The organism is Pseudomonadota bacterium (assembly GCA_023229365.1).
GTDB lineage: Bacteria > Myxococcota_A > Polyangia > JAAYKL01 > JAAYKL01 > JALNZK01.
In genome coordinates this window covers 1-45,793 of sequence record JALNZK010000035.1, presented here as the reverse complement: position 1 = coordinate 45,793, position 45,793 = coordinate 1, and the positions used below count along the sequence as shown (strand labels likewise).

The window sequence follows — 45,793 nt, the reverse complement described above, 5'->3', positions numbered from 1 at the left end:
TCCCACGTGAACAACGGTAGCGCCTTCAACGTGTCGTTGTCGAAATTGTGCAACTCGCCGAGCCAGGCACCGGGTTCGGGCTTCCCCGAAGTCCACCCTGCGAGGTACCCGAACCCCTGGCTGCGGGTCGTCTCGTTGTCGACCGCCAGCTCGAGAAACTCCTGGAACGCTCCCAGCTCCTCCCAAGCGTTGGCATCCCAGTGATCCTCTGCTGCGGCGTTGTAAACGAGCACCATCCGGGCCTCGAGCGCTTGGCCGTTCTCGAAAAAGTCGTTGTTGCCGCCGCAGCCGCCGCCCGAGTTCGGGCATCGGAACTTCAGCGAATTGGCCGACGAGTGCATGTCGACCACGGCGCGGAACGGCACGTTGTTCACGAGCTCGCGGAGCAGCCGCGCCTCGATCGACTCGAACGGTCGCTGGCCGCCGTACTGGTTGTGACAGCACGTGCGGCGGTCGTCCACGGCGCAGTACCCGTCCTCGTGGCAGTAGAGGTTGGCGTCCATCCCCGTGACGTCCATCCAGTGCGGTGCCTGCGTGCTTCCGTCATCCATCGATGTCGTATGGAAATTGCCCGGCAATCGACCACCGCTGACATAGTGGCAATCATCGTCTGTGTCACATGTTCGCAGCGTTCCGTTCCGGCAGTGGTCGAGCATCTGGCTTGGAAGAGCATCTGGGCACTGAGACGGAGGGGCGCCCACGCCGCAATCGATAGAGACATCATTGAGACCAGGCGGATCACCGTACACCAAAGCAGTTGAGTCACCGCACTCCCAAGGTACCCACATGTTACCGACGGAAGTCTCGATCTCGAGGCAATGCTCGTGCAGGATCCCCCTGGCATCGGGAACGCCCCAATCGACGTGGCTCTCGCATCCGTTTGCGCCGGCAAGGCTCGTCCTCGGAGTATCCACGAAACATCCGTACTCGTACTCCTTGTTGCCGCTGCCGTCTTCCGCCCCCATCCAGTACTCGACGCAGTGGCCGTGGTCCGCGCCGAATTCGTCGACGCAATTCTGGTCCGCTTCGTCGGGGTCGTCGGCCACGCAGTCGTACTGCTCCGGAGCGAAGTCGTGCGCGCCGGAAGCCTGCGCGTCGTCGAAGATCAGGCGCCGGTGGAAGAGCACGCTCTCCTGTCGCGACCATCCGTGCGAGAAGTTGGCGCCGACGTTGATCCCGGGATCGAACCAGTGCTGGGGATCTGCACCCTCGTCCGTCTTCGGGTAGCCGGTTGTGTGGTCGGATCCCTCAGGCCAGCACCGGCCCCCGCCCGTCGGCTGGATCCAGCTCTCGGAGCACACGAACTCCGGCTCCCACTGCCGGTTCTTCCGCACCTCGCTGTAGACCGGGGTGCCCCAGTTCCCGTGCTCCGCCTCGACCTCGCGGCCCACCGGGTTCGCGATCACGACGAACCAGATTTCTCGCTCTTCCAGGAGTGACTGTACCCGCGCAACCTCGTCCGGATCGTTGTACGGCGCAACGCCGTGGGCGGCCCGCACGAGCCAGTCCACCAAGCCGAGCGCGGTCTCCTGCGCGATCCACTCCTGCGGGTGGACCCCCGCGGCAAGCAGGATCGCCGGCTTCGTCACGTCCCTGTTGTCCGCATCCTTCGTCACGCGCACAGCCCACATCTCGGTGTCCGGCTTCAGAGTCGTGGCCTCCTCGTCCAACTGGAGGTTGAGGTACTTCGGATCGCCGAGTTGTATCAGCGCCAGGTACTGTACCCCGGTGTCGTCCACGTCCTCATCGAGGTCCTTGAGGTAGTCGTGTGCTTCTTTGTCGTTGGCATAATTCACGCGATACATATCAGCAACGCCATCGGGGCAGGTCCCCGGCAGTGTAATTACATCGCATGTCCGCACTCCAACACTTATCTGCGGCACACATTCGTCCGCTGAGACTCCAGCAGACCAGGCGCCGAGAACCAGGGTGGTGATCGCCAAGACCATCCATGCACGACTTGTGTTGTTCGTCATGTCCCGTCCTCCCCCAGTGTGCGCGGACGAGAACCGGCGTCGATCAGAGCATCTTCTCGTCGCGACGCCGATCCCCCAACGCACGTCACGGTTCATCGACTACCTGCGGGCATATTATCGCCATCCGAGAAGATCCGCAACGGGTGGAACGATTGACGCCTGTCGATCCTGTGACATGTGCGGATCAGGGCAGGTTCGGGGCATGGACGGCTTGTACGACCACGCTCATCTTACCCGTGATGATGGACCTTGAGGCAAAGGACGGCACACGCAGTACGCACTTTCTCGCGCGCCCTAACTCGTCATCCCCGCGATCACCGCGGCGCAGCGGGCGCAGAGCTCGGGGCGCTTCGGGTCCGTTCCGATCCCGTGGCCGAGCCGCCAGCAGCGCGGGCACTTGGTCGCGCCGCAGGGCGAGGCCTTCACCTCGAGCTCGCCCGCCCCCTCCTCGACTCGAACCGAGGAGACGAGGAAGATCTCCGTCAGCAGCTCGTCGCCGAAGCCCGCGAGGAGCGCGAGCGTCGCCCCGCTCGCCTTGAGCGTCACCTCGGCCTCGAGCGCGTTGCCGATCCTCTTCTCCGCGCGCATCGCCTCGAGCACCTTCGTCACCTCGCGCCTTATGTCCCTGAGCGCGGTCCACCGCTCGAGGAGCGCGTCGTCGTCGAACGCCGGATCCGGCGCCGGGAAGCCGGCGAGGAACACCGACTCCGCGCCGCCGCCGCCCGGCAGGTGGCGCCAGACCTCCTCGGCCGTGAAGCTGAGGATCGGCGACAGGGCGCGCGCCATGTCCCGCGCCATGATCCAGAGCGCAGTCTGCGCCGACCGCCGCAGGTCGCCCCCCGCCGCCTCGCAGTACAGGCGGTCCTTGATGACGTCGAGGTAGAACGCGGACAGCTCGACCGTGACGAGCTCGATCGTCGCGTGGAACACGTGATGGAAGTTGTACTCGTCGTACGCCCGGTCGAGCCGCGCGAGGTACTTGCCGAACCGCGCGAGCATCCAGCGATCGAGTTCGGGCATCTTCGCCGCCTCGACCGCGTCGCGCCCGGGATCGAACCCGTCGAGGTTGCCGAGCATGAACCGGAACGTGTTGCGGATCTTCCGGTACGAGTCGACGAGGCTGCGGATGATGTCCGGCGAGTACACGATGTCCGAGCGGTAGTCCTCGTAGCCGACCCACAGGCGCAGGATCTCGGCGCCCTGCTCGTCGATCGTCTTCGCGGGCGGCACGAAGTTCTTCTGGCTCTTCGAGAGGATCTCGCCCTTCTCGTTGCAGATGAACCCGTGGGTGAGCACCGTCCTGTACGGCGCGTGCCCGCGCGTCGCCGTCGCGGTGAGCAGCGCGGTGTGGAACCAGCCGCGGTGCTGATCCGCGCCCTCGAGGTAGAGGTCGACGGGAATCGACATCCCCTTGCGCTTCGCCGCCACCGCGGCCCAGCTCACGCCGGACTCGAACCAGACGTCGACGATGTTCTCCTCCTTGTCGAACGCCGTCCCGCCGCACGCCGCGCACTTCGCGCCGGGCGGGAGGAGCGCCGAGGCCTCGAGCTCGAACCACGCGTCGCTCCCGCGCTCGCCGAAGATCCGTGCGACGTGCCGCGCGACCTTCGCGTCCACGAGCTTCTCGCCGCAGCCCGTGCAGGTGAAGAACGGCAGCGGCACGCCCCACAGCCGCTGGCGCGAGATGCACCAGTCGGGGCGGCTCTCGACCATGCCGTAGATGCGGTCCCTGCCCCACGGCGGGATCCAGCGCGTCTCGTCGATCTGCGCGAGCGCGTCTCTCCGCAGCCCCGCCACGTCCATGGAGACGAACCACTGCGGCGTGGCGCGGAAGATGATCGGCTGCTTGCAGCGCCAGCACACCGGGTACTGGTGGCGGAGGCTCTGCCCGGGCGGGTTCAGGAGCGATCCCGAGTCGTGGAGGAACCTCACGATCTTGGGGTTCGCGTCCCACACGAGCTCGCCCTTCCACCTTTCGACATCGTCCTCGAACCGGCCCTGCTCGTCGACTGGCGCGTACACGTCGATCCCGTGGGCCGCGCAGAGCACGTAGTCCTCCTGGCCGTGGCCGGGCGCCGTGTGCACGCAGCCCGTGCCCGCGTCGAGCGTGACGTAGTCCGCGAGCAGGATCGGGATCTCCCGATCGAGGAACGGGTGCCGGCAGCGCTGCTTCTCGAGCGCCGCGCCCGCGGCCGTCTCCCCGACGGGCTCGGCCGCGACCCGGCAGTCCCCGAACGCGGCCTTCGCCATCTCCTCGGCGACGACGATCCGCTCGCCGTTCACGCGGAACGCCCGGTAACGGTAGGTTGGGTGCACGGCGATCACGAGCGACGCCGGGAGCGTCCACGGGGTGGTGGTCCAGATCATCACGGAGAGGGGCGATCCGTCGGGCTCGAGACCGAGCGCGCGCTCGAGCGCCTCGCGGTCGACGGCCGGGTACTTCACGTACACCGACGGCGACACGTGGTCGTGGTACTCCACCTCGGCCTCGGCGAGCGCGGTGCGGCAGCTCGCGCACCAGTACACCGGCTTGCGGCCGCGGTAGAGCATCCCCTTCTCGATGATCGTCGCGAGCTCCTCGACGATCGTCTGCTCGTAGTCCTTGTCGATGGTCCTGTACGACTCATTCCAGAGGGAGAAGACGCCGAGCCGCTTGAACTCCTCCATCTGCACGTTCGACCACTTGATCGCGAACTGCTCGCACCGCCTGCGGATCGACAGCTTGTCGGCCGTGTCCGCCGGCTTGCCGAGCTCCCGCTCCGCGTTCAGCTCGATAGGCAGGCCGTGGCAGTCCCAGCCCGGGATGTACCGGACGTGGCACCCCTTGAGGGAGCGGTACTTCACCACGATGTCCTTGAGCACCTTGTTCAGGACGTGCCCGTGGTGGATCGAGCCGTTCGCGTACGGCGGGCCGTCGTGGAACACGAAGCGCGGGCCGGCCTCGGTCTGGTCGAGCAGCTTCTCGTAGATGCGACTCTCCTCCCAGAAGCGGATCTCCTCGGGCTCGCGCTTGGCGAGGCTCGCCTTCATCGGGAACTCGGTCTTCGGGAGGCAGATGGTGGTCTTGTAGTCGAAAGCGGTCTTGTCGTCGGTCATGTCGAGTCCCGTGTCAAAGGGGTCGCCCCGTCGTGGGCGGCCCTCGAAAAAGCCGGGCGAAGATAACACGGATGCGGGGTTTGAGGGGTGTTTTCGGCGCGCCCGGGCGTGCGGTGGTATCCTGATCGGGCGGCCGCCTGCCGCCGTTCCCGAGGAGGATCCCATGCCGATCATGGACGACGCACACAGGGCGCTCCTGTTCACCGAGGCGCGCACGCACCGCGCGTTTTGCGGCGAGCCCGTCGCCGACGAGACGCTGCGCGAGCTGTACGAGCTTTTGCGCCTCGCGCCGACCGCCATGAACGCGCAGCCCGCGCGGTTCGTGTTCGTGAAGAGCCCTGCCGCCAAGGAGCGGCTCGTGCCCGCGCTCGCGCCCGGCAACGTCGAGAAGGTGATGGCGGCCGCGGCGACGGCGATCGTCGCGTACGACACGGAGTTCCACGAGAAGATGGCCGTCCTCGCGCCGCACAGCGCGGGGCTCGGCGCGGAGCTCGCGCGGCTGCCCGACGAGGCGCGGCAAAGGATGGGGTACCTGAGCGCCGCGCTCCAGGGCGCGTACTGCATCCTCGCGGCGCGGGGGCTCGGGCTCGACTGCGGCCCGATGTCCGGCTTCGACAACGCGGCGGTGGACGGGGCGTTCTTCCCGGACGGCAAGTGGAGATCGATCCTCCTCGTCAACCTGGGCCACGGCGAGCCCTCGGCGCTCAAGCCCCGCCAGCCCAGGCTGCCGTTCGACGAGGCGTGCCGGATCGAGTAGGCGGCGGCGCTCGCGGGCGCGTAGGATTCGTGCCCGTGAGCCGCGACCGTGGTATCGTCCGGCACATGAGCCGGCCCTCGACAGGTTGCACCGCGCCGCTGCGCGCCGCGCTGCTCTGGGACGTGGCTTCGGGAGCGGTCGACGGGGAGATGCATAGGAGCTTCGTCCTCGGCCGCGTGCTCGGCCACGGAACGGCGGACGAGATTCGCGCGCTGCGGCGCGACATCGGCGATGCGCGGATCCGGGACTATCTCGTGGGCACGCGCGGCCGCCGCGTCGACAGACGCAGGCTGCGCTACCTCGAGGCGATCCTCGGGCTCGAACGCGCCGACGTGGAAACCTGGCTCGCGGATCCCGCCCGCCGGATCTGGGACGAGCGTTGACCCTTCGCTGGGAGATCCTGCCTGACCGCCGACCCGGCGGCGCGGCGCGATGCTGTGCTATGGTCTCGAAGAAGACGACAGGGGATCGAGAGAACCGCAACGGAGGGGAGATGCAACGGAAGGCGCTCAAGCTGTACGAGTCGAAGATCGACGAGGTGAGGCCCGGCGACGAGGAGAAGATCCGCAAGAGGTTCCCCAAGGCGATCGCGAGGCTCCCGGATCGCTCGACCGGGGTCGGCTGGATCGACGGCATGGTCGAGCAGGTCAAGCTGCTCTACGAGATGCTGTTCGACCCCGAGTTCGTCATGATGTGGGAGACGAAGGCGGCGATCATCGCGGCGCTGGAGTACTTCATCTCCCCCAGGGACGCGGTGCCGGACTCCATCCCGGTCGTCGGGTGGGCCGACGACGCCCTCGTCGTGATGTTCGCCATCCATTCGGTCAGCGGGGACATCGCCCGCTACGCCGCCTTGAAGCGGAAGCAGAAGGCGAAGGCGCGGACGCGCCAGGCGAAGCCGGCCGCGAAGAAGCACGCCGCGAAGAAGCCCGCCGCGAAGAAGCACGCCGGTTCCGCGCGCCGGCCTTAGGGCGCAGCGGTCGCGCGCCTACGCGCACGCGTCGGACGAAATGCAGCACATCACCCCCACGCCGCCGCACGCGGTCTCCGCCGATTCCCAGCCGGTCGGGCATTCGCTCTCGGCGGTCAACGGGACGCAGATCCCCCCGCCTTGCTCGCAGTCGTTGGAGGGCGCCTGTGCGGGCACGCAGCACCACTCGTCCGCCTCGCAGTCGGCGAGCTGCTCGTATGGGGCCGAGCCGTCCCCGCAGGCGGCGCACCCCGCGACGAGGCCCGCACACTCGCCGGCGTAGAGCATGGCGCACGCCGGGTCGGACGGGCCGGAGTCTGCATCCGAGTCCGCGTCCGTGTCCGAGTCCGTGTCGGTGTCGGTGTCGGAGTCGATGTCCGAGTCGGAATCGGTGTCCGAGTCGGTGTCGGAGCCGGACGGATTCTCGGACTTCTGGCACGACGGGGCGACCGCGAGCGCGAGCGCCAGTGATCCCGCGATGACGGCGACTCTCATGTGTCTCCCTCCCCTTCCTCACTCGGCGAGCGCCTCGACGTCCTTAAGCACGTCGAGCGCGTGGATGCCTGGATTGACGTCATCATAGACCTTCTTCACCTTGCCGTCCCGCCCGAGGAGGAACGTGACCCGCTGGTACATGCCGAGCCGCGTGGCCACGCCGAACGCCCCGGCCCAGGCGCCGTTCTCGTCCGAGATCAGGGGGAACGTCAGCTTGTGCTTGCCCGCGAACGCCGCGTGGGAGGCGGCCGTGTCCCTGGAGACGCCGAACAGCTTCACGCCCGCGGCCTCGTACTTCTTCCACACGTCGCGGAACGCGCACGCCTCCTTGGTGCAGCCGGGCGTCTCGTCCTTGGGGTAGAAGTAGACGACCGCGGGCGACCCGAGCGCTTCTTTGAGGTTGTGCGTCACGCCGTCCTGATCGACGCCCGAGAGCTCCGGCGCGTCGGATCCGGCGGGGAGCAGGCCGGCGCCGCCGTCCGCGCGCTGGGCCGACGAGCAGCCGAACAGCAACGCGGCCGCCGAGCAGAGAATCGTCTTGAGAGTCATGGGGAACCTCCTTGGTGCAATGAGCATGCGCACGCCGCGGAGGATCCGCAAGGCCTGGCCGGAACGTTTCGTTCCTCCGCGCGAAACGCTGGTGTAGCCCGGCGCCGTCAGTACCCGGCCGCGGCGAGATCCTCCGCGACGACGTCGCCGCGCTCGAGCAGGAACGTCCGCGTCGCCTCCGCGGACACCGCGGCCTGCTCGTTCGAGTACGGCTTGCGCAGGTCCTCGAGCTTCGCGGCCTCGATCTGCGCGAGGACGAAGTCGAGCTCGTCCTCGAGCGCGAGCGAGTCCCAGACGTCGAGCGCCGCGTCGACCGCCTGCATGTAGAGATCGAGGCAGGCCGGCGCCGCCTTGCAGCGGAGGAACACCCAGCCGTTCTCCCGCTCCGACGTGGAGCCGTCGAGCGCGTAGCCGAGGTGCCACAGCGGATCCTCGGGGTGGCTGTCGGTGAGCCCGAACGTCTGGTCGATCCCCCACGGGAAGAGGATGAACCTGTCCCGTTCGAGCTCGTGGTACGCCTTGTAGTTGTTGCGCGCGCCGAAGTAGCCGTCCCAGTCGCCGATGAGCGCCTGCACGGCGCCGAGGGCGAGCAGCTCGTCCCAGTCGAGGAGGAGCCCCGCGTCCTCGAAGAACGTCCCGTCCGGGCCGTTCACCGCAGCGATCAGCGCGTCGAGATCGGACGTGTCCGGCGCGTCGGTGTTCGTCTCCAGCACGAAGTAGTCCTTCCACTCCGGGAGGAAGTCGACGAAGTAGGCGTCGTTGCTGGTGTCGTAGAGGTTCCCCGGCGCCGGGTCCCAGAGGTGCTCGACGAGCTCGTCGTCGAGCGTCTGGAGGTTCAGGTAGAGCCCGTAGTACTCGCCGTTGACGTAGACGCGGGCGTTGTTCGCGAGCGGCGCCGGCACGCCCGCCTCGCGGAACAGGAGGTAGCCGAGCCGCTCGTGGACCATCGACGGGTCCTGGACCATGTTGTTCATGGTCAGGCGGCGCAGGCCGAAGAGCCGCTGGCCGTCGACGTACTCGTCGAGCTTGATCTTGAACCCGGCCTTGCCGTCGAGCGGCTGGAACGACGCGCGGCCCTTGAGCCGGATGCCCACGTTCTCGAACAGGACGTCGTCCGCCGGGTCGTCGGTCGGCCGGTAACGGACCGAGCCCGAACAGTATTCGTACGGCGAGATCGCGAGCGCGTCGGCGCACGGCTGCGGGATCGTGAGCTCGAACGTCGGGAACGACTCCCGATCGTAAAGGGGGGCGAACTCGGGCTCGGTGTCGGTGTCGGTGTCCGCGTCCGTGTCCGTGTCAGAGTCAGAGTCCGCGTCCGAGTCGGAATCGGTCCCCCCGTCCTCGGCCGCATACGGCGGCTCGTCGCTGCACGCCCCGGCGGCGAGGAGCGCGAGGAGCGCGGGGGCGAGCGCGTGCACGGTGCGGCGTGTCATCGGTCCGGATCGTAACATGAACGAAGGCGGGTGGCGCGGGCCTCAGTGCTCCACGGCGTACACGAAGCTGACCTTCGGGTAGCGCAGGAGGCGCTCGGCGATGAGCTTCATCGGCACGACGTCGCCGTCGACGTACTTCTTCGCGAGCTCCTCCGCGGCGGCCTTGTCGCCCTTCGCCTTGATGTCGCCCACGATCTTCATGAGCTCGTCGATCGCGGCCGGCAGCTTCTCGTAGTCGAGGACGAATGCGCCCGTGTCGGTGCCGTTCGCGGCCTTGGCCGCGGGGTCGAAGCGCACCGCGCCCTTGTCCATGAGGAAGCCCGTCTGGATCGCCGCCAGCTGGCTGTAGGGCTTGCGCTGGCCGGTGTCGGTGTACATGCCGCGGGAGATGTGACCGAACGCCCAGAAGAAGGCGTCCGTGTAAACCTGGCGCGCCCGCTCGGGGGTCAGGATCCCCTTCTCGACGAGCAGGGCCACGTACCACAGCGCCCCGGTCTGCGCCTTGAGCTCCTCCGCCAGCGTCGCGAGGCTGCCGCCGAAGATCTGATCGTCGGTCCTGCCCTTGACGGCGTACTCGTGGCTCGGGCCGAGGTTGTGGGTCGCCTCGTGCAGGATCGTGTTGAGCAGGCCGGGCTCGTCGTCGTCGGTGTAGCTCGCCATGGTGTCCGCGGCGAGCAGGCTCGAGGCCTGGGTCCGCCGCGTCGCGAGGCTGTCCGGATCGGTGTACAGGTTGGTCATCGCCACGGTGCGCCCGCGCCCCTCGTTCGCGACCGGGCCCCAGTTCGGCAGGCTCTGGCCGATCGTGGCGCCGATCGGGTCGCGGTCGTCGCCGCAGTTCACGACGATGTCGATGAAGTCCGGCAGGTGGAACGTCACGGGGCGCGCCTTGTACGGGGCGCCGACCCGCGCCGCGAGCCGGTCCTCCATCTCCTGCTGGATCGGCGTGAGCTTCTCCTGCCAGGAGAGGGAGTCGCGGTTGATGCGCGCGAGCGTCATGTGGAACCCGGCCTTCTGGTTGCACGGCTCCCAGTACGTCTCGTCGGGCGCGACGCGCAGGTACCACTTCGAGTTCGTCGCGCTCATCCTCGCCCACGCCTCGTCGGCGGGCTCCCAGAAGTTGTCGCGGAACGCCTGCGCCGCGGCGTAGAGGTAGGTCTTGAGGGCCGCCTCGCTCGGATCGGCGACCAGCGCCGCGGCCTCGTCGAGCTTCGCCGCGATCGCGCCCATCTCTTCCTTGTAGGCCTCGGAGTACGGCACCGCCGCGAGCGCATCGCCGGCGCCGCGCACGACGACGAACGGCGCGAACAGCTCCTTCGCGTTCGTCCGCTTCTCGAGCGCCTGGCAGAACGCGCCCTGGTCGTCCTGGAGCTCGGCCGGGTAGACGTCGACCTTGGGCTTGGGCGCGCCCGGGATCGCGCTGCACGCGGGGTTCTTCTCGGTCTTGGGGGCGACGCAGCGCGGGCCCCAGTTGCGGCGGAAGAGGCTTCGGCTCGCGACGTCGTCCGCCGGGATCTTCTCGGCGAGCGCCGAGACGCCCGAGGTGCGCGCGTAGAGCCTGTCGATGATGTCGCCGGCGTCGAGCAGCACCGCGGCGACCTTCCTCTCCTCGTCGGTGAGGCCGCGCAGGTCACTGTGCACGAGCGTGGGCCGCCCCTGATCGAGCTCCTCGATCACCGCCTCGCGGCGGGCCTTTTCCTCGGGGGGTCCGCCGGCCGGGTCCGGCTGCTCCTCGAGCTTCGCGATCGACGCGTACGCCTCCTCGAACGCCTTCGTGAACGGGCCGTCCGCGACCCACTCGCCCTTCGTCGGGTAGAAGCGCAGGCCGGCGATCTCGGCGGGTTCGATCGCCTTGTTCGCGTTCGCGTCGGCCACCCAGTAGAGCGGCAGGTTCAGCCGCACCGCGAGCTGGTTGAAGCGCAGCCGCTCGATCTTGTCGTAGGCCGGGGCGGGCGGCTCGACCTCCTTGTCGACCTTCTTCGCGTCCTCGGCCGGCGCCTTCCCCTCGCCGCAGGCGGTGAGGCCGAGCGCGAACCCCAAGAGGACCGAGGACATCATGACGATTCGTTGCATGTAAAAACCCTCCGTTCGTGAAACGCGCCGAGTATACGCCGATCGGCTCGGGATCAGGTAGAGTGCGGATACGAGGGGGCGGCTTTGCGGGAAGGCGAACGGGACAACCGGGATCGGGCGCAGCAACGGTTCCGGCGCTGGCTGCTCGTCGCGGCGGGGGCGGTCTGCGTCGCCCTCGGCGTCGTCGGGGCGTTCGTGCCGGTGCTGCCGACCACGCCTTTTCTGCTGCTCGCCGCGGCGTGCTGGGTGCGCAGCTCCGAGCGGCTGCACCGCTGGCTGTTCACGAACCGCCTGTTCGGCGAGTACCTCAGGCGCTACCGGGACGGCGAGGGGTTGCCGCTCGGCTCGAAGATCGCGACGCTCGCCCTCCTGTGGATCTCGCTCGGCGCCTCGGCGCTGCTCGCGGTCCCGCCGCGGCTGTGGTGGGTGCGCGCGCTGCTCGCCGCGGTCGGGATCGGAGTGACGATCCACGTCCTGCGGATCAGGACGCGCCCTTGATCCCGCCGCGCTCCCAGTCGGCGACCGGGATGATTACGGGTGCGCGGTCGCCACCGCCCGCGAACTAGCGGTACTCGGGTTGCGCGATCGCCGTTGACCCCAACTGGGAACATGTCTATTCTGTAAATGTAATTTGTCCGGTCGTCGAAGACCGGCACTCACGAAGGGAGCGCCCGTGTTTCAAGAAGTCGCAGGCATCCTCGGTCTCCGCGCGGGCAAGAGGACCGGCTCGCTGGAGATCGCACGATCCATCGAAGAGGGGTTCCCGTCCTCCGCGATCGACCGTCTCAAGGAGGATCTCGGCATCACCGACGTGCTCCTGTCGACCCTCGTCGGCAAGACGCCGAAGACGCTTGGGCGAATGCGCGTCGCGCGATCCCGCAGATTGTCGCCGATCGTGAGCGACAGGTTGTTCCGCGTCGCCAAGGTGTACGCGCGCGCCACGGAGGTGTTCGAAGACCCCGCATCGGCGCGGGAGTGGCTCCACTCCCCGCAGATCGGCCTCAATGAGCGTACGCCGCTCGATCTCCTCGTCACCGAGGCCGGCGCGAGAGCGGTCGAGGATCTGCTGACCCGGATCGAGCACGGTGTCCTTTCATGAGGATCCTCTGCCGGCTCATCAAGAAGGCGCTCAAGGCCGAGGCGTTCAACGGCGAGGGGGCACGCCTCGCGGGCGGCCGCTGGAACCTCGCCGGCACACCGGTGGTCTACTTGTCCGAGAGCCTCTCTCTGGCCGCGCTCGAGCTGTTCGTCCACCTGCCGGTCGCCGCCCGGCGCATCGAGCTCGTCTCGTTCGAGGTGCGCGTCCCGGACGACGTGGAGATCGACGAGCTCGACGAGGCCTGCTTGCCGAAGATGTGGCGCGAGGAGCCCGTGCCCGAGGAAACGCAGAAGCTCGGCAGCGCGTGGGTGAAGGGCGGGAGCGCGCTCCTTCTGCGCGTGCCGTCGGTCGTCGTTCCGAGCGAACGCAACTTCGTGCTGAATCCGGCCCACCCCGACTACAAGGCGCTGAAGATCCTCGCGCCGAAGGCGTTCTCGTTTGACCCACGGATGTGGAAGTAGGAACAGGCATCACGCGGTTGGTCGCGAAAATCCGTGGCCTCTGTCAAAAAGACATGGCTCGCTCCGGGTCGATCGTCCCTCCTGGGCTGACCCGGAATTGACGGTGTTCCGACGAAGTGGGAACGTTCGCGAGACCATCGGTGCGGTACTCAGCAGTAGCGAGAATGAGCTCGAAGACGAACATCCTGAACGACGTCATGGCGGCGCTCGAAGAACACCGCTCGCCGATCCTGCTCACCGAGAGGCGCGATCACCTCGAGTTCTTCGAGAGAAAATTACTCGGCGTCGCCCGCAACCTCGTCGTCCTCCGTGGCGGGATGGGCGCGAAGCAGCGCGCTGCGATCGCCCGGCGGTTCGAAGAGATCCCGCGCGATCAGGAACGCCTCGTGCTCGCCACCGGCCGCTACATCGGCGAGGGGTTCGACGACGCGCGCCTCGACACGTTGTTCCTCGCGCTCCCGGTCTCGTGGAAGGGGACGCTCGTCCAGTACGCGGGCCGCCTCGAAAGGCGCGGTGGCGGGAAGAGAGAGGTCCGGATCTTCGACTACGTCGATCGCGCCGTCCCCATGCTCGCTAAGATGTTCGGGCGACGGCTGCGGGGGTACAAGGCGATCGGGTACCGCGTGCACGAAGGCGTCGAAGACAGCTCCCGCGAAACCTTGAAGCTGAAAATCGAACCAATCTGATCCGCGAGGTGCTGTCGAACCCCGACCGCAACGCACGAAGCGGCTACGCCGAGATCGCCGTTCTCCCGGTCGCGCTGAAGAGCGCGGCGAGCGACGAAGCGAGCGCGTCCATCGCCGCCGCGTCCTTCAGTGTGACCGTGAACCGCACGCGGCCGTCCTCACCCGTCTCGAAGCAGTCGCCGAGGCTCGCGCGGATGGACCCTGCGATCGCCGTCGCGTGCTCGACCTCCGGCGCCGCCGGCTTCGGCAGCATCTCACCGAGGAACGAGAACGCCGCGGAGAGGAGCTGCCCGCCCGCGATCGCGACGCGCTCCTTGCGCTCCCGTACGAGACGCTCCTCCTCCCGCTTCACGCTCTCGTCGACCGGCGCCTCGGGCTTGGCGCCAAGCAGGATCTCGAGCCGGCCGCGCAACTCCTCGATGTTGCTCACGAAGCTCACCGACTCGACCTGGGACTCCGTGTCCAGCGCCGCGAGCGACAGATCGCGTTTCGCCGCCAGCGTGCCCAGGAGGTTCTCCTCGATCGTCCCCTCGGTGACGAGCACGAACACCAGCACGCTGCGCTCCTGGCCCATGCGGTGCGTGGCTCCCCAAGAAACCTCGACGGACGCGCCAATCTCTCGCAGACGGCCTGAACTTCGACCCATTCCACAACGAGGAACCTGAGCAGCGACAGGGAGTTGCAGGCCGCGGCGCGGCGGCGGTCTACGGATGGACGCGGGATTTCGCGTTCGCGGATTGCTGGTCGTCAGGTTGACAGCCAGAGAGGGCAACGCCGAGGACGGGGTCTGGTGCGTGCCTGCGCGGGCTTTCGCGTTGCTCCCAAGAAACCGCTGATCGAGGCGCAGCGCGGGTGCAGATCGCCGCTGATCGGGTCGCCGTGACGGCGATCGGGGCCGATGCCCAGGCCCACGACATCGGTCCCGGCGACGCCAAGGTACACCACACCGACGACGCTCGCGGGCGCCATGTTCATCCTCGTTGTCCCCGGCCGCTGCCGGTCAGGCGGCGGCCAACTCCTCGTTCGCCAGCTCGTAGGCATTCAGCAGTCCGTGGGCGAAGGGTCGACGCACGAGTCTTCGCCGTCGCACCTCGTCCAGATCGATCACCTCCGCGCCCGGTGAGCCCCGGCCGAAGGCCGCCGGCGTCTGGCCCTCGGTGGCCTGGTTGGCCCGGTGCTCGTTGTAGAAGGCACGGTACTCGTCGAGGAACCACTGCAGCTCCTCGACATCGCGCACTCGGATGTGGTTCAGCATCTCGAGCCGCACGGACTTGATGGCCCTTTCGGCGGTGCCGTTCACGAACGGGAGGGCCACCGGGGTGCGGCGTCTCTCGATCTCCAGCACGCGGAGCTGGCGCTCGAACTGGCCCAAGAAGTGGGTGCCGTGGTCGTGGACCACGGCGCCGGGCTGACGGCCCTCTCGATGGATCGCGGCGGCGAAGGTGCGGATGGTCCACTCGGCCGTCGGGCCCCATGCATCGCAGGCACGCAGCTCGAGGATTTCCTTAGTGTGCAGGTCGATCACCAGCAGCACGTTGAGCCAGACGCCCTTGGCCGTGCGGACGAAGAAGAAGTCGAGTGCCCAGATGGCGTCTTTGACCGCGGCGCGCCACTTGTCGAGGTTCAGCGGGTGGCCGCCGGCGGGTTGGAAGCCGCTCTCGCGGAGCACCTTCTGGATCGTGGGCTCGCTGACCCTGACGCCCATGCGGGCGAGCTCGTCCTTGATGCGGTGCGCGCCCCAGAGCGGGTTGTCGGTCTTGAGCCGGATGATGAGGTCCTTTAGGTCCTGCGCCAGAGGTGGCCTGCCACCCAGGTTCCTCCTGCGCCAGGGCCACGGTCCACGACGGAGCCGGGTCGCCCACCGCTCGATGGTCGTCTCCGACGCGGAGAGGTAGTAGTTCTGGAACGCGCTGTCGCCTCGGGTCAGGAGGTAGGCGAAGACCTGTGCGGCCCTCGTGCGGAGCGACACCTTCGGTCGGGTGCCGCGCTCGCTCTTCAGCTCGAGGACCAGCGCGCGGACCTGGGCCTTGAGGGCGAGGTTCTCGCGGAGGATGCGCTCGACCTCGGGCTGCACGCCACTGCGGGGCAGGCGGCTCACTCGGTCCACGACGACGATCAGCAGGTGGTAGACGAGAAACTGGGTGGTCTTGATGATGAGCGAGAGCAAACGAACGCCTCCATTCCACGAGCAAGATCGAGCATCACCCTGCTACAGGACGGCGCTCAAGAGAAGCTGGAGCCCGGTGACAACCAATAGAATCTCGACGAAGACGACGAACTTCTCCTTCGGCAGCTTCTCGATGATCCGCTTGCCTGTCCAGGAGCCGGCCACCATGGCGAGGCCGAGGATCACTCCCTGGGCCAGCTCGACCGAGCCGATGAGGGAGTAGCGTTGGTAGACCACCGCTTTGGTGACGTGCATGGCGACCGCGGTCACCGCCTCGCTGGCGACATACACCACCGGCCCGAGATCGAGCCCCAGGAAGACCGCGGCGCCCAGTGGGCCTGCGCTTCCTGCCACAGCCGACAGGAAACCGACGAGCGCGCCTGCCCCGGCCAGTTGGTGCTTCCTATCCCAGCGCTTGATGAGCCGTGTGCGGCGCGCGACCACGACCAGGATGACGACCACCCCTATGCCGGCCATTAGCCATTCCCTGGGGAGCGCGACGAAGACCCGGGCGCCGAGGATGCTCGCGGGGACGGCACCGAGCAGGAACCAGGCTACCGGCCGCCAGGCGATCTGGTGCACTCCGAAGCCGACTCGGGAGAGGTTGCCCAGGAGCTGGGCCACGGTGAGGACCGGTACCGCGGCCTGGGGCCCGAGCGTGTTCGAGAGCAGCGGCAGCAGCAGGAGCGCACCGCCGAACCCCGCGGCCGCCGAGATGGTGGCCGCGACCCAGCTGCCGGCGATCAGCAGCAGCCAGATCCATATGGGTTGACCGAACAGATCCATGTCTCAATCCGCTGCACCTCGTAGGCTGAAATACTTGGACCGCATCATGCGCCCACCATGTGCATGTCGATCATCGTAACAGTCCCGCCTTCCGGAGCCGATCGATGAAGGATGGCTTCTTCGCCTGCGCTTGTCGTAGCGCCTCGATGCGCAGACCGAAGTCGCCGTTCTTGCCGCGAGCGGCGAGGTCCCGCAGGTCGACAAGGAGCTTCACCGCCTGGTCGTAGTTCTTGGGCTGCTTCGTGGCCACGAGGACGTCGACCTCGGTCCAGAGCTTGCCCTCGCGGCCGACGAGGCTGTCGAGGTGCTTCCCTCGGGCGATGGCCGCCTCGCGCTCACGTCGGGTCTTCTCCTTGGCGCGCTTCTCGGCCTCGATACGTTCGCGCTCCGTCGTGTAGGCCTCGGCTTCCCGAAGAAGCTGGCCCACGGTTCTTCCGGTGGTCGCCGCGGTATCGTTCCCGGCCCGCTCCTTGAGAAACCGCTGCAGCAGCTCCGCGATCTGGGCGTGGTCGGCGTCGATCACGAGGTTCGCGATGAGCTCATCCTTCTCCTTGGCCGAGAGCTTGCCCACCCAGGCACGCACGTCGTCTCGGTCGAGGCCTGTGTCACCAATCGGTGGGCTGACCTCGGCGGCCACATGCAGGAGGTCGCTGTCGATGCGCAAAAACTCGACCAGGCCCTCCAAGGAGGCGCTGAGCTGCCCGAGACCGGCCGGCACCGGCGGCTCCGTGTTGTCATCCTCCAGCTCGCCGGTCTGCGCTCGCAGGAGCCAGCCGAGGTAGAGCGCCCGCAGATCGCCGCGCGCCAGCTCGGCTCGCACCGAAATCATCGACGAGAGGTGGCCTTCGCCATCGACCCAGTCGCCACCTTCCTCGTCTTGGGACACGAATGACAGGATGACCTTGCCGGCCTTATCACGGACGAAGGCGCTGTCGCCGCCGCAGTACGTCTTGGCGGTCGCCGCGTCGAGCAGACGCGACGGCAGACGGAGCTTGAGAACGTGGGTGCCCCAGTTGGCGAGGTAGAGATACGCGTCGAAGTACTTCTCCATCCAGGCGTCCTCGTTGCCCTTGAAGCTGCCGAAGGAGTAGTCGTTGACGAAGCTCGTTGGCGTGATCCGTGCCCGAGTCGAGAAAGTCCGCAGCTCACTCATCTCCTTCGCCGTCAGCGGTCGGTCGATCGCCTGGAACTCGTAGTACTGGTATTCGCTCATGGCTTCATCTCTCTTCGCGGTCTTCCCACACCGTCCGTGCTCGCACCTCGTCGATCAGGAAGCGCACGCCCTGGTTGTCCGAGGGGTTGAGCCAGAGCATCCGGTCGAAGACGCGCTCGGCTTCCTCGAACCGCTCGAGCCGCCAGAGGCACAGGCCATACCCGTGCAGGCACCGCATGAAGGGGCGGTTATCGATGTGCCCCCAGGGCAGAAGACCGTCGAAGGCCGCAGGCAGGGATAGCTCGCCAATTCGGACGCCGACCTCGTAGTGACGGATCGCGTCCTTCGGCCTGTGGTCGAAGACGAAGTTGCCGAGGTGCGCATGAGCGTCGAGGCAGCGGAGGTCGGCCTGACAGAGCTCCATGAGGATCTTGTAGGCGGCTGCTCCATCGCCGGCGTCCTTGAGGTCGTTCGACTCGCAGATTGGATCGGAGTCGAAGTCGTCGGGATCCCTGCCCGGGACGACTTGTTCCATCTCGTAGGCCTGTCTCGGACCTCGAGCGATGATCGGCTTCGCCCACTCGTCGATGGGCTCGCCCTCCTCGCCCCAGTATTCGTCCTTGGGGTCCCACTCGCCTTCGTCCTTCAGTGCCAACGGCGTGAGGCCGAGTGCGGCCACGTCGAGTCGCGCAGACTCGATCTCGCCCGACAGGTACGGGTGACCGGCGTAGCTCCACAGCTTGCGCGGGTTCACCACCGCGATCTCGCCGGGCACGATGTCCCACAGTCTGCTCGCGCGGAGGCTGATAACGCGGTCGGTGCTAGGGAGCCGGCAGCGCGCGGCTCGCTCCTTGATCGACAGGACGACGAGCTCGATCGGTTGGCTCAAGTCGAGGTCCGTCGCGCCCACCTTGTGCTGGCGCTTCCGCCGAGTGGGCGGTGCGGCTGGCTCGGGCAATGACTCGAGGCCGAGCCACTTGCGATAGGCCGCCAGGATTGGCCCTCCTTGCGCGCGCGGCGCGAGCACGACCTCCGATGCCGCGACCACGTGCTCGGAGCCGTCCTCGCGCCGGCAACGGGCCACGATGCCACGCCGCTGGTTTCCATCGTAGTCGAAGGCGATCACGGCGACCGGCTCGCCGATGACGAACGCATCGCACGGTAGCTCGACGCCATCCACGAGCGCCTGATGAAAGGCCCAGAGCTGCTCATCGTCGCCATGGGCATCCGTCCTGATCTCGACGACCAGGTGTTCCAGGTCGGTCGTGCCGTTGACGCTGTCGCGGTCCGATCTCCTCATCACGCTCTCCGGTGACGCCCTCGGAAGCGGGCCTTGGCCTGTTCCATGAAGGACGGCTCGTCGCTGGGGCCCGCGCCTTCGACCAGGCGCTCGAAGCCACCCATGAACCCGCTCTTGCGGTGATGGTCGATGCGCACCTGGCTGACGGTCTTCTGCCACTCCCCGAGGAGTCCGGCGCGCTCGAAGCAACGCTTGGCGCTCTCGAAGTTGGACAGCGCGGCGTCGTAGTACTTGCTCTTCTTGGCGTTGATAATCCGCAGCCCCTGCGCCCGCCACAGCCGCGCAGCGAGGTCGGGGCGGCTCTTCTCGAGCTTCTTGGCCACAGGCTCGGTGGTGTGGTGGCTCAGGTTCTCGAGCGCTTGATCCGAGGCCTGGTGAACGAGGTCGGCAAGGCGATCCATCTCCTTGGTGGCCACAAGGAGGTCGATCGCTGAGTGAAGGTCGGCGCCCTTGGCTGCGGCGATGGCCTTTTCGTGCCACGCGGCTCTCTCGGCCTTGGGCACGAACTTCATGAGATCGTCGTAGGTGTACTTGCTCGGGTGCTCGCGGAAGTCGGCCCAGGCGGCATCGAGAGCCTCGTTGCCGCGGCCAAGCTTGGTAAGGAGCTCGCGTTTGAGCTTGGCGAGGTCGTGACCGGCCATCGACCCGTGCGGTGTCTTCTTGTCGAGGTCGATGCCGCGCTCCACCCAGGCGAGGGCTTCCTCGGGCTTTCGGCGTGCGACGAGCAGAGTTGCGATCGCGTGGCAATCCTGGGCCTGAAGGCCGGTCTCCTCGGCGAGCGCGACATACGCAGCGACGTCTTTCTGCGCGGTGTACAGGCTGCGCAGGACCTCCCCGAAGTGGCGACGCACGTAGTCGGGGCGGTCCTTGAAGGAACCATCCGACTTCGGAGTGGCCTTGGCCGCAGCGTCGAATCTCGCCCGAATCTTGCTCACGAAGGCGGCGAGGTTGGCCTTGTCGAAGACCTTCACCAAGTCCTTCTCGAGGTTGTAGCAGAAGCCGTACTCGTCTTCGTCCATCCACTCGAGCAGACGCGCCGCCGTCTCGTCAGGGTCAGCGTCCTCGACCTGGCGCGCCTTGACCCAGCCGCAGTAGAGCTCATCGACGAACTGACCGAAGGAGCCGCTCGAGTCGTCGAGCTCTTCAATCTTCAGGTAGCACGCGGCGAGGAAGGCCTCGTACAAGGTGACTGCCCGCGAGGGATCGCTGGCAATGAGCTTGGCGATCTTGGCCGCGACCGCATCGAGGTCGCTCACGAAGGAGAAGCAGGCACGGTCGGGGATGAACCCGCCCGGGTTGAGAGCCATCTCGATCTCTTGCTCGATCGGATCGCTCTTGCCTCTGGCCTTTCGGGTCATCGCTCCCTCCGCGTGCCGGCTTCCGACCCCGCGGTCCGGGGAGGCCGCTTCCCCGTGGACAGCTCGCGGTCGAGCAGCCCGACCACGTAGTCCTGGATGGTCGTGTCGAGCTCGGCGCAGCGAATCCTGAGCCTCTTGTGGAGGTCTTCGCCCATGCGGATGTGGATCTTCCTCTCGGCGGTCCGTTCTGGCATCTTGTCCTCATGGCCAGGGTACTAGAGCGGCTCAGGTATACGTCGATGGACTGCTCGAGGTCAACGCCGACATCCCTGGCACGAGGAGACGCGGCATGAAGATCATCGACCTCACCGAGGACAAGAAGGACCTCTTCTGCCTGTGCCTCGAGGACTGGTCCGACGACGCCAAGGAGGCGGGGCCCAAGCGCCGGCAGTGGCTCGACCGGAGCGAGAACTTCGGCCTGCGCGCCAAGCTCGCCGTGGACGACAACGGCGTCGAAGGCGGGATGATCCAGTACGGCCCCATCGAGCATTCGAACGTGGGCGGCGAGGGACTCTACTTCGTCTACTGCATTCACGTTCACGGCTACAAGCAGGGGCGAGGCAACTTCCAGGGGCACGGGATGGGCACGGCGTTGATCTCCGCGGCCGAGGAGGATGCGCGGCGGCTCGGCGCCAAGGGCATGGCCGCCTGGGGCGTGTGGCTTCCGTTCTGGATGAAGGCCTCTTGGTTCAAGAAGCACGGCTATCGCAAGGCCGACCGTCAGGGCATCGCGATGCTGCTCTGGAAACCGTTCGCTGACGACGCGAAGCCGCCGCACTGGTTGCCGCCGACGGGGAAGAGACCGGAGCCGATTCCCGGCAGGGTGAACGTCACGGCCTTCTCGAGCGGATGGTGCCTGGCGCAGAACCTGGTCTACGAGCGAGCCAAGCGCGCGGCGGCTGAGTTCGGTGACAAGGTCGTGTTCCGCGAGATCGACACCTCGACGCGGGATGCGGTGGCCGAGTGGGGCATCGCCGACACGGTCCTGGTGGACGGCAAGAACCTCCAGAAGGGACCGCCGCCGAGCTACGAGAAGATCCGTAAGGCGATCGCGAAGCGGGTGCGATGAGCGGTGGTTCAGGGGAACAACCGGACTTGACCGTGCGGTCAAACATGGCCGTTTAGTCAAGCTCACTACCTTGTCGTCTTGTCCTTGGATACATCCCTATCGGTGCTGGGCGCCTTCTATCTCGTTGAATCGCCTTGAGCTTCTCGCCCACCAACGCCTGTATGTCCTCAACCGCAGGATGGACCTGCGGGCCAACGACGGAGGCGTGAACCATGAGCAAGACGACGAAGAAAGCGATCAAGAAGCTGAGCACCATGAAGGTCAACGAGCTGCAGGCGAAGTTCGCCGAGGTGACCGGCGAGACCACGCGCAGCCCGAACAAGACCTTCCTGATCCGGCGCATCACCGACCCGGCTCGTCGCCGAGGAGACAAGGGTCGGAGCGAGCCTTTCGGCGGTGAAGAAGAAGATCGATACCATCACGAATGCCGTAGAGGGGGGCGAGCCGATCCGCTCCTTGACCAAACGCCTCCGCAAGCTGGAGAGCGAGGAGGATCTGCTTTCAGCGGAGCTGGAGGCGATTCAGCTCAAGAAGAACAAGACCGAGGAGCAGCTGCTGTCGGCCGAGGTGATGGCGGACAACTATCGCACCGTGCCAGGGGTCATCGATGGGCTCGTCGCCAGGAAGAGCGGGGAGAAGCTGAAAGCGGTGCTCGGGCAGTACGTCGAGGTCATCGAGTGGCGCGAGGACGATCAGGATCGGAAGTCCGGCTCCGTGAGGATAATGCTCTTCGAGCACGCCTACTTGGCCGAGGAGGCCGCAGCGGCGCTCGCTGAGAACAAAAAGAAAAGCGCACCACTGGTTAACAATGGTGCGCTATTCCGTATCGATTGGCTCCGGTTGAGGGACTTGAACCCCCGACCCAGCGGTTAACAGCCGCTTGCTCTACCGACTGAGCTAAACCGGAACGGCAGTCAGCCGTGGAATACTAGGCGGGAAAGGTCGACTGTCAAGGGCAAACGAGCGACGGCTAGACGAGCTCGCGGGCGAACTCCGGGGCGATCAGGCGCAGCAGATAGCGACCCTTGCCGAGGTTGCCGTCGGGCGCGAGCGCGAGCGCCACGAAGTACTCGTCGTTGATGACACGCAGGATGGTCGTCAGCTTCTCCGCCCGCACCGTCAGCTCCTCCGCGAGGCCGGCGTCGAGCAGCTCGGCCGCCTTGCGCACCTCCTTGAGGAGCACGGAAAACTCCATGCCGAGCGTCTCGATGTCCTGCTCCACGTCGTCGGCGTACTGATCGACGGGAATGCCGTCGAACCCCATCACGATCGCCGCCTTCCCGCCCGCGACGCCCTTGACCGTTTCCTCGAGCTTCGTGCCGAACATGAGCACCTCCGATCCGCTGATGGTATGGCCTAGCCCGCGGGGCCGTCAAGCGCGCCGTGATCGCCTCAGACGTCGCCGCTTTTCCGCTTCACCACGAACGTCGCCATGTGCTCCTTCTCCTCGAACATGCGCTTGTACTTCCACGCTGCGGCCTTGTTGGAGAAGGGCCCGATGCGGACGCGGTACCATTGTCCCCCGCGTTCGGGGTTGTCCACGCTGACGAGGAACGCCGCGTGCCCCGCCTTCGCGAGCTTCTGCAAGAGCACGCTCGCCTCGCGCCTGTCGCTGAAGGAATCGACCTGCAGCGAGTAGGTGCCCGGTTCGCCGTCGCGCACCTCCTCCGGGACCGGGCTCTCCGCGTGCTTGGGCCGCGCGAGCGCCTGTTCGTCGATCGGCACGGCGGCGGCGAGCGCTTCGCCGTCGCTCGCGGCCGAGGGGAGGAGCGACGCCGGCGTAGTGGCGGCGGCCTCTGTCGGCTGCGTCAGCGTCTCGTGGAACGTCTTGAACTCCCCGGACGTGCCCTGGGGCGGCGCGGGCTCCCCGGACCTCGCGTCGAGCGCCTCGAGCGGATCCGCCGGCGGGCACGCCGGAGCCGCGGCGCCGCGGCTCCCGACGAGGAGGCCGAGCGCGAAGACGAGCCCGACCAACGCCACGGAGCCCACGACCAGGAAGGAAACGTACTTCGCCTGAATCTCGATGTGATCCTTCTTCTTGTACCGGCTGAGGTCCTGCATGTTGCGCTCCTGGTTACCTACATGTAGGTATAAGTAACACAACCAACGCATATTGGCAAAATTTCTGCGCAAATCGTGTTCCCTGAACCGCTCCCCCCACCCCGGGTCACTTTTGTGAGAGCATCATCGTGCGCGCCCAACCAAGGGCCACCGAGAAAGGGAGTGACAAGGATGAGAGCCAGCACCATCACCGCCGTCGCGTTCTGCCTCGCGCTCTGCGCGGCGTTCGGCACCGCAGGCTGCGACGAGGAGCCCGGTCCGATCGTGAACAACGGGATGTTCCAAGGGATCGTCGGCGGCGAGGAGACCGACTACGAGATCTACCGCGGTGTCGTCGCGCTCTACGTCCCGATGGGCAGCTCGGGCGCGATGTGCACGGCGACGTTGATCGATCCGCAGGTGCTGCTCACCGCCGGGCACTGCGTCTACAGCCCGGGCGAGGGGCTCGACGCGGTCTCGGATCCGAGCGTGATGATGGTGCTGGGCGGCAAGAACCTGAGCTCGCCCGTCGGCCTCTACTTCTACCCGGACCCCGAGGAGATCGTCACGCACCCGAGCTGGACCGGCGAGATCGGGTTCGACAGCGTGGACATGGCGATGATCAAGCTGAGCGCGCCCATCGAGACCGTCGAGACGTACCGCATCCGCCCGGACAACGACTTCGGCGAGGGCGACACCGGGATCATCGTCGGCTACGGGCTGTCGAGCAGCTCGGACGCTGACAGCGCCGGCATCCACCGCTGGGGCGAGACCACGGTGCAGACCAAGCTGTCTCACTTCGTGAACCTCGGCGATCCGGCCGGAACCTGCCAGGGCGACTCGGGCGGGCCGTTCTTCACGATGGTCGGCGACTACCTGCACGTGACGGGCGTCACCTCGCTCGGCATGTCCGGCACCTGCGACCCCATGGACGGGAGCGTCGACGAGAACGTGCCGATGCAATACGACTGGATCGACGACACGATGAACGCCTTCGTGGGCTACGGCCTCGCGGACGTGCCGCACCAGGATCCGCCGGCGACCGACTCGGACTCCGACTCCGACTCCGACTCGGACTCCGATTCCGATACCGACTCGGACTCCGACTCCGACACCGACACCGACTCGGACAGCGACGCGGACTCGAGCTCCGGCGGCGGGGGCGACGGCAGCTGCTCGACGGCGCCCGAGGCCCCCCGCGCCGGATCCCTCCTCGGCCTGCTCTTCTAGGGAAGCTCGACTGCTCCTGCCGTGCACGGCTCGCTGCGCGGCTCGCCGCGCTGATCGGTCGCGGGACAGCCGGTCCCGAGATCCTCGGCCGGGCTCGCGGCGTCCGGGAGCATCGTCCGGGTCGGCCCGCCGTTGTCGCCGAGCGCGCCGAGCAGCGGATCGCCGACGAGCGGATCTGCGGAGCAGCCCTGGCCGTCGGGCCACTCGAGGTTGCCGCCGCCGTCGCCGAGCGCGTCGCTGCACCCCGGGGCCCACGTCCCCGAGGTGTTGTCCGCGACGATGGTGTTCTTCAGCTCGAGGCCCGCTATCTCGCCCGCGTTGAAAGCCGCACCCCCGCCCTGGCCGTCCGCTGGCGCGCTGTTGCCCGCGATCGTGCAGTTGATGATCGTCCCGGTCACGGGGCTGCTCAGCCACAGGCCGCCGCCGTTGCTGCCGGTGGCGACGTTTCCGGATATCGTCACGTTGGTCATCTCGACGTCGCTCGTGTGGATCCAGATGCCGCCGTTGTAGAACGCCTCGTTGCGCGAGATCGTGCTGTTCTCGACGACCATCTCCAGACCCTGGAGGTACAGGCCGCCCGCGTTCCCCGATTCGGCATCGGTCACGACGTTGGAATCGACGGTCGTGCGGTCCATCGCGAAGGTGCCGGAGTCGTCGTTCGACACGCGGAAGACGCCGCCGCCGATCGCGCCCGCCTCATTGTCCTCGATCGACACGCCGCACAGCGACGTCAGCTCGTCCGCGCCGTCCATGTAGATCGCGCCGCCGCAGCCGCCGTCCCCCGGGTTGCCGCCCGAGCCGGTGGCCGCGTTGTCCTGGAACGTGCTGTTGATGACCGTGAGGTCGCCGTTCAGGCTCCCGACCGCGCCGCCGTCGCTCGCGCGGTTCCCGTCGAAGCTCGATCCGGAGATGATCGTTTCACCGCCGCCGAACGCGTAGATCGCGCCGCCCGCCGTGTCCTGCCCGGTGAGCGGGGCGCTGTTGTCGACGAACGCGCAGTCGAGCACCGTGAGGCTCCCGCCGTCGCGGTAGATCGCGCCGCCGCCGACCGCCGTGTCGTCGCCATCGTCCGGGCTGTTCCCGTCGCGGAACGTGAGGCGCTGCACGGCGAGCCTCGGCCCCGTCTGGTCGTAGCCGGAGTCGAGGTACAGGATGCGGGACGAACCGCCGCCGCTCAGCGTGACGAGGCCGCCGCCGTCGAGCACGGTCTCGAGCGTGAGGACGATCTGCGACTCGACCGCGATCGTCACGGGCGCCGCGCCGCAGTCGAACACGATCACTCCGCCGGAGTCCGCCGCCGCCTGGAGCGCCTCCGCCGTGCAGCTCTCGGGCGTGCCGCTGCCGACCGTCGCGTCCGGCGCCGAGACGTCGTAGAGCTCCGGCGCGTCGCAGATCGCCTCCGGCTCCGCGTCCGAATCGGTGTCCGCGTCGGTGTCGGCGTCGGTGTCGGTGTCCGCGTCGGTGGCGCCGCCGCTTTTCGGGCGCCCGTCGCCGCAGCCGCAGAGGAACGCCAGGAGCACCGCAGGGAACGAGCGCAGCATGTGATGCACCTCCTCTTTGGACGAGATTGTATCCCAGAAAGGGACCGAAGGGACGGAAGCGACAGAAGGAGAAAGTGGGCGGCTACTTCGCGACCTTCTTGATCTCCTGCACGAGCTCCGGCACGACCTTGAAGAGATCGCCGACGATCCCGTAGTCGGCGACCTGGAAGATCGGCGCCTCCTCGTCCTTGTTGATCGCGACGATTACCTTGGACGACTTCATGCCCGCCACGTGCTGCAACGCGCCGGAGAGGCCGACGGCGAAGTAGAGATCCGGCGCCACGATCTTCCCGGTCTGGCCGACCTGGAAGTCGTTGTGGATGAACCCCGCGTCCACCGCGGCCCGAGTCGCGCCGACCGCGCCGCCTACCAGGTCGGCGAGCTCCTCGATGACCTTGAAGTTCTCCTTGGCCTTGAGGCCGCGGCCGCCGGACACGACCACGCGCGCCTCCGCGAGGTCCGGCCGCGCGGAAACGGCCTTCTCGAACCCGAGGAACTCGAGGCGCCCTATCGCCGCCTCGGGCGCCGGGATCGCGACCTTCTCGACCGGGCTCTTCGAACCGCTCTTCGCGACGGGCGCGAACTCCGTCGCGCGGATCGTAATGACCTGGATCGGCGTTTCGATGACGACCTGGCCGTTGACGTTGCCGGCGTACATCGGCCGCGTGTACACGAGCTTGCCGCCCTCGAAGGCGACGCCCGTGACCTCGCTGGCCATGCCCGCATCCAGCCGCGCCGCGAGCCGCGGGAGGACGTCCTTGCCCGTGCTCGAGGCCGGGCTGACGATCACGCTGTAGCCGCCCGCCTTGACGATCTGCTCGAGCACCGGGACCCAGCTCTCCGCGAGCGCGGAGTCGAGCTCCTTCGCCTCGGCGACGTGCACCTTCGCCGCGCCGAGCGAGGCGAGCGCGTCCGTCGCCTTGCCGAGATCGCCGCCGAGCGCCGCGATGCCGTAGTTGCCGCCGATGTGCGACGCGGCCAGCGCCGCGAACGCCGCCGCCGAGGCAGTCGCCTTCTTCATCTCACCGTCGATGATCTGCGCGATGACGAGTACGTTTCCCATGGCTGCCTCCTCCTAGAGAACCTTGGCCTCGTCCTTGAGCTTCAGGACGAGATCCTGGACGGTTTCGACTCGGATGCCCGCCTTGCGCGACGCGGGCTGCGTGTACTTCAGGACCCTGACCTTGGGTTGCGTGTCCACGCCGAGCGCGGCGAGCGCCATGGTCTCGACCGGCTTCTTCTTCGCCTTCATGATCCCCTTGAGCGACGCGTAGCGCGGACCCTCCTGGTACGCCTTGTCCTTCGGGGCGACGTTGTTGGAGACGCCTTCGGGCGTGACGATGCGGAGATCCACGGAGACCACGGCCGGGAAGGTCACCTTCACCTTGGCCGCGCCGCCGTCCACCTCGCGGATCGCCGTCGCCGACTTGAGGTCCGCGGCCACGTCGAGGTGCCCGGCGAAGGTCGTCTGCGGCCAGCCGAGGCGCTGCGCGAGCATCTGCGCGGCCTGGTTCGAGTCGCCGTCGACGGCCTGCTTGCCCATCAGCACGAGGTCCGGGCTCTCCTTCTCGACGAGCTTCTGCAGCACCTTGGACACGACCGTCGCGTCCAGCTTCGCGTCCTCGGCCTGGACGACGATGCCCCGATCCGCGCCCATCGCGAGGCACTGGCGGATCTGCTGCGTCGCCTCGTCGGGTCCGATGGTCACGACGATCACCTCGCCGCGGAGGTTGCCCGAGCCGACGCCGTCCTCGAGGATCCGCAGCGCCGTCTCGACCGCGTATTCGTCGAACGGGTTGGGCTTCCACTCGAGCCCTTCGGACGTGACCTGGGTCCCGTCGCCGCTGATCTTGACCTTGTTCGCGTTGTCCGGGTCGGCGACCCTTTTCATGGTGACGAGGATCTTCACGAAATACCTCCTCAGTGCAGCCGGGGCGCCCGCGGGCCCCGCCTCGTTGTCGGACAGGGAGAAACACCATAGTTCCGGGCCGGGTGGTCGAGAATGACAATCGTCATGCCGGCCGGCGACCGATCAGAGGAGGCTCGCGCTCCCTCCGCCCGGGCCGACGACCGCCAGCACGGTCCGCCGCGGATCCAGGTAGCGCCGGGCGGCCTCGACGACGTCCGCCGCCGTTACCGCGCGCATCTCTGCCGGGTACGCCTCGTCGCTGTCCGGGCCCAGGCCGTAGACGTAGCCGAGGGCCGCGGCCGCCGCGCGGGCGGAGGCGCGCTGCCCCGCGATCGCCCGGACGCCGAGCAGGTGGCTCTTCACGCGGGCGAGCTCCGCCCGTATCGGCCCGCGCGCCGCGAGCACCTTCATCTCCTCCGTCATCGCCTCGACGACGAGCCGCTCCTGGCCCGGCGCGGTCGCCGCGTAGAGCGCGACGTAGCCGGGTTCGATCCCCTCCATCGAGGCGGCCGACACCGCGTACGCGAGGCCGCGCTTCTCCCGCACCCCCGCGAAAAGCCTGCCGCCGTGCCCGCCGAGGATCTCGGTCATCACCTCGACGGCGTGCCGATCCGGGGCCGCCACCGTCGTCCCGGGGAAGCCGAGCACGACGTGCGACTGCTCCTTGTCGACCGACCTGCCGATCTGCCGCGGCCGCCGCCCCGGGCGCCAAGCCTTGGGATCGCGGACGCGGCACGGCGCCTTCCGGTCCGAGCAGAGCCTGCGCCGCACGAGCTCCACCGTGGCGGCCGTCTCCGCGCCGCCCACGACGGCGATCACCATCCGCCCGGCGGAGGTCGTCCGCCGCAGGTGCTCGCGCAGCGCGGCGCGCGTGATCGCCCGCACCGACTCCTCCGTCCCGAGGATCGAGCGGCTGTACGGGTGGGCGCCGAACAGCGTCTGCTGGAACATCTCGAAGACCTGCTGCTCCAGATCGTCGCGCCCGGCGCGGATGTCCTCGATCTGCATCTCGCGCTCGCGCTCGATCTCTTCCTCCGGGAGCGTGGGAGCGCGCAGGCACTCCGCGAGGAGCGCGAACCCCTCGTCGAAGTTCCGGGCCAGGAACTCGCCCTGGATCCCGAACGTGTTCCGCCCGGAGAAGCCGGAGACGGAGCTCGACAGGTCGTCCATCGCCGTCGCGATCTCCTGCGCGGTGCGCGACGCGGTCCCGCGCGTGAGGGAGCTCGCGAGCAGGGAGACGAGCCCCGCGCGCTTCTCGGGCTCGTGGCGCATGCCGCCGAGGAACGCCACGCGCGCCGCCACGATCCTCGCGTCGAGACTCGGCTTCACGATGAGGACGTCGCCGCCGGGGAGCTCCTCGACGACCGTCGCCGCGGCAGGAGCTCGGCGGACCCGGCGCACCGTGGCCTCGGGCGTCGCGCGCTCGACGGCGGAACGTACGCAGCCCTCGAGCACGTCGAGCCGGACGCTTCTCCCGCCCCGATGGCCGACCCACGGGACCGCCGCGGCGTACTCGGCGATCGACGGATCCGGCACGACCGCCGCGACGGTGAGCGCCGACGGCTTCAGGTAGCGCCGCGCCACCGCGACGAGCTCCGTGGGATCGGCCATGACGAGCGCCGCGACGTACTGTCGCTCGAACTCCTGGCCGCCCGCGTGCAACCCGTAGTAGCCGTGCTTGCGCGCGACCCCGTCGACGGTCTCCTCGGAGTAGACCGCGTCGGACAGGAGCACGGAGCGGGCCTTCTCGGGCTCGCGCGGGCTCACCGGCTCGCGCGTGAGCCGCACGATCTCCTGCGTCACGCCGTCGACGAGCGCGGCGATCTGGTGCGGCGCGGTCATGGCGAAGACCCCGAACACGCCCGAGTCGACCGGTGTGAACGCCGCGGCGCGGATGTCGCTCGCGAGCGCCGCCGCGCGCCGCACCTTGATCTCGAGCCTCGAGCTCGCGCCCTGGCCGAGGATCGCGGCGAGCAGGTCGAGCGCCGGCACGTCCGCGTGCGTGAGCCCCGGGATCGGGACGCCGAGCGCGACCTTCGCCTCGAACACCGGGAGCACGCGGTACGCTTGGCGGAGCTGCGACTGCGCCGGCTCCGGGACGCGCGTCGATCGCCGCGGCACGGGGCGGCCCTTCCAGCCGCCGAACGCCCGGTCGACGGCGGCGCGCATCCGCGGCATGTCGAAGTCGCCTGTCGCCACGAGCACCGCGTTGCCCGGCACGTACCACCGCGAGTGGAACCGCCGGACCGCGCGTGCGTCGAACCGGCCGACGGTCCGCGGCGTCCCGATCACCTGCCTCCCGTAGGGGTGACGCCGGTACATCCTCGCGAACAGGGCCTCCATCACGGCGCGCGTCGGGTTGTCGGCGCCCATCCGGATCTCCTCCAGGATCACCGCGCGCTCTCGGGTGGGCTCGTCGGCGTCGAGCGCCGGGTTCTGCACCGCGTCGGCGAGCACCTCGAGCCCGCGCTCAGCCCGATCGCTCGCCAGGGTGACGTGGAACACCGTCTCGTCGTGCGAGGTCCAGGCGTTGACGTATCCGCCGGCGCGCTCGACGTCGCGCACGATCTCTCCGACGCCCCGGCTCCGCGTGCCCTTGAAGAGCATGTGCTCGAGGACGTGCGCGAGGCCCGCCTCCTCCGGGGCTTCGTCGGCGCCGCCGACCCCTATCCAGATCTGGAACGCGACGACGCTCGAGACGTGCGATTCCCTGAACACGACCCTGAGGCCGTTGTCGAGCTTGTCGATGACTGCTTTGCTCATTGCGGATCGCCGCAGCGCGGCTCGGCTACTTCGTGCGGGGCCTCTGGCGAGCCTGCTTGCGACGGCGCCGTGCGGCCTCGCGGCTCTTGATCCTCTTGAGCTCGCTGGGCTTGTAGTAGTGCCTGCGGTTCTTCAGCTCGCGCAGCACGCCCTCGCGCGCGAGACGGTTCTTGAGCTGGCGGATCGCCTGCTCGACGCGATCATCCTTCACGATGACCTCGAGGGGGCGGCACTGGACGGTCTCGCCGAAGCCCTCGGACTTGCGGCGCGCACGGCGCTCGCCGTCGCGGCCCTCCGCGTCCCGCTCGTCACCTCCCGCGGCGTCGACCGTCCCCACGGCGTCGACCGCCACGCTCGGTTTCTCTTCTTCCTTCGAGATCACGCCTTCGCCAATCGCGTCGTTCTCGTCCAAGTGCATCCCTCTCCTCCGTCGGGGCCCGCGCCGCAGGGCGCCGGTCCAAGCCCGTTGCGAGACAGGCACCATAGTCGCGGTCCGGGGTGTTGGCAAGCGATATCGGGCCGATTTCAGAGCGCCGCGAACGCCTCGGCCACTCGCTTCAGCCCCTCTTCCACGTTGCGCATCGAGGTCGCGTACGAGAGCCGGATGTAGCCCGGCGCGCCGAACGCCGTCCCGGGCACCGTGGCCACCCTCCCCTTCTCGAGGAGGTAGGTCGAGACCTCCACGTCGGTGGTCCCGCTCCCCATTCGCGCGCAGATCTCCTGCACGCAGGGGAGCACGTAGAACGCGCCCTGCGGCTTGCGGCAGGTGACGCCGGGCATCCGGTTCAGCCCGTCCACCATCGCGTCGCGCCGCGCCGCGTACTCGGCGCGCCACCCGGGGAGGAAGTCCGCCGGCTCCGTCACCGCGGCGAGCGCCGCGGCCTGGCACATCGAGCTCGCGTTCGACGTCGCCTGCCCCTGGATCGTCGACATCGCGGAGATCACCTCCGGATCGCCGATGCCCCACCCGATCCGCCAGCCCGTCATGGCGTACGTCTTGCTCACGCCGTCGACCACGAACACGCGCTCCCGCCCGTCCCCGGCGACCGACAACGGCGAGACGTGACCCGCCCCGTCATAGATGAGATCGCGGTAGATCTCGTCGGCCACGATCCAGAGCTTCAACTCGATGGCGCGCCGCGTGATCGCCGTGACGGCCTCCTTCGAATACAGGCCGCCCGTGGGGTTGGACGGCGTGTTGAGGACGACCGCCACGGTCCGCGGCCCGACCGCGCGCTCCAGGGCGTCGGGCGTGAGCACCCAATCGTCCTCGGCACGCGTCGCCACGATCTTCGGCTCGCCGCCCGCGAGCAGCACCTGATCCGGGTACGAGACCCAGTACGGCGCCGGGATCACGACCTCGTCGCCGGGGTTCAGCACCGCCTGGAAGAAGCCGTACAGCGCCTGCTTCGCGCCGACCGTCACGATGACCTGCTTCGCCGCGCACGGCACCCCGCGCTGCTCCTGGCTCTGCGCCGCGACGGCCTCGCGCAGCTTCGGCATCCCGGCGACCGGCGTGTACCGCGTGATCCCGTCGCGCAGGGCGCGCACCCCGGCGTCCACGATGTGCGCGGGCGTGTCGAAGTCGGGCTCCCCGGCGCTGAACGAGATCACGTCGATCCCGCGCGCCTTGAGCTCTTGAGCCTTCTGGGTGACGGACAGCGTCGGTGATGGTTTGATGCGGTCGAGACGGGACGAGATCTTGCCCACGATCTGCTCCTTCGCTCTACTTGTTCTTCTCCATGTCCTTGTCGCTCGGCGCGCCCTTGCCCTCCTCGGGCTCCTCGCCCTTGAGGCCCTTCTTGAAGTTCCGGATTCCGTCGCCGAGCCCCTTGCCGAGCTGCGGCAGCTTCGACCCGCCGAACAGGAGCAGGATCGCGAGCAGGATGAGGAGCATCTCACCCAGGCCCGGCCTGCCGAACAGCGGAACGCCGAACGCCGATACGATCATCATTTCACCGTGTCCTTGTCCGAAGCGCCGCGCGTGCGGCACGGTAGACTCATACCCCATTCACCTTTTTTCAACAACGGAACTTCGCAGCCTCCGCGTGCCCGACGGACCGCGCGGCAGGCGGACCGCGGCGATGATCGCGGCGGCGAGGAGCAGCGTCGCGACGGCCGGCAGGAACGCCGAAACACCCGGCCCGAGCGCGCCCTCCGCGAGGAGCGCCTCGCCGAGGCGGCCCGCCGCGTGGAACACGAGGAAGAGGATCGTCGCGCACGCGACCGCGAAGCCGCGCCGCCGCCACGGAACGACGAACGCGAGGCCCGCCGAGGCCCACGCGAGCGCCAGGAACCCGACCGGCGCCGCGACGCGCCGCCACAAGGCGAAACGCCAATCGCCCTCCTCCACGCCCTTCGGCGCCGGGCCGAGGAGCTCGGCCGTCCGCGCCGCGAGCGCCTCGGGAAGGAAAGCGTCGAGCGCGTCCGCCGCGTCGCCGATGGGCGCGTTGAGCGCGAGGGCGTCGAACCCGATCGACGCCGGCGCGCCGCCCTCCAAGAACGCGTCCCCCCGCTCGAACGCGAGCGACACCGCTTCACCGTCCTCGACGCGCAGCTCGGCGGCCGCGGCGACGATCTGGAAAGGCCGCCCGGGATCGCGCGCGTCCTCGACGAGCACGCCCTCGAGTCGCCTCCCGCGGACCGCGTCCGCGTACACCGTGACCCCCGGCGAAGGCACCACGAAGCTCCCGGCGGAGATCCTTCCGGCGATCGCGCGGCCCGCGAGGCGGGCGGCGTCGACCCGCAGCGCGCCGCAGGCGGCGGGCGCGGCGGCGATCCAGACAGCGGCGCTCGCGGCGGAAACGGCGACCGCCATGGCGACCGGCCCCGCGGCGACCGTTATCCGGCGGATCCCCGCCGCGTCGAGCGCCACGAGCTCGCCGTCGGACGACATGCGGCCGCCCACGGCGAACACCGCCACCGCGAACGCCGGGGCGAGCGCCCAGCCGAGGACCGGCACGAGCAGGAGGAGGAGATCCGCCGCGATCTCCGCCGCGGTGGCATCGGCGCCGAGGAAGAGCGGCGCCACCCGGAGCAGCTGCGTGACGAGGAAGAGGAGCGCAGCGGCGCCGAGCGAGAACGCGAACCACGGCAGCATCTGCCGGGCGATGTACAGGGCGATCCGCGCCATGGGATCGAGCAAAACATCTGCTCGTCTTCTCGTAAAGCCTCTGCTATGAAGCGTCGTGCCCGACCCGGGCAGAGGAGGGAATACGGCGATGAGCGCGAAGAAGCTGCTTGCGGACATCATTGAGCTCGACTCGAGGATCGCGGAGCTGCGCGACGCGTTCGACGAGCGCGACGAGGCGGAGCAGGTTGCGGCCCTCCGCGAGGCGCTCGATCGCGAGCTCGCGGCGATCGGCGAGGAAGATCCGGTGTCGATCGCCCTCGTCCGCACGACGGACATGGCGATCCCGCTCGGCAAGCGCGGCGCCGAGCTCCTGGCCCGCGGGCTCTCCCATTCGAACCCGGACGTCCGCAGGCTCGCCGGCGAGTCGCTGCTCGGCGTCGCCGAGGACGGGTTCGCGCTCGTCCGCCCGGCGATCGACTACGCCCTCGGCGCCGGCTGCCCGGCCGCGGAGGAGATGCCGTTCCTCCTCGCGATGACCGACGACGCGGACGCGCCGAAGGCGATCGCGGAGTTCCTGAAGGCCGACGACCCGGACGCGGTCGCGGCGGCCATCGAGGCGCTCGCCGACTTCGGCGATCCGGCGTCCGTGCCGGCGCTCAAGACGCTCACCTCCGACAAGCGCGTCGTGGCGGTCGAGGGCGAAGGCGAGGGCGAGGAGCTCAAGGAGTGGACGATCGGCGATCTCGCGGGACAGGCGATCGAGATGATCGAGGAAGAGGAGGAGTAGACCATGAAGCGCGATTTCCTGTGCGTGACGGACTTCTCGAGCGACGAGATCCGGGCCAACCTGCAGCTCGCGATCGAGGTGAAGGCGAAGACCAAGGAGGGGAAGTGCCCGGACGTCCTGCGCGGCGGCGTCGGAGCGCTGATCTTCCACAAGGCGTCGCTGCGCACCCGCTGCTCGTTCGAGGTGGGATTCCGACAGCTCGGCGGCAGCGCGATCTACATCACGGACAAGGAGATCGAGCTCGGCAAGCGCGAGTCGATCCACGACGTCGCCAAGGTGATGTCGCGCTACTTCGCCGTGATCTGCATCCGGACCTTCTCGCACCCCGGCGTCGTCGAGCTCGCGAAGCACGCGGACGTCCCGGTGGTCAACATGCTCACGGATCTCCTGCACCCCTGCCAGGTGATGGGCGACATGCAGACGATCCTCGAGCACCGCAAGACGATCGACAACCTCTCGATCGCCTACCTCGGCGACGGCAACAACCTGACGAACACCTGGATGCGCATGGCGCAGCGCATCCCCATGGATCTGCGGATCGGCACCTCGCCCGACACGCTGCCGGACATGACGATCCTCGAGGAGACCAGGAAGTGCGGCCTGTCGCAGGTCACGGTGCACCACGACGCCGTGGCCGCGGTCAAGGGCGCGGACGTCATCTACACGGACGTCTGGGCGTCGATGGGGCAGAAGGACAAGGCCGAGGAGAAGGCCAAGGCGCTCCAGGCGTTCCAGATCAACGCCAAGCTCCTCGCGCACGCCAAGAAGGACGCCCTGGTCATGCACTGTCTTCCGGCCGAGCGCGGCCGCGAGATCACCGACGACATGATGGACGGCCCGAACTCGGTCGTCTTCGACGAGGCCGAGAACCGGCTGCACGCGCAGAAGGCCGTTCTGATCAAGCTCCTCGGGAAGTAGGGCGCGCTCAGCCGAACAGCTTCTTGATGAAGCTCTTCTTCTCGTCGCCCTCCTTGGGGCGGCGCATCTCCATCAGCCTCAAGGCGCGCGCGGCCTCGACGTTCCGCTGGTTCACCTCCAGGACCCGCTCGTAGTGCATCTTCGCCTCGGTCTGCCGCTCGGCGCGCATGAGCGCCTGGGCGAGGTAGAGGTGCACGCGCTCCGACTTGGGCGCGAGCTCCTCGGCGCGCCTGAGGTGCACGACGATGTCGTCCACCGGCGCCGTCGCGGCGCGCGACAGGAGCTGCAGCCTCGACCACACGGCCAGGTACTCCCCCTCGTCGGGGTTCATCATGCGCGCCTGGTCGACGAGCTCGAGCGCCTTGGCGATCTGATCGCGCCGCATGAGCACGAGCGCCTTCTGGAACAGCTTCTCCGCCTCGAGCACGTCCCGCACCTCGGCGTCGGCGGCGCCGGGCGGCATCACCGAGGTGCGCCGGATCCCCTCGCTGATCGCCGCGCCGTACTCCTCCCGCGTGTCGGGGTCGATCAGCGTGGTCTGCGCCTCGGACAGGTTGTAGAAGAGGTACTCGAGCGTCTCCTTCATGTCCTCGAGCTCGCCCGTGGCCCTGTCCGGGTGGTACAGCTTGGCCAGGCGGAAGAACGCCTTGCGCACGTCCTCGGCGGGCGCGCCGAGCGGAACCTCGAGCATCTCGAAGTAGTTCTGGTTCGAGATCTGCGACGCCTTCGCGAGGATCTTCTCCCGCTGCGCCTTGCCCTCGGGCGAGAGCGCGGCGCCGGGCCGCTTCGCCGGCGGGACGGAGTCGAGGCGCAAAGAAGCGTCGGGCGCCATCGATACCCTCCCATCGGCGGGAACGGAGTCGAGCAGCTTGATCTCCTTGGTGATGAGCATGACGTACAGAAGCGCGCGCACATCCTGGAGACCGAACTTGCCCGCGCTCGTGAGCTCCTCGAACGTTCGCGGCTTCCTCGCGAGCGCGAGGCAGATCTCCTGCTCGCGCTGGTTCGGTCTGAACCGCCGGATCGGGTCGAGCGACTCGATGAAGATCCAGCGGCCCTTGAGCGACTCGAGCACCGGCTCCATGCGGATCTTGAGCCCGTGCGTGCGGACGCCGGCCATGAGCAGCGGGTAAGGATCCAGCGGGAACACCTCGTCCGGCCCCTCACCGACGAGCAGGTTCACGCGATCGTAGAAGGCGTACTCCGCCTCGGTCATGGCGAACACGTCGACGAGCTTCAGCAGCATCTGCGCCCGCAGCCCCCGCACCATCGTCGCCGCGTCGATCGCGCCCTGCCGGATCAGGATCTGCCCCTGGAATCCGCCGCTCGCGTTCATCTCCAGCTGGCACGCCTTGAGCTGCCCGTCGCTGATGAGCCCGAGGTCGAGGAGGACCTGCCCGAGCCCCTTGCCCTTGAGGCTCGCGCGCACCTTGCCGGGCATCCCGTCGCGGAAGTAGACGGTCACCGTCTCGCTCTTGGCTCGAACCTCGAGCGTGCCGCCGAGCCGCTTGTGCATGAGGTACACGAGGATGTGCGGGAACGGCGTCTTGCCGAAGTTCCCGTGAGCGAGCGGCGTCGGTCGGTTCTCCGTGTGCACGTCTTCTCCCCCCCCCCCGGCGGGCGAAGCCTAATATTTCACAACTGCCCGGCGCGCACAACGACGGCGCCCGCCCTGGCCGAAGCGCTCCCGCTCGCCCTCTCCGAAGATGCGCACGTCGCCGAACTCGCCGTCGTAGCCGGCGTCGATCTCGAGTTCTCCCGCCCGCACCCGACGCACCGCCTCTGCGAGCGCCGGGCCGCCGGCCCGTGCGAGCTCCTCGAGCGGCGCCTCCAGGAGCACCGCGAGCTCGGGCCCGAGCTGCGCGAGGACGTCCCGGACGAGCGCCGCGGCCCGCGCCGACGACGGCCCGGCGCCGACGACCGCGCCGGCGATCTCGTCGAGCGGCACGAGGCTCGTGAAGCCCGGCGCCCCCTCGGGCCTCGATCCGGCCGGACGGTCCGCGAGCTCCTCCACGCGGCTCATGACCCCGACGGTGACCGGGCCGCCGCACGCCGGGCACGCGCCGTCGAGCTCGCGCGTCTTCGAAGGCGCGAGCCGCTGCCCGCACTTCCTGTGGCCGTCGAGGTGGTACTTCCCCTCCTCGGGGTAGAACTCGATCGTGCCGCCCCACCCGCGCCTTTCGCGCAGCGCCCCGAGGAGCGGCTCGTACCCGGGCTCGACATCGAGCAGGTTCGCCTCGCGCCCGAGCTTCCCCGGCGAGTGCGCGTCCGAGCTCGAGACCAGCGTCACCCGATCGAGGCCGCTCACCCGCCAGTTCATGGGCGGATCCGACGACAGGCCGGTCTCCACCGCGAACACGTGCCTTGCCAGATCGCCGAAGCACTCCTCGATCGATTCGAACCCCGACCTGGAGCCGAGGAGCGAGAACCACGGTGTCCAGATGTGGGCGGGCACGAGGAACGCGAGCGGATCGGTCTCGAGCGCGATCTCGAGGAGGTGGCGCGCGTCGAGCCCGAGGATCGGGCGGCCGTCGGACGCGAGGTTGCCCACCGTGGTGAGCTTCGCGTTCAGTCGCTCGGCGGCGTCGATCGACGGCACGAACACGAGGTTGTGGTTCTTCCGGGTCCGCCCGTCGCGCTTGTAGATGTTGCTGATCTCGACTTGGAGCACGAACCGCACCTCGCCGGCACACGCCGCGGGCAGCCCTGCCTCCGCGGCGCGACGTTGCGGCGGTCGCAGCCGGAAGAGCCCGTCCTCGGCCGGCTCGAGCTGCTCGCGTATCTCCGAGAGCCAGCCCGGGTGCGTGAAGTCGCCGGTGCCCAGGAGGCCGATTCCCTTGGTGAGCGCGGCGCGGTGCAGCGCCACGAAGTCGAGATCCCGGCTCGTCGCGCGGGAGAAGCGGGAGTGGATGTGGAGATCGGCGACGAGGCGCATGAGCGCTAGATCGCCTCCACCAGCTCGAAGTCGTAGATCGCGCCGCGGATCGTCGTGCCGCCGACATAGAAGACGACCAGCATCTTGCTCCCCTCGAGCTCGAGGATCGACGGGTAGCCGACCTCGACGACCTGTGGATCCAGGATGGAGACCATGTCGCTCCAGGTTGCGCCCTCGTCCATGGAGTAGATGAAATTCACGTTCGTCGACGTGAACGCGTCGTTCAGCCACCGGAACGCCGACACGAGCACCCCGTTGCCCAGCCGGTACAGATACGGCGCGTGGCCGACGAAGCCGAGATCCTCGTACTCGGTCCACGTCGCGCCGCCGTCGTCGGTCGTCGTCTGCCACAGGTTCCCCGCGTTGCCCGGGCTCGAGCCGGCCGCAGTGCGCAGCTGTACGATCCAGCGGTCCGGCCCGAGGGCGAGGAGCGACGGCTCCTGGAGCCACGTGTCCGCGGCCTGTCCGTCGGCGATCGGCAGCTCGGCCCAGGCGGAGCCCCCGTCGCCGCTGGCGAAGAGCGAGATGCGCGAGCGCGGGGCGTCGGCGTTCGACATGTTCCACGCGTAGCCGCCGTAGTTCTGGACGAACAGCGTGCCGCCGATCTCGCGGATCGGGCTCGAGCACGCGGTGACGACCACCGGATCGCCCGCCGCGTCGGTCCACAGCTCGTCGTCACCCAGGTGCGCGCCCGGGTAGCCCATCGACTCGCCCGGCACCATGGACGTCTCGGCGAGCGCCGCGCCGAGATCGTCGGAGCGGCCGAAGAAGATCTGGTGCACGCCGAGATCGCCGTCATCGGTGACCTCGTAAAGGTACTGAAACCAGTTGATGATCACCCCGCCCCCGCTCGTGACGGTCACCGACGGATCGCGATCGTCGATGTCTGGGGTGTCGTGGAGCGTCTCGGGCTCGCTCCAGTCGAGCGCGTCCGCCGCGCCGATCTGGCGCACGATGCGGCCCGTCGGGTCCACGCCGTGCAGCGCCGCCTCCCGGTAGACGAGCAGGATCTCGCCGCTCGGCAGGCGCGCGATATCCGGAAACGCGACGTGGCCTTCGGGCAGCGCACGGATGACGAACGACCCGGTCTGAGGCGTGAACGTGCAGTCGAGCCCGGCGATCTCCGGCCAGGTGTCGGTGTCGAGGTCGCCGGCGTCCGGGGGGCCGGCGTCTGGGGCCCCGCCTTCCTCCTCGCCGCAGGCGAGGAATAAAAGGAATGGGAGGCATGGGAGGTATGGGAAGAATGGGAAGAATGCTCTGATCATGGCCGCATCCTACCCGAAGCGCGGCGCCCGCGATCACGGATTTACCGCTCGATCCTTCTTGACACTTTATAGGGGGTTGTGGTTTGGTTCTGCGCTCGCCGGGAGGGTCACTGCCCGCCCGGCACGGAGAGTGGAGGATCGCCGTGGTGAAGAGAACGTATCAACCGCATCGGCGGAAACGGCGCAACAAGCACGGGTTCAGGGCGCGCATGGCCACCCCGGGCGGCAGGCTCGTCCTCGCCGCACGCCGTCGCCGCGGCCGCCGCCGCCTCACCGTTTCGACCTACAAGAAGTAAGGTCGATCGACCGTCATGGTCCGCCCGACCGACGAGCGCTTCCCCAAGGGCGTCAGGATCCGCAAGAGAACGGAGTATCTCGAGATCCAGCGCGCCGGCGCCGCCCTGCACGGCCGCCTCCTCATCGGCATCGTGCGCAGGGCAGGGGATCGCGCCGAGACCCGACTCGGGATCACGACGACGAAAAAGCTCGGGCCGGCCGTGGTCCGCAACCGGATCCGGCGCCTCGTCCGCGAGGCGTTCCGGCGGAACCGCGACGCGCTCCCCGCGGGGCTCGACCTCGTCGTGGTCGCCAAGCGCGCGTCGAGGGGCTGCACGGCGGCCGCGATCGCCGACGAGCTCCTCGAGCTCGGGCGCCGCGCCGCGCGGCACGCGGAGCCGTCGCGATGATGAAGCGGCTCCTCCTCATGGCGATCCGCCTCTACCAGCTGACGCTCTCGCCGCTCTTCGGACCGTGCTGCCGCTACGAGCCGACCTGCTCGTGCTACGCCGCCGTCTGCGTCGAGAGGTTCGGAGTCCTGCGCGGCGCCTGGCTCGGGCTCAAACGACTCCTGCGATGCCACCCCTGGGGCGGCCACGGCTTCGACGCGCCGCCGGAGCTCGCCGAGCGGACGAAGGGAGCATGATATGAACTGGAAGATCATCCTCGCCGTGGTCGGCGTGCTGCTCCTCGGGTTCTTCCTCTACCGGCAGTGCACGGACGAGGGGCCGCCGGACTACGACAGGATCCAGGCGCAGCAGCGCGCGGCGAACGAGACCGCCCACCAGACGAAGAAGTCCGCGGAGCGGGCGAAGCAGAAGGCGGAGGCCCAGTCATCGGCGCGGGCCGCGCGCAAGGAGCGGCCCGAGGAGCAGCTCGTCACGCTGGAGACCGAGGACTTCCGAGCGAAGCTCACGACGCGCGGCGGCTCCCTCGCGGCGTTCGAGCTCAAAAACCCGCAGTACGTCGAGCCGCCGTACGACTGGTCGAAAGGGACGCGCGACACGGAGTCGAAGAAGCTCGTCCCGGTCAACCTCGTCACGACGAACTCGAAGGAGTACGAAAAATACAATCCCCTCAGGTTCGAGGTGGCCGAGGGGCTCGACGCGCTCCTCGATGACCCCGACTACGCGCTCGTGGAGCAGACCGCCTCGAGCGCCGTGTTCCGGCTCGACCAGCCCGACCTCCCGGTGATCATCACGAAGAAGTTCGAGGTCGACGAGGACTCCGGCCCCTACCAGATCTGGCTCACGGTGCAGGTGAAGAACCGCTCGGCCGAGAAGGTGACGTTCCGCGCCGGAGTGACGCAGACCGGGTACCAGCACCCGGAAGAGGCCGAGGGGTCCATGTTCGGCAAGCAGCCGAACGTCCTCCAGGGCATCTGCGGCGACGGCTCGAGCGTCGAGCGCCACGCGTTCGGGTCCGACGAGCTGCCGTACTCGGGGCTGACCGTCGCGTTCGCCGGGCTGAACACGAACTACTTCATCAGCGCGATGATCCCGGGGGACAAGGTCCCGACCACCTGCCACATCTACCCGAACACCGCCTACACCCCGGCCCCGGGCGCCACGCTTCCCGTGATCACGGCAGAGCTCAGGTTCGGCGAGACGGCGCTCGCGCCCGGCGAGGCGGCCGTCTTCAAGGTGAAGAACGTCCTCGGCCCCAAGCGGTTCCAGCTGCTCGAGCGGATCGGCCACGGCCTCGAGAAGTCGGTCGACTTCGGCATCTTCGCGCCGATCTGCTACGTGCTGCTCATCATCCTATTCTGGTTCCAGTCGTTCGTCCTGAACTGGGGCGTCGCGATCATCCTGCTCACGGTCGTCGTCAAGCTGCTGCTCACGCCGCTCCAGCACAAGAGCTTCAAGTCCGGCGAGCGGATGCGCGCGCTCAAGCCCGAGATCGACAAGCTCAACGTGAAGTTCAAGGACAACCCGCAGGAGAAGCAGAAGGCGACGATGGCGCTGTACAAGCAGCACGGGGTGAGCCCGCTCGGCGGGTGCCTCCCGATGCTGCTCCAGCTGCCGATCTGGATCGCGCTGTACAGCACGCTGCGCACGAGCCCGGAGCTCTACCGCGCGGAGTTCTTCGGCTGGATCCACGATCTGTCCGAGCCGGACCCGTACTTCATCACGCCGGTCGTCATGGGCGCGCTCATGTTCGTCCAGCAGCGCATCACGCCGATGGCCGGCGACAACCTTCAGATGAAGATGATGATGTACGTGATGCCCATCATGTTCACGGCGATGATGCTGTTCTTGCCATCCGGGCTCACGGCGTACATTCTCGTGAACACGGTGCTCTCGATTGCGCACCAGTGGTACGTACGCAAGAGGAGCGCCGTGCTCGCGGTCAAGTGAACGAGGAGGAAGCGCGTGACCACCGCCGACAAACACGACACGGACGCCTGGCTCGAGGAGTACCTCTCGGGCCTCGTCGAGCGGGCCGGCTTCGACCTCTGGGTCGAGGAGATCGACATCGAAGCGGAGACCAGCACCTACTACGTGCGGCTCGAGGGCCCCGACAAGGCGCGCGCGATCGGGCGCGACGGTCAGGTGCTCGAGGCGATCCAGCATCTCGCCGTGTCCGCCGGCGCGAACGCCGGGCTGGCCAAGGACCGAATCGTCATCGACGTCGGCGACTACCGCCGGCGCCGCGAAGACAAGGTCCGGGAGGACGCGGTGCGCCTCGCCGAGGAGGCCGTCCAGACGCAGCGGCCGTGCGACTTCGCGCCGATGCCTCCCAGGGAGCGCCGCCTCGTGCACATGATAGTCTCGCAGATGGGCGGCGTGCGCACGGAGAGTGTCGGAGAGGGAGAGGACCGGTTCGTCCGCCTCATCCCCACGGCCAGCCAATGAGCGAACGCCCGAGCCGGGATCCGCTCTTCGGCGCGGCCGTGCTCAGGGTATCCTTCGAGCTGCGCGGCACGACCGACGACCCCGGCTTCCGCTTCGTCTACAGAAAGACGCTCACGGATCTCGGCCTCACGGACGATGCCGTGCGGTCGTACGTCGAGACCCACCGCGACGAGCTCGAGCGCCACATCCGCTCCGAAGGGGGGAGTTGAGGTGCTCGGCGACACGATCGCCGCGATCGCCACCGGCCCCGTGCCCGCCGCTCTCGGGATCGTCAGGATCTCCGGCCCCGCCGCCGCCGCCGTGCTCGCCGCGGTCGTGCCCAACGCGCGCGCGATCGAGCACCCGAGGCGCGTCTCCAGGGGCCACCCGATGCATCCGCGCACCGGCCGCCGCCTCGACGACGTGCTGTGCTTCTTCGCGCCCGGTCCCGGCACGGCGACCGGTGAGGACGCGGCGGAGATCCACGGCCACGGCGGCCCGGTCGTGCTGCGCGCGCTCCTGGACGCGGCGATCGCGGCCGGCGCCCGCGCGGCAGAGCCCGGCGAGTTCACCGCCCGCGCGTTCCGCAACGGCAGGATGGATCTCACTCAGGCCGAGGCCGTGATGGGGCTCGTGTCGGCGCGCTCGGAGCGGGCGGCGCGCGTCGCGCTGCGGCAGCTCGGCGGCGGGATCGCCGCGCGGCTCGAGGGCGACTACGAGGCTCTCACCCGGATCGCGGCCTCGCTCGAGGCTGCGCTCGACTTTCCGGACGAGGATCTCCCCTCGCTCGTTGCGTCGTCGATCGCCGGCGAGCTCGCTGCGATCGCGGCGAGCCTCGAACGATTGTCCGGCACTTTCGGCGCGGGCGCCCGCGTCTCGAACGGCGCGGCGGTGACGCTCGTGGGTCCGCCGAACGCCGGCAAGTCGAGCCTCCTGAACCGCCTCGCGGGCTCGGATCGGGCGATCGTCGATCCGGAGCCCGGTACGACGCGCGACGTCCTCGAGGTCGAGATCGCGCTCAACGGGGTTCCCTTTCGCCTGGCGGACACGGCGGGGCTTCGGCAGGAGCCCGGCCGCCTCGAGGAGCTGGGAATCTCTCGAGCGCTCGCCGCGGCGGGCGCCGCGGATCTGGTGGTGGCCGTCGTCGATGGCGCGACCGACGCCGACGATCCCGACGCTCTCGATGCGCTCTTCAGGGGCGCCGGCGGCCTCCCCCGCCCGGTGATCGCGGCGATCAACAAGTGCGACCTTCCTGGCTGGCGCGCCGACAGGTTTTCCGCGGCGCTGGAATCGGCCCGCCGCATCGGCGTCAGCGCGCTCACCGGCGCGGGTTGCGACGAGCTCGCACGGGCGATCGGCGACGCGCTCGCGGACGAGGAAATCCCGGATGAGGTCGTGCTCACGACGGCGCGACAGCACGAGGCGGTTTCTTCGGCCGAGAAAAGCGTCCGAGAGGCTGCGGCGCGGCTCGAACACGGCGATCTACCGGAGCTTGCCGCCGCGGATCTTCGGTTCGCGCGGGAGGCGCTCGCGTCGCTTGCCGGTCGCAACGCGGACGCTGACGCGCTCGACGCGGTGTTCTCCTCGTTCTGCCTCGGGAAGTAGGGATTACCGGCCGTTCTTGCCCTTCCCCTTCTTCGAATCCTTCCCCAACTTGATCGTGTCCGCCGAATCGTCGGGGACGTACGGCGCCATTTCCGTCAGGCCCTCCAGGCCGTCCCCGTGCGCGCTTTCGGCGACGGCCGGACGGGGCAACGCGGCCGTGCGCGGCTTCGTCGGACGGCTCATGATCGGGATCCCGGTGCACTGTTCGCTCATGCGCCTCTGCACGTCCTCGAAACGGCGGGTCGCGTCGGCGAGCTGAGTCACGGCGCTGAGCCGTTCGGCCCGGGCCGCGCCGATTTCGCGCTCGAGCTCGACTCTGAGGATCGTCTTGGCCCGCTCGGCCTCGGCGAGGCGCTGCTCCGCGCCGGCCTGCGCCGCGAAGTAGAGCGCGGTGAAGAGCCCCACGGTCCCCAGCGAGAGCACCGCGATCGAAGGAGCGAGCCATGGCGGGATCCGGCGCCGCCCGTTCTCGACTTGCCTCATCTGGAGATCGAAATCGTGCGCCCGCCGCAGCTCCTCCGCTCGGACCTTCGCCTCCGCCTCCGCGCGGATCCTGAGCTCCCGCTCCTCCGCCTCGCGCCTTCGCGCGAGCACCTCCTCCTCACGCCCCCGCTCTTCCGCAAGCCGCCGCGCCTGCTCTTCGATCCGTCGAGCCTTCGACTCCGCCGCGCGCCGCGCTTCCTCCTCGGTCCTCCGTCGCGCCTGTTCCTCGGCCCTCCTCCGCGCCTCCGCGCGCTCCTCCGCCTGGCGGCCCTCCTCGATCCCCATGAGCTCGTCGAGCGCCACCTGGACGGAGCTCTCGTTCCCCTCGTCGCGCTTATGCTTCTTCATGGTCGCCTTTCCCGTTTGTTTTGCTGTCTCGCGATCCCGACGGATGCGCTGCATGCAGGATCTCGCGCCGACCGGCTCTGGAAGAGGGAATTACGACCTTTTTACAAACCCAGAGAGAGGCAGCGCGGCTCTCCGCCGGGCTGTATAATCGGAGTAACGGAGGCGACGATGAACGGCAGGGTGAATCGGCACACGGCTTCAGCGCTCTTCATCGTCCTCGCGTTGTGCGCGGGTTGGAGTTCCCCCGATTTTGTGGACACCTGACTTGAGGGGATAGACTTCCCTCGGGAGGTTCCACATGTCGAAGAGGAAGCGGCGCACGTTCAACGACGAGCAGAAGGCGGAGGCGGTGAAGCTGGTG

46 protein-coding genes and 1 tRNA gene are annotated in these 45,793 nt (G+C 68.4%); 18 read left to right on the top strand and 29 right to left on the bottom strand.

The window, feature by feature from the left end:
• Together M0R80_15535 and ileS are read right to left on the bottom strand one after the other, a co-directional pair.
• A partial coding sequence (locus M0R80_15535) for a hypothetical protein (GenBank protein ID MCK9461045.1) occupies positions 1-1,796 on the bottom strand: 1,796 nt, incomplete at its 3' end.
• A gap of 474 nt (positions 1,797-2,270) precedes the next feature.
• A complete protein-coding gene (ileS, locus tag M0R80_15530; GenBank protein ID MCK9461044.1) occupies positions 2,271-5,072 on the bottom strand; it encodes an isoleucine--tRNA ligase in 2,802 nt (933 codons plus the stop codon).
• Between the two features lie 163 nt (positions 5,073-5,235).
• Here ileS and M0R80_15525 point away from each other — a divergent pair, with 163 nt between their 5' ends.
• The 3 genes from M0R80_15525 (at position 5,236) to M0R80_15515 (ending at position 6,799) form a co-directional block, all read left to right on the top strand.
• The gene (locus M0R80_15525; GenBank protein ID MCK9461043.1) at positions 5,236-5,829 is read left to right on the top strand and encodes a malonic semialdehyde reductase; all 594 of its coding nucleotides are present in this window, start codon (positions 5,236-5,238) and stop codon (positions 5,827-5,829) included.
• A gap of 65 nt (positions 5,830-5,894) precedes the next feature.
• A complete protein-coding gene (locus M0R80_15520; protein MCK9461042.1) occupies positions 5,895-6,212 on the top strand; it encodes a hypothetical protein in 318 nt (105 codons plus the stop codon).
• Positions 6,213-6,322: 110 nt separating this feature from the next.
• A complete protein-coding gene (locus tag M0R80_15515; GenBank protein ID MCK9461041.1) occupies positions 6,323-6,799 on the top strand; it encodes a YkvA family protein in 477 nt (158 codons plus the stop codon).
• Positions 6,800-6,817: 18 nt separating this feature from the next.
• Here the strand turns inward: M0R80_15515 and M0R80_15510 are convergent, their stop codons facing one another.
• The 4 genes from M0R80_15510 to M0R80_15495 form a co-directional block, all read right to left on the bottom strand.
• Positions 6,818-7,294 carry a hypothetical protein gene (locus tag M0R80_15510; GenBank protein MCK9461040.1) on the bottom strand — a complete coding sequence of 159 codons (477 nt, stop codon included), beginning with the start codon at positions 7,292-7,294 and terminating at the stop codon, positions 6,818-6,820.
• Between the two features lie 18 nt (positions 7,295-7,312).
• A complete protein-coding gene (locus M0R80_15505) occupies positions 7,313-7,843 on the bottom strand; it encodes a peroxiredoxin (protein ID MCK9461039.1) in 531 nt (176 codons plus the stop codon).
• 107 nt (positions 7,844-7,950) lie between these two features.
• The gene (locus tag M0R80_15500; protein ID MCK9461038.1) at positions 7,951-9,276 is read right to left on the bottom strand and encodes a CotH kinase family protein; all 1,326 of its coding nucleotides are present in this window, start codon (positions 9,274-9,276) and stop codon (positions 7,951-7,953) included.
• Positions 9,277-9,318: 42 nt separating this feature from the next.
• Positions 9,319-11,346 carry a hypothetical protein gene (locus tag M0R80_15495; GenBank protein ID MCK9461037.1) on the bottom strand — a complete coding sequence of 676 codons (2,028 nt, stop codon included), beginning with the start codon at positions 11,344-11,346 and terminating at the stop codon, positions 9,319-9,321.
• An 84-nt stretch (positions 11,347-11,430) separates the two neighbouring features.
• Between M0R80_15495 and M0R80_15490 the strand changes: the two genes are divergently transcribed.
• The 4 genes from M0R80_15490 to M0R80_15475 all read left to right on the top strand — a co-directional run bounded on the left by M0R80_15490 (position 11,431) and on the right by M0R80_15475 (position 13,592).
• Entirely contained in the window at positions 11,431-11,844 is a 414-nt protein-coding gene (locus M0R80_15490) for a YbaN family protein (protein ID MCK9461036.1), read from the top strand.
• 175 nt (positions 11,845-12,019) lie between these two features.
• A complete protein-coding gene (locus tag M0R80_15485) occupies positions 12,020-12,445 on the top strand; it encodes a DUF2384 domain-containing protein (GenBank protein MCK9461035.1) in 426 nt (141 codons plus the stop codon).
• On the top strand, positions 12,442-12,906 hold the full coding sequence (locus M0R80_15480; GenBank protein ID MCK9461034.1) for an RES family NAD+ phosphorylase: 465 nt from the start codon (positions 12,442-12,444) through the stop codon (positions 12,904-12,906). Before M0R80_15485 ends, M0R80_15480 begins: the two co-directional genes overlap by 4 nt.
• A 164-nt stretch (positions 12,907-13,070) precedes the next feature.
• Positions 13,071-13,592, top strand: a complete 522-nt coding sequence (locus M0R80_15475) for a helicase (GenBank protein ID MCK9461033.1) — start codon at positions 13,071-13,073, stop codon at positions 13,590-13,592.
• Positions 13,593-13,635: 43 nt separating this feature from the next.
• On the opposite strand, the gene M0R80_15470 is transcribed toward M0R80_15475, so the two are convergent.
• The 7 genes from M0R80_15470 to M0R80_15440 all read right to left on the bottom strand — a co-directional run bounded on the left by M0R80_15470 (position 13,636) and on the right by M0R80_15440 (position 20,550).
• Complete coding sequence (locus M0R80_15470; GenBank protein ID MCK9461032.1) at positions 13,636-14,166, bottom strand: hypothetical protein; 531 nt, start codon at positions 14,164-14,166, stop codon at positions 13,636-13,638.
• 426 nt (positions 14,167-14,592) lie between these two features.
• Complete coding sequence (locus tag M0R80_15465) at positions 14,593-15,699, bottom strand: integrase core domain-containing protein (GenBank protein ID MCK9461031.1); 1,107 nt, start codon at positions 15,697-15,699, stop codon at positions 14,593-14,595.
• 102 nt (positions 15,700-15,801) lie between these two features.
• On the bottom strand, positions 15,802-16,545 hold the full coding sequence (locus M0R80_15460) for a sulfite exporter TauE/SafE family protein (GenBank protein MCK9461030.1): 744 nt from the start codon (positions 16,543-16,545) through the stop codon (positions 15,802-15,804).
• A 70-nt stretch (positions 16,546-16,615) separates the two neighbouring features.
• Entirely contained in the window at positions 16,616-17,758 is a 1,143-nt protein-coding gene (locus M0R80_15455; GenBank protein MCK9461029.1) for a hypothetical protein, read from the bottom strand.
• A 4-nt stretch (positions 17,759-17,762) separates the two neighbouring features.
• Complete coding sequence (locus M0R80_15450) at positions 17,763-18,998, bottom strand: cytoplasmic protein (protein MCK9461028.1); 1,236 nt, start codon at positions 18,996-18,998, stop codon at positions 17,763-17,765.
• The gene (locus M0R80_15445) at positions 18,998-20,356 is read right to left on the bottom strand and encodes a hypothetical protein (GenBank protein MCK9461027.1); all 1,359 of its coding nucleotides are present in this window, start codon (positions 20,354-20,356) and stop codon (positions 18,998-19,000) included. The genes M0R80_15450 and M0R80_15445 overlap by 1 nt, the downstream gene beginning before the upstream one ends.
• Complete coding sequence (locus M0R80_15440; protein MCK9461026.1) at positions 20,353-20,550, bottom strand: type II toxin-antitoxin system HicB family antitoxin; 198 nt, start codon at positions 20,548-20,550, stop codon at positions 20,353-20,355. Before M0R80_15440 ends, M0R80_15445 begins: the two co-directional genes overlap by 4 nt.
• 95 nt (positions 20,551-20,645) lie before the next feature.
• On the opposite strand from M0R80_15440, the gene M0R80_15435 reads away from it, so the two are divergent.
• Positions 20,646-21,425 (top strand): GNAT family N-acetyltransferase, encoded by a 780-nt coding sequence (locus M0R80_15435; GenBank protein MCK9461025.1) that lies wholly within the window; start codon positions 20,646-20,648, stop codon positions 21,423-21,425.
• A gap of 52 nt (positions 21,426-21,477) precedes the next feature.
• Here M0R80_15435 and M0R80_15430 read toward each other — a convergent pair whose 3' ends face one another.
• From M0R80_15430 to M0R80_15415, 4 genes are all read right to left on the bottom strand, one after another.
• Positions 21,478-21,771: a hypothetical protein gene (locus tag M0R80_15430; GenBank protein MCK9461024.1), complete on the bottom strand. Its 294-nt coding sequence runs from the start codon at positions 21,769-21,771 to the stop codon at positions 21,478-21,480.
• Positions 21,772-22,256: 485 nt separating this feature from the next.
• Positions 22,257-22,332: transfer RNA gene (locus M0R80_15425), tRNA-Asn, on the bottom strand.
• A gap of 63 nt (positions 22,333-22,395) precedes the next feature.
• Positions 22,396-22,752 (bottom strand): hypothetical protein, encoded by a 357-nt coding sequence (locus M0R80_15420; GenBank protein ID MCK9461023.1) that lies wholly within the window; start codon positions 22,750-22,752, stop codon positions 22,396-22,398.
• Positions 22,753-22,817: 65 nt separating this feature from the next.
• Positions 22,818-23,486, bottom strand: a complete 669-nt coding sequence (locus M0R80_15415; GenBank protein ID MCK9461022.1) for an SPOR domain-containing protein — start codon at positions 23,484-23,486, stop codon at positions 22,818-22,820.
• Positions 23,487-23,657: 171 nt separating this feature from the next.
• Here M0R80_15415 and M0R80_15410 point away from each other — a divergent pair, with 171 nt between their 5' ends.
• Positions 23,658-24,695 (top strand): S1 family peptidase, encoded by a 1,038-nt coding sequence (locus M0R80_15410; GenBank protein MCK9461021.1) that lies wholly within the window; start codon positions 23,658-23,660, stop codon positions 24,693-24,695.
• Here the strand turns inward: M0R80_15410 and M0R80_15405 are convergent.
• The 8 genes from M0R80_15405 to M0R80_15370 form a co-directional block, all read right to left on the bottom strand.
• Positions 24,692-26,236, bottom strand: coding sequence for a right-handed parallel beta-helix repeat-containing protein (locus M0R80_15405; protein ID MCK9461020.1), 1,545 nt, complete (start codon positions 26,234-26,236; stop codon positions 24,692-24,694). The genes M0R80_15410 and M0R80_15405 overlap by 4 nt on opposite strands.
• 82 nt (positions 26,237-26,318) lie before the next feature.
• Positions 26,319-27,299: an electron transfer flavoprotein subunit alpha/FixB family protein gene (locus M0R80_15400; GenBank protein MCK9461019.1), complete on the bottom strand. Its 981-nt coding sequence runs from the start codon at positions 27,297-27,299 to the stop codon at positions 26,319-26,321.
• 12 nt (positions 27,300-27,311) lie between these two features.
• Positions 27,312-28,145, bottom strand: coding sequence for an electron transfer flavoprotein subunit beta/FixA family protein (locus M0R80_15395; GenBank protein MCK9461018.1), 834 nt, complete (start codon positions 28,143-28,145; stop codon positions 27,312-27,314).
• A gap of 123 nt (positions 28,146-28,268) precedes the next feature.
• The gene (locus tag M0R80_15390; GenBank protein ID MCK9461017.1) at positions 28,269-30,908 is read right to left on the bottom strand and encodes an insulinase family protein; all 2,640 of its coding nucleotides are present in this window, start codon (positions 30,906-30,908) and stop codon (positions 28,269-28,271) included.
• A 25-nt stretch (positions 30,909-30,933) separates the two neighbouring features.
• A complete protein-coding gene (gene rpsU / locus M0R80_15385) occupies positions 30,934-31,326 on the bottom strand; it encodes a 30S ribosomal protein S21 (GenBank protein ID MCK9461016.1) in 393 nt (130 codons plus the stop codon).
• Between the two features lie 107 nt (positions 31,327-31,433).
• The gene (locus M0R80_15380; GenBank protein ID MCK9461015.1) at positions 31,434-32,618 is read right to left on the bottom strand and encodes a pyridoxal phosphate-dependent aminotransferase; all 1,185 of its coding nucleotides are present in this window, start codon (positions 32,616-32,618) and stop codon (positions 31,434-31,436) included.
• Positions 32,619-32,634: 16 nt separating this feature from the next.
• On the bottom strand, positions 32,635-32,862 hold the full coding sequence (tatA, locus tag M0R80_15375; protein ID MCK9461014.1) for a twin-arginine translocase TatA/TatE family subunit: 228 nt from the start codon (positions 32,860-32,862) through the stop codon (positions 32,635-32,637).
• Positions 32,863-32,919: 57 nt separating this feature from the next.
• Complete coding sequence (locus tag M0R80_15370; protein ID MCK9461013.1) at positions 32,920-34,053, bottom strand: LptF/LptG family permease; 1,134 nt, start codon at positions 34,051-34,053, stop codon at positions 32,920-32,922.
• 76 nt (positions 34,054-34,129) lie between these two features.
• Here M0R80_15370 and M0R80_15365 point away from each other — a divergent pair, with 76 nt between their 5' ends.
• Complete coding sequence (locus M0R80_15365) at positions 34,130-34,768, top strand: HEAT repeat domain-containing protein (GenBank protein MCK9461012.1); 639 nt, start codon at positions 34,130-34,132, stop codon at positions 34,766-34,768.
• A gap of 3 nt (positions 34,769-34,771) precedes the next feature.
• A complete protein-coding gene (argF, locus tag M0R80_15360; GenBank protein ID MCK9461011.1) occupies positions 34,772-35,686 on the top strand; it encodes an ornithine carbamoyltransferase in 915 nt (304 codons plus the stop codon).
• A 7-nt stretch (positions 35,687-35,693) separates the two neighbouring features.
• On the opposite strand, the gene M0R80_15355 is transcribed toward argF, so the two are convergent.
• The 3 genes from M0R80_15355 to M0R80_15345 are packed head-to-tail and all read right to left on the bottom strand — an operon-like array spanning position 35,694 to position 39,886.
• Entirely contained in the window at positions 35,694-37,283 is a 1,590-nt protein-coding gene (locus tag M0R80_15355; GenBank protein MCK9461010.1) for a DnaJ domain-containing protein, read from the bottom strand.
• A gap of 30 nt (positions 37,284-37,313) precedes the next feature.
• A complete protein-coding gene (locus M0R80_15350; GenBank protein MCK9461009.1) occupies positions 37,314-38,621 on the bottom strand; it encodes an endonuclease Q family protein in 1,308 nt (435 codons plus the stop codon).
• 5 nt (positions 38,622-38,626) lie between these two features.
• Positions 38,627-39,886: a glycoside hydrolase gene (locus tag M0R80_15345; GenBank protein ID MCK9461008.1), complete on the bottom strand. Its 1,260-nt coding sequence runs from the start codon at positions 39,884-39,886 to the stop codon at positions 38,627-38,629.
• 146 nt (positions 39,887-40,032) lie between these two features.
• On the opposite strand from M0R80_15345, the gene rpmH reads away from it, so the two are divergent.
• Genes rpmH through mnmE form a run of 7 tightly spaced genes read left to right on the top strand, consistent with a single transcriptional unit; the run spans position 40,033 to position 44,601 of the window.
• Complete coding sequence (gene rpmH / locus M0R80_15340; protein MCK9461007.1) at positions 40,033-40,182, top strand: 50S ribosomal protein L34; 150 nt, start codon at positions 40,033-40,035, stop codon at positions 40,180-40,182.
• Positions 40,183-40,197: 15 nt separating this feature from the next.
• Positions 40,198-40,572, top strand: coding sequence for a ribonuclease P protein component (gene rnpA / locus M0R80_15335; protein MCK9461006.1), 375 nt, complete (start codon positions 40,198-40,200; stop codon positions 40,570-40,572).
• Positions 40,569-40,808 (top strand): membrane protein insertion efficiency factor YidD, encoded by a 240-nt coding sequence (gene yidD / locus M0R80_15330; protein ID MCK9461005.1) that lies wholly within the window; start codon positions 40,569-40,571, stop codon positions 40,806-40,808. Before rnpA ends, yidD begins: the two co-directional genes overlap by 4 nt.
• Before the next feature lies 1 nt (position 40,809).
• On the top strand, positions 40,810-42,519 hold the full coding sequence (gene yidC / locus M0R80_15325) for a membrane protein insertase YidC (protein MCK9461004.1): 1,710 nt from the start codon (positions 40,810-40,812) through the stop codon (positions 42,517-42,519).
• Positions 42,520-42,534: 15 nt separating this feature from the next.
• Complete coding sequence (locus M0R80_15320; GenBank protein MCK9461003.1) at positions 42,535-43,017, top strand: KH domain-containing protein; 483 nt, start codon at positions 42,535-42,537, stop codon at positions 43,015-43,017.
• Positions 43,014-43,226 (top strand): hypothetical protein, encoded by a 213-nt coding sequence (locus M0R80_15315; GenBank protein ID MCK9461002.1) that lies wholly within the window; start codon positions 43,014-43,016, stop codon positions 43,224-43,226. The genes M0R80_15320 and M0R80_15315 overlap by 4 nt, the downstream gene beginning before the upstream one ends.
• 1 nt (position 43,227) lies before the next feature.
• Positions 43,228-44,601: a tRNA uridine-5-carboxymethylaminomethyl(34) synthesis GTPase MnmE gene (mnmE, locus tag M0R80_15310; protein ID MCK9461001.1), complete on the top strand. Its 1,374-nt coding sequence runs from the start codon at positions 43,228-43,230 to the stop codon at positions 44,599-44,601.
• 3 nt (positions 44,602-44,604) lie between these two features.
• Here mnmE and M0R80_15305 read toward each other — a convergent pair whose 3' ends face one another.
• On the bottom strand, positions 44,605-45,432 hold the full coding sequence (locus M0R80_15305; GenBank protein ID MCK9461000.1) for a hypothetical protein: 828 nt from the start codon (positions 45,430-45,432) through the stop codon (positions 44,605-44,607).
• Positions 45,433-45,793 lie beyond the last annotated feature (361 nt).

Excerpts from the sequence above, each read along its gene's own strand:
- yidC (MCK9461004.1), top strand. The coding sequence starts at position 40,810 with ATGAACTGGAAGATCATCCTCGCCGTGGTCGGCGTGCTGCTCCTCGGG.
- M0R80_15350 (MCK9461009.1), bottom strand. The coding sequence starts at position 38,621 with ATGCGCCTCGTCGCCGATCTCCACATCCACTCCCGCTTCTCCCGCGCG.
- M0R80_15410 (MCK9461021.1), top strand. The coding sequence starts at position 23,658 with ATGAGAGCCAGCACCATCACCGCCGTCGCGTTCTGCCTCGCGCTCTGC.
- M0R80_15400 (MCK9461019.1), bottom strand. The coding sequence starts at position 27,299 with ATGGGAAACGTACTCGTCATCGCGCAGATCATCGACGGTGAGATGAAG.
- M0R80_15315 (MCK9461002.1), top strand. The coding sequence starts at position 43,014 with ATGAGCGAACGCCCGAGCCGGGATCCGCTCTTCGGCGCGGCCGTGCTC.
- M0R80_15505 (MCK9461039.1), bottom strand. The coding sequence starts at position 7,843 with ATGACTCTCAAGACGATTCTCTGCTCGGCGGCCGCGTTGCTGTTCGGC.
- M0R80_15510 (MCK9461040.1), bottom strand. The coding sequence starts at position 7,294 with ATGAGAGTCGCCGTCATCGCGGGATCACTGGCGCTCGCGCTCGCGGTC.
- M0R80_15435 (MCK9461025.1), top strand. The coding sequence starts at position 20,646 with ATGAAGATCATCGACCTCACCGAGGACAAGAAGGACCTCTTCTGCCTG.
- M0R80_15440 (MCK9461026.1), bottom strand. The coding sequence starts at position 20,550 with ATGCCAGAACGGACCGCCGAGAGGAAGATCCACATCCGCATGGGCGAA.
- M0R80_15420 (MCK9461023.1), bottom strand. The coding sequence starts at position 22,752 with ATGTTCGGCACGAAGCTCGAGGAAACGGTCAAGGGCGTCGCGGGCGGG.
- M0R80_15500 (MCK9461038.1), bottom strand. The coding sequence starts at position 9,276 with ATGACACGCCGCACCGTGCACGCGCTCGCCCCCGCGCTCCTCGCGCTC.
- M0R80_15415 (MCK9461022.1), bottom strand. The coding sequence starts at position 23,486 with ATGCAGGACCTCAGCCGGTACAAGAAGAAGGATCACATCGAGATTCAG.
- M0R80_15515 (MCK9461041.1), top strand. The coding sequence starts at position 6,323 with ATGCAACGGAAGGCGCTCAAGCTGTACGAGTCGAAGATCGACGAGGTG.
- ileS (MCK9461044.1), bottom strand. The coding sequence starts at position 5,072 with ATGACCGACGACAAGACCGCTTTCGACTACAAGACCACCATCTGCCTC.
- M0R80_15450 (MCK9461028.1), bottom strand. The coding sequence starts at position 18,998 with ATGAGGAGATCGGACCGCGACAGCGTCAACGGCACGACCGACCTGGAA.
- tatA (MCK9461014.1), bottom strand. The coding sequence starts at position 32,862 with ATGATGATCGTATCGGCGTTCGGCGTTCCGCTGTTCGGCAGGCCGGGC.
- yidD (MCK9461005.1), top strand. The coding sequence starts at position 40,569 with ATGATGAAGCGGCTCCTCCTCATGGCGATCCGCCTCTACCAGCTGACG.
- M0R80_15460 (MCK9461030.1), bottom strand. The coding sequence starts at position 16,545 with ATGGATCTGTTCGGTCAACCCATATGGATCTGGCTGCTGCTGATCGCC.
- M0R80_15405 (MCK9461020.1), bottom strand. The coding sequence starts at position 26,236 with ATGCTGCGCTCGTTCCCTGCGGTGCTCCTGGCGTTCCTCTGCGGCTGC.
- M0R80_15455 (MCK9461029.1), bottom strand. The coding sequence starts at position 17,758 with ATGAGCGAATACCAGTACTACGAGTTCCAGGCGATCGACCGACCGCTG.
- M0R80_15495 (MCK9461037.1), bottom strand. The coding sequence starts at position 11,346 with ATGCAACGAATCGTCATGATGTCCTCGGTCCTCTTGGGGTTCGCGCTC.
- M0R80_15520 (MCK9461042.1), top strand. The coding sequence starts at position 5,895 with ATGAGCCGGCCCTCGACAGGTTGCACCGCGCCGCTGCGCGCCGCGCTG.
- M0R80_15470 (MCK9461032.1), bottom strand. The coding sequence starts at position 14,166 with ATGGGCCAGGAGCGCAGCGTGCTGGTGTTCGTGCTCGTCACCGAGGGG.
- M0R80_15445 (MCK9461027.1), bottom strand. The coding sequence starts at position 20,356 with ATGACCCGAAAGGCCAGAGGCAAGAGCGATCCGATCGAGCAAGAGATC.
- M0R80_15390 (MCK9461017.1), bottom strand. The coding sequence starts at position 30,908 with ATGAGCAAAGCAGTCATCGACAAGCTCGACAACGGCCTCAGGGTCGTG.
- M0R80_15365 (MCK9461012.1), top strand. The coding sequence starts at position 34,130 with ATGAGCGCGAAGAAGCTGCTTGCGGACATCATTGAGCTCGACTCGAGG.
- M0R80_15305 (MCK9461000.1), bottom strand. The coding sequence starts at position 45,432 with ATGAAGAAGCATAAGCGCGACGAGGGGAACGAGAGCTCCGTCCAGGTG.
- M0R80_15345 (MCK9461008.1), bottom strand. The coding sequence starts at position 39,886 with ATGATCAGAGCATTCTTCCCATTCTTCCCATACCTCCCATGCCTCCCA.
- M0R80_15525 (MCK9461043.1), top strand. The coding sequence starts at position 5,236 with ATGCCGATCATGGACGACGCACACAGGGCGCTCCTGTTCACCGAGGCG.
- M0R80_15480 (MCK9461034.1), top strand. The coding sequence starts at position 12,442 with ATGAGGATCCTCTGCCGGCTCATCAAGAAGGCGCTCAAGGCCGAGGCG.
- M0R80_15475 (MCK9461033.1), top strand. The coding sequence starts at position 13,071 with ATGAGCTCGAAGACGAACATCCTGAACGACGTCATGGCGGCGCTCGAA.
- argF (MCK9461011.1), top strand. The coding sequence starts at position 34,772 with ATGAAGCGCGATTTCCTGTGCGTGACGGACTTCTCGAGCGACGAGATC.
- rnpA (MCK9461006.1), top strand. The coding sequence starts at position 40,198 with ATGGTCCGCCCGACCGACGAGCGCTTCCCCAAGGGCGTCAGGATCCGC.
- rpsU (MCK9461016.1), bottom strand. The coding sequence starts at position 31,326 with ATGCACTTGGACGAGAACGACGCGATTGGCGAAGGCGTGATCTCGAAG.